The sequence below is a fragment of the Leisingera sp. ANG-M7 genome, assembly GCF_000813965.1.
Lineage (GTDB): Bacteria > Pseudomonadota > Alphaproteobacteria > Rhodobacterales > Rhodobacteraceae > Leisingera.
The window spans coordinates 1-57,671 of record NZ_JWLI01000012.1; the positions used below are offsets into that span (position 1 = coordinate 1).

Here is a 57,671-nt window from a genome sequence, read left to right on the forward strand (position 1 = left end):
GCAGACAACCCAGTCAATAGCCGGTCACACGATTTCCCGGAAAAGATGAACGTCCAGGGTGATGTGATCCCCGAAAACGCCCCCGTTTTTGATTAGAGTTTTCCGCAGAGAAACCCTGGCTGGGAGAGGAGCGGAAACGCATGAAGGCATCGAAGTTCACGGACGCGCAGAAGGCGTTCATCATCAAGCAGGCGGAGGACGGCACCTCGGTGGCCGAGGTCTGCCGCAAGGCCGGGATCAGCACGGCGACATTTTTCAACTGGAAGAAAAAATATGCTGGCCTGATGCCATCCGAGATGAACGGCTCAGGGAACTCGAGCAGGAGAACGCGCGCCTGAAGAAGATCGTCGCGGATCTCGCGCTCGACAAGGAAATGCTGCAGGACGTCACTAAGCGAAAGCTTTGAGGCCTGCCCGGAAAAGGACGCTGGTCGACGGGATGCGGGCGGATTGGCAGGTGTCGATCCGCCGGGCCTGCGAGGTGATCCGGTTCGATCCGAGAACCTATCGCTACAAATCCCGTCGGCCTGGGCAGGCCGCTTTGGAACAGCGGATACGGGAGATTTGCCAGACGCGCGTGCGCTTCGGCTACAGGCGCGTGCATGTGCTGCTGCGCCGGGAGGGCTGGGAGATCAACGCTAAGAAGACCTATCGCATTTACAAGGAGTTGGGCATGCAGCTTCAGACCAAGACGCCCAGGCGTTCGAAGCCACCCCATTAACGACCAGCTCAACTGTTTCAGGCATTCATCTTGAAGGCACACCCTTCGCGAAATTAGCAGAAATGTCCAATTAAGCCGCGTGTTCTGCAGTTTATTCGGAATGGCTTCATTCTAAGCTGAGCTGGTAAGAAGTAATCGTTCACTATCTGCATTTTTAAGAGCGCCAAGTTCCAGACAATCTCTGTCACGCGACCACAGGCGTAACTCAGAAAGCCTTACCAGATGCCCTCTGCTGGTCATTCCATCACTCTCAGCACCATATGTGCCGATCCCGCGGTCCGCAAATTCCGCAAGCAGTTTTCGCGAAGAAGACGCGCTCGATTTCGCCAAGGTCGCGACCGGCACGTATTCACCCTGAAACTTTGCAAGACTCGCTGGACTGATCAGAAACCCGACACCTCGCCCATGCGGTACAGATCGCGCCTCCAGGAGACCGAGCTTGCACCACTGGGTCACACACTGATGTTTCCAACCAGTGATTTCAGCAACGTCTTGGGCCGTCCAGTCCAGCGAATGACGGCCTGACCTGAGTTCCCACTTAATGTCAGCCTCCAGAAAGCGGAACTCAGCCAAGAGCAAGCCAACCTCAGCCACGACCGCTCTAATCTCTCCTGCAAATATACTCTTAAAGAGCCTCGCCAGTGCAGCACGGTCTGTCGTGCGTCGTAGCGACAGGTTCTTGAAGGTAATTGTATCTCCGTCTCGCTCGTGGGCCGAGTTTCTGATGAATTCGACGCTGGCATCGATGGCACTGACATCAAATCCACCGTCAACCAAGGGAGGGCGCTCTTGCTTCAACACCTCCCTGATGACACCGGAACCTTTGAGCAATTCAAACTGTCCGCGGGAAACACCCAAACGATCACGGACAAATCTTCCGTCTCTGAACAAGGAGCGGTTTGTCTTGATCTCCTCAACCTCAGAAGCAGACACAATTGTGTGCCGGTGGCCAAGCCCGCTATTGCTCATCTTGCCAAATACCTGCCCACTCGAGACTGCTTCCACAAGACGCTGAGACGACACCCCGATTTCTGAAGCTGCCTCTTTCGCCGTCAGCCATTGCCGTGGCTGGGATGCGGAGAGAGTACCTGAATATGTGCCGTCGAAATTTTGCGCGATTACGTCGGCCACGCAATCTTTGTACGGCCGGTAAGCGGGCTCTTTGAAGCTCATGAGCCTTTGATACCAGTTTCCCAGCCTGGCAGGCGCAGAGTTCAGTTTCTGATCGCCGGCAGCAAGCCGTTCTTCAACATGGTCTTTGAAGCCTTGCGGCCAATTCTCCAGCAAAGGCGCAACAGGCTTCAAAAGTGTCACGGTTTCAGCGACCGTTTTTGGAGTTGCAGTCTTGCCCTCCTTTCCAGTGCGGTTTTTCTGGAAACCAGACGCAAGGAATTGGACGAACCTGCCCACGTTCACCGGAAGCTCACTGCCCAAAGCACCCGGAACCCCTTTGATCCCTCCACTCGCGTCACCAGCGATCAACCGGGCTACGGTCACCTCGTGTAGCTCCACATTCTCCTGCGGAAACTTGCTGAGGCCGTGCCCGCAGGAACAAGTTTCCAGGCTGCCATTTCGTGGAGTCCGACGCTCGAAACATACGGGGCAACAGTCCTGCAATCGAACTCCGTGTACATGACAAGCTGAGACAAGAGCATGCCGCCACGATACATGATGCGGCCGACATTCTTCACAGCAGGCTGGGCAAATTGGATCTGAATGCCCTCGTTCAAACTGCCAGTCCAACGGTGGTGTTTCCGGTCTCGCCGAGGGCGCCAACTGGGATAGAGCCTTTTCCGGAATGCCGAGTTGATCGGATACCGACTGAAGTTCTTCAAGGAGCGGACGACCATACCTGACGTTCAAACGCGCCAGGAAACTTGAAGTCTCAGGATATGCGTTCAGCGAGGCCAGCCGGCGCAGGAACCCAAGCAGGCTTTCATTTTCTTGTGGATTACAAACGAGAAACCGGCCGGACATCACACCCCCTGAGCAGCTGCAAGATCTTGGAGAGCACTCAGTTCAACGTCCAAGCCAGCGTCAGTCATAACGTCGAAGTATGAATTGACCAAATCACGGTCCGATGGCGGCGTTTCTTCGAAATAGACCTTTGGTGGGACATGAGATTGCACTGTAGCCAAGGCCGCGTCAGCAATCTGCTTCATTGATAACTGCTGCAGGTCGGGGCTATTGGCAGAGGTTCTCAGCACCTTCAGCACGACCCCCACACGCCCGCCTGAAACACCATACAGCCGCCGCACCGCGTCTTCAGGGGCCAGATCAATTGGCAGCCCCGCCTCTTCGAGACACATGAAAGCGGCCTGCACAGCCTCATTGAAGGACTGCCGATCCTCTTCCCTGGACCAGGAGTAGGGCAAAAGACTCACTGTCTTGAGAGATCTGGCCGCAAACTGCTCATTGCCGTCGATGAGCTTTTGAAACCTGGGCAAGCCGGCCAAGATCAGCGTGACGCCGGTTTCGTCCACTATGGTCTTGAAGTGGTCTCCTGCTGCACGTTCAGACAGGTTTGCCCCTCGTTCAGCGCAATGACTGGCCTCATCCAGGGCGATCACACGGATACCGAATTTCCGAATGAACTCTATCAGCCTGTCCCTGACAACACTTGTCCTGTCCCGCGGCCCGCTGCTGATGCCTAACGCCGACAGCATTGCACAGTAGAGATCACGGTCGTTGGGCTTCGCTGAGATACGGCCGACGGCAAAATCAGAGCTATCCAACATCATACCCGGTGCTTGCCTGACCGTCTCACACTGCTTTCGCAGGTCTGCAAGCAACTCCGTCTTACCGCATCTGGTAGGTGCCAAGAGGGGGATAATGGATCCGGGATTTCGGTCGGCGATGGTCAGCAAGGAAGCCAACTCATCGTAGGTTTCCTGGTAAGCGCGATGGCGGATAGTGATGTTATCAAGAGCGTCAGAATACGCGCCTGCAGTGTTATAGGGCATCTTTTCGTTCGACCTTTGGGAGTTTTCTAGCGGATGGGACTTCTAGTGGCTTGGGTTTGCCCGTTGATCGCACTTGACCATTGAGCGAAGGATCTTCTTGGGAGCGCTCAAGCATTTGCTGGATCCTGCGGCTGCCAATTTCCTTGGCGCGGGCGCGTTTCATTTTGGTGCCCTGGGACTGCTTTTCCGCCTGCCTAGCCAGAATGTCCGCAAAGATTTCTTCCCTGGTTCGCTGCGGTCCGCCGTGCGCACTGAGTGCGGATCTGCTTTCCTTGATAACAGAGTATGGAATGCCCTTGAGACCAGGCACTTTATTGTATGCCTTGATACATTGACCTGTCTGAGGATCCCGAACGCGGATGCTGTCGGCATCCAGTGGATTAAATCTGATCTCAAGTTTCTTACCAAACCCAATGCGCCTGAGAAGTTCACCCAGCTCATTGGAGAAATACTGCATGCGCTCATGTTCAATGCCGTATTTCCAGCCGCCGCGCACTTCCTTGCGTACCCAAAAGAACTCGGTTAGCTCATCGTCTGTAGGCGGGTCCGGGATCAAATGCTCCTTGGCAAGCCTCTCCATTGCTTCCGTCGGCGTCTCTTCGATCTTGAAGACATTGTTTATCCGGCGGCGCGGCGTGCGCCCATACTCGTCAAAGCGCCACTTTTGGACGGCTGCGTTGAGCTCATCAAACGTTAAGCAGGCTTCTCTTTCAGCCTTAAGCGTGCGTTTTTGAGCGGGCAGCAGCTGGCTTTTTGTGGCACCAGACAGGGTCGTGACCATTAAACTGAGAGCCTTGAAGAAGGCCTCGATAAAGGGCTTTGCCTGCGGGTTTCCCGGCTCCGCCCAATATGCTTCAAAGCGAGCTGCCCGGATAATTGTATCCAGGATGTCTCCTGAGTTTTCGGGCCCCTGGTCGAACACCGCCAGCTTGAAACGAGCCGCCACATTCAAGCGGTTTACAATACCATACTTCTCAAAGTCCTCGTCGTCGAAGGGCGTCATGGCCTCCTGGAGAGCAAGGGCTACCGTCTCACTGTTGGGAGGATGAAGAGTAATAATGAGCGCCAGGATCCAACCTGTGGCGCAATCAATGGCGGCCGTTGCGTACGGCCGGCCTATCGTTTCGCGTTTGTCATTTACAACGAAAGCATCGACTTGCGTTGAGTCGATCTCTACACGGTCAAATGGGGCCTTGATGTCATAGAACTTAGCCGCAAGTTTACGATGCGTTTTATAGTACTTGCTGCCAATCCGCCTCTTTACCACGTCATCATGGGGTATATTTTTAACAATCGATTCAACGATTTTCCTGCCATGATTTCCAGGTTTCTGGCCGTATTCATCACACAAAACACGATACTGCTCGACAGCCTTGTTCCACAGATCACTTATTCTCATACGGTCATGTGGGAGGTAGTGTTGCTCGATCAGGTCCTCCACAATTTCCCGGAATAAGGCGTCGCACCTATCAGTCCTGTTCCCTGAGCGGTGCGTCCTGGGCAGCAACCCGTGCGGACCCTTTTTCACGTAGGCATTGACCCAGTTTCGAATGGCGCTTTCCTTAGGGAACGGCTTGCGGCGTTGCGTGAATTCATCGTGCGCATTGATCATGGCCAAGATCAGATCCCGACGGTGCTTCCAGGGCACGCACTCTTCTCTGAGACGAAGCGCTTCTTGGGCAACTTTGAGCTTAAACCGGTACTCGAAGTTTTGCTCCAAAGTGAGAATTCTTCCGATTTCTGCCATCGGATCAGCGGTCTCACGTACCAGCCCCCTGGAAACGTGAAGCCTAAAGACTTCACCGCTAATCTGATACACATCCCCGCTCAGATCCCTGAGTTGCACAACATCCTTGTGCGGGATGGGGCCTTCGACAGTATAGTCTGCACCTTCATAGGTGATGATACGACCATCTATTTTCGATACTGGAGAGATCATAGACCTATAACCTCCAGGTGCTTCTGACATCCTCCGCAGGGCTGAAGAATTGAATCCGGCTTAAGTTCAGCCTCACCAATCTTGAAGGACAGCTCGCCTAGAAGAACAGCAATACAAATCTCACGCAGAGTGAGTCCAAGCTCGCCCTTGATATCTTGCAATCTCATACCGGCCTGCGGAATTCCAATCACCGCGGCTCTGGAACTGTCCTTTAAGCCGTGACCAACATAAGGAGCCAAAAGCCTGACGTTGCTCCAGATTGGTCCTTGTAAAAGCACCTCAGTGACCAAGATTAAAGAGATGCCGAACTGCTCCAATAATTCTGGATACTGAAGATACTCAGGCTTCTTCTTGATGTGCGCCGTATGTTTAGCGTCCAGGAAGCATTTACCGCCCATAGTCAATTTGACTTCGATATCCGGCGTATACGGCGACGGCTGGTAACTTCTGCCCCTGAAACGTTCCATAAGTTCCTTCTGAGTTCCATAAACCCTTCCGCTATTGAGGTCGATGGTGCATGGTTGTACCCGAAGGGTATCCACTCGTGGATCAATCTCTAAGCAAAGAACAAGTGTGGTCTCCATTTGGCTCTCGAGCTGAATAAGCCCAGCGAACTTTGCGCCGCTGATTTTGCTGGCTCTTTTCTGCATGCCGCGCTTGTGAACACGGCGGGCGGTCGGATCTGCGAACTGGTCTTCCTTCATGACTTTAAAATAAATTTGCCCATTCGCATCGGCAATGGAAGCACTGCGAATGAGCGGAAAGGCGCCGATCAATAATGAAGGAGCGAGCGGAGTTTCAGGAACTCGCCAATACCGATAACTGGATCATTCTGGGGGATTGGCTGAATTCCCTGGTCGAAAACCCTTTAAAATATGGGTTTTCTTACTCGGAAGAAGCTCTTCAGGCTGTTGCTGATATTCGAGGAACGAAGGCTGCCAGCCTACGGAATCCCATAATGGCTGCGACCTGGCTACAAGAAAACTACCCAACAATTCATAGAACTAAGCCTCAATGGCTGGGTATGATGCAGGTATTAATGTTGGCCCGCATTACCTCTTACAGCCAGGAGGCGGCGGAAAAAGTAGCCCCCAAAATATTCTCCGGGGAGATGTCGCAGTCTGAAGTAAAAAATGTACTTCAGACTGTTCGAACACATAAAGCCGACCTAGGTTCGCCCATTAATCTCGGCAGACATAATGCCCAACTGCGAAGCCAGTTGTTTGAGAGATCTGTGAAACGTTTCCTCAAGACCCACTCAGACCAGCTATTCAGAAAGACTGGCCTCTCAGTTCGAGGAGGCCGAACACTCGAGCCCTTATCTACCGACCTTCTTGTCTACGAAGGGCACAATGTAATTTGCGCCATAGAGATAAGGGGGCCACGCCTTCGGGTCGACCCTGCATACATGATAGACCAGTTAGCCCGGCTGGCCTTGCTGCTCAGAAAGGTCCCTGAAGTGCTTTACGTTGTTCCAGAGGGATCTGAGTACGACTTGGCCCAATTGGAGCAAACTAGAGCAAGGCTGGAGATCGATGGTGTCAAGTTTGCGTCGCTGCCTGTAAGAGAGCAACTGAAGGTCTCAGATCTGAAGTTCGCAAAATAAAGCCGAGCGCTCGTTGCGGCACTTGAACTGGATCCGGTACAATTCAGCCGAACGGCGTCACGGGAACCGCTTCAGAAGCAAAGACGCCCGTAAGGGCCTGAGCCTTGTGAAGCCCGTTTGGACTAGTTGCCTCTTGGGAACGCCACTAATGTTGGGCTGTCCGGCAGCTCACTGAATTTTACAGTCGGCCATTGTATGGCCGTTCATGAACATCACCAGCCATTTGGGCTGCTACGCGGTAACAGCCAGCTTGCTCATAGATGCCACTCGTGCTTGACTACAGGCACAGGGCGCCTCCGCCGCCCCGAACCTAAGGCCAGGAACCAATCGAAGGGCATTTGCCTGCGGATGAACAAATTCGAACCTAGCACTGTATCTCGGTGCGAGGGCTCTCCTGGCAGCTCCGCACCATTGGAGATTCACTCATGGTTCACCTCGTCTCGCCCACAGGAACAGCCCTCGACGTCTTGAAGAAAGCCGCGCGCCAACGTCAAAACGACAGAAAGCTGCCATTCACCAGGGCACTCGACCAAATCGCCCAAGAAGAGTTTTGCCGAATGCGGCGGAAGAAACTTGTCCCTCATAGCGGCTATGGCGGGCCTTTCGAGGAAGAGCTTCTAGAGCAAGCTTCGTGGCGTGACCTCGTAGCCCTGTCCTGGAGTTTTGATCCGGCGAAGCGGATTTTAACCTCCCCAGTCCCACGGAAAGAAGTTGGAGTACTAGAACGTCGCTGTCTTTCTCATATCCTCGACTGGAGCAAGATCGAACCCGACCCAAACCTCTTTGGAAAACCCCAAATCAGACACAAAAAATGGAGTGATGATACTCTTCACGTTTGGATCAGTGTCGAAAGACGCGGCGTATGTGACTATCCAACGCGGGTCTATTTCGTTGGGCACGAGGAAATGGAGACCGTACCAGTTGCCCACGCAACTGACATACCAGGCAGCTTCGAAACTCTGGAAGACAACCTCGCGGCCGCTATGAAACTGGAATGGAGTCTTCATCAGGCTCTGAGAGATGCAAAGTCTTCCGGATACCAGATTGACCCACGGGCCAAGTTTGAATTGCAAGCAAGTGAGATGCGGAACAGCAGCACCCAGCTACTTTGCATACTCGGCCCTGCAGATGGCGTTCCGGGCGGCTTTGGGGCTTGGTTTTCGCATCTCCCTTACTTTGACAGCCCGCCAATGGTGCATTTAGCAAGTTTCGGTCATGACCACTCTTTCGGCGAACTAAGTTTGGAATCCTTAACACTGCAAGCATGGAATGGAATTGTGGCAAGCTGCTCGACCTCCGAGCACAGGCAGGCCATCAAGGCTAACAGGGAATACTATGACGTCGCGATACCGCTTACTCCAACCGATGTTGCTTCAGTCCGGGCTGCTATTTTTCATCCCACGCAACGGGGTCCAGCGTTTATTCATGAAGAAGTTCCCTGGATGCTTGCCAGACCGAAAAAAGGAAAGATCAGGCATGTCTCCGAAATCCTTGATGGTACGAGGCGTGGCATTGCTGCTCCCCTGATGGCATCTTCGTAGCCGATGAGGAACAGCCTCAAGAACCATATTGGGAGCCTAGCTGACTTTTAGCTATGGGCGCCTAACTCTGCCAAGAGGCCTCAGCTCGTAATATTTGGACAGCCAAGGCCTCCGTCTAAGGCTCCTCGCCCTAGAAGAGCACCGTGTGATTTGAAACTTTAGCCCACCCAGGGCAATTCAACCGCCACCTTGAACGTTCTAAAAGCGAAACTTGACCACCGCTTCCCGAGAAACTCAGACGTTACTGAGCATAGAATTACTCCTGACCCAAAAATTAATGCCAGGTCTCCGGTGAAGGGCTTTACGCCACGCTTTATGGTGTCGAGTCGCCGCTTCATTTCACCTCAAGTTAGATTTTCTTCCCGCAAGTTCAGATACCTACGAGTTTCTATGTGAAATTGGTTCGAACCATCACATAGGCTTGCCAGAGTACTGATTTTCTGATTTTACCGTGTGAAACTAAAGAAGGTGAACCATGGCAATTGATATTACCACCCTCAACGTTTCTGAACTCGAAGCGCTTTCTAAAGAAATCGAGACTCGCAAGATCCAGGTCGCTGAAGAAGCCAAACAGAACGCTTATAATGAGATGCTTGCCATTGCTGCAAAGCACGGCGTTAGCTTTGAAGAAGTCGTCGCTCTGCACAGTGGCAAAGGCCGTAGGTCGGGTTTGAAAGCAGCCGCGAAATACGCCAACCCCAATGACCCCTCGCAGACTTGGAGCGGACGTGGTCGCAAACCTGGCTGGGTTCATGAAGCCTTGGAAGCTGGCAAGTCTCTCAAGGACATCGAAATCTGAAGAGATAGATGACGGAAGGGTCAGTCTGCTTATTGATCTGTTTCAAAGCTTCTGAGCACAGGCGGCCTACTGAGATGCTGACCCCCGAATAGACCGTTCAGCCCCTGCCTAATGAACTTACGGAATGCCCTTATCTGTTGCGCAGCCTGCGTGTGACCCGCCCAAACCAGGCCTAGGCGGCCGACATCACCTGCCTGCCGATGCGCAAGAAGTTCTTGCATTTGGTGGCGGTCATTGACTAGCACACGCGCAAGGTGCCGGCCTGACACATCTCGAATACCTTGAAAGCCGGCTTCTGCATCGCGGCGGGGAACGAGGCAATCCACCGCTTCGGCCGGCCCGACATCATGAACACCGATCAGGGCTTGCAATTCACTTCCGTCGCCTGGACACACCGGTTGCGCCGAACTGATGTGCACATCACGATGGACAGAAAAGGCCGGTTCCTTGGTGACACCTTCGTGTAAGGGCTAAGGCGGTCGCTGATATACGAATGCGCCTACCTGCACGCTTGGGAAACCGGATCGGAGGCAAGGGCAAGCGTTGGAAAGTGGGCGGAGTTCTACAATCGGACGCACTTACATTCCGACCTTGGCGACAGACCGCCAACCGTGGTCCGTTGGCTGAGAAAAGACGAACCCCAACCCGGTCACTAGGGGCAAAGAATAGCTTAGCTTACGCCGGAAACTGACCACGATTAGGGAGCTGCTCAATAATCGCTGCCACATTCACCCCCGTAACAATTTTTACAACGCCCTGAAGGATCCAGTGTGCTTACTTGTTTTCTTGCGCAGACATTGTATTCCCACCTAACGCTGAAGCGCTGGTCCAAAGCCGTTGACGATTACTGCACACTTCCGGAAAGCCACCTATATTCTCACTTTAAGTGAGAAATGGCCGCACCAGAATTTGGGCACATCACTTCTCGTGGCATGTCGAGTTCCACTCCCAATTCTATCTTTGGAAAAGGTAGTTTAAAGGTCTGGGCTTCAAAAGAATTGACGAAATTACTGCAGTCATGTAACTTTTACGAGAGATTCTCTACTGCTTGCAGTTCATGGTTGACCTTGATGTGTCAGGCATTTGGGTCACGCGATAGATCGACAGGTAGGTCTACACCGCCTTCAACGGTCTTCGCGCTGATGCGAGATACGACAAGATGACAGAGGTCACCGCTCCAAGCTCTGAAAATAACCCATTGAGAGTTCTAGCGTGGCCTCCAGCATATACCTTAGTTGGGGCAATTCTCGAATGAGAAGAGATCTAATAAGTTTTCTTGCTCTCTCACTTCTTCCATGCTGTGCCGTAACGCGTGAAAATCCAGATGGGTCAATGACCGTGAGGGGCTTTGTAAGTATGACTATTGAACGCTCTGAAACCAGTAAGGATACGTGCCGATCTTTGGCAGTTGGCGTCAACACCATTGGAGTGTCTGTTTTCAAATCTCCGGAAACTATGTCTGCAAATATCGGGTATCAATCCATGAAGCACGTCCGGGTCAAAGATGATTGCATCATTATTGGCGACCCGCTGAGTTAAGGAAAAATGGCATGAAAAGTTTCATTTTTGTCGCTTCCGCCTTGCCCTTACTTTTTGCTTGCGGAAACAGTGAACGCCTTACGCTTACCACTTCAACGGAGATCGCTGTCAGCGCTGATCCTGCCATTGGTCAGGTTAATGTCGGATTTGATCGAACTGAAATGGTCGTAACTCCAAACAACCCGGACACCGGCGCTGTGCCGTCTGTAGTGGCGAGCCTTAGTACCAACGCCAACCCGTTCAATCCGAAAGTGCACCAGGTGTTTGCCACGGGTACAGCCGCAGACATTGTGGCAGGAGACACAGTCACAGCCAAATCCGCAGGAAATCTACCAGCAAGAGATAAACGTACTGTTTTGGTATTCGGCACGTCCACAAATGTCGGGCTGAATGCTTCTGTTGAGGGGCAAGGACTACCCAATGTTGTTTTCGGATATAAGAGACGGGAATCTGCAACCATACCGCTCTCTCCAGAGGAAATCGCAGTAGGGACGACATCATCTGTCCTAGCGGCAGTTTCAGTTGATGGGGATGCGAGGCAAGTCGACAGCACTAGGCTTACAGTGAGTCAATTTATGGCCACCGGACGCTCTGCGGAGCTCTTAGCTGGTAGTGACTGTGTTCAGGCAAACTTTGAAGTTGAAGCTGGCGTAGCAACAGCTGCCCGGTTGCGCTCCAACTCCGCTGAAAATCAGATTTCTGACAATAAAACACTGGGGCAACGTGTGGCGGATTGCGTTGCTAGAAAACAAACCCAGTGAGAAATAGCAACGAAATCACACGCACCTCTCTTTCGTTTCACTAGTGCCACCTAGAGCTATGCGCTTTGTTTGGAGGAAAATACAAATGCAAAGGGCCATCCTTACCACCAATCGCCTTGTTGACAATGAGAGCAAACGCCGAGCTCACAGCATTAACGATGAGACCGCACCAAGGCGTAACTCCGCCTCAAAAAAGAAACGAGTTCAGGAAATTCATGATGTTATTGATTATCTCGATGTAGAAGAAGCTAGGCGCTACCTCCCTGCAGGGGGGAAAACTTATTGCAACATTTATGCGCATGACTTCGCCCACTTGTGCGGCGTATATATCCCACGTGTATGGTGGGACAAAGATGCGCTTCAAGACATATCAAGCGGAAAGACCGTAAGCGAAAAGTACGGAAAAACAGTATACGAGCAAAACGCAAATAGTTTGCACGATTGGTTTGAAGACTACGGGTCAGATTTCAATTGGAAGAAAGAAAAACAAATAATGGACCTGCAAGCGCGAGCGGATAGAGGATCCGTTTGCATCATTGTCGCACGACGGAAGAACAGAAAACGGTCTGGCCATATCTCAGCAGTGGCCCCCCGAAGCGAAGACTATGCATCTAATAAATGGCCTGTTGAAAGTCAGGCCGGCAGCATTAATTACCAGTACCACATCAAGAGAAACGCATGGTGGGCAAAATCAAAATTCGATTCATTCTCATTCTGGCACCATGACTAAAAGTACTGAAAACAGGCAGAGCAGGAGGAGAGCTCCTTAATATCCGAATCTTCTAAAGATCTTCCCACCTTCACTTTTTATCAAATTACGAAATACTCGACAAGCTTGAGGTGTATAAAAATTTTTGGTCGAGCCGGATCGGAAGTGGAAGAAAAGAACCATATCCGTTCGCGTGATGCAAAACTTTTGCACTAAAAAGACCACTCACAGAAACCCTTAATATTACCCAATCAATTCGCCCGCCCATTCAGCCGCTTGGTGTTATAATTTCGATGCCAAGGCTCCTCTCTTTCCCCTTGGCGGGATCAACCAATTTCTTCGGGTAGACTCCGGGCGAGTTCGTCAGGAACTCCTCTCTGAGGAACGCTTCCTGAATAATCAGGTGCTTCAGTGGCATCAAGCCATTATCCGATTATTTTTGCCCACTTGAGTGGCGTTACAACTGTGTCAAGGGAACATCTCACAAAGTGTTTAGGGGTGTTCGAAAAGCTGTCGTTGGAGATGCATTTCCCTATAGCGTCACTGAAACAGGAGTGCGCCGGGCCGGATGCTCACGATCAATGTAAAGGCGCTCGAACTCATTTTTAATCCTGTCAAAGCCAGATCCCAAAACCCTAGCAATTAAAATTTCGAGTTCACCATCTTGCAAACTGGTGCAGCAACGCAAACCAAACTGGAAACAAGGTTCGGGATAGTAACCGCAGCCTGGAAAATTGACATCTCGCCCATAGAATTTCTAATCAAAGCGTATTGCTGTCCGATGGAATTCCGTCAGTTGCTTTGTAGAAAGGCCTTCTAAATCGTGTGAACTGATTCTAGCAGAAGCACAAAGTTAACTATGTGACCTACTGCTTCCAGCACCTCGGGAATGCTGAACTGGCTTTCCGTTAGCACTTAAACCGTGGACGAGAGCAATGTGTGCCATTGCTAGCCCCCCTTTCGACCGGAAAACTTATAAAACTACTCCCTGTTTCAAAGTCACCTCACTCGACAGCTCGCTCGTCTTGCGACATAATTACAAAGAAGAATCCCGGGGGACGTTGAATGCACTACGTTGATGATGATCCAATTCACGCAATCAAGTCGACGTCAGATGTCCACTTGATGCATAGAATATTCAACGCCTCAAATCTGTCTCGACGGGTTTTCTCTGAGGTTCACTACTACCACGCGGACCCAGACCTGACGATTGGCATGGGCCACTGGATCCGGAGTAATATTTCCAAACTTTTTTCCGAGTTTAGAAGCAACCACGAAGCCTGGAGATTTCTCATAAACCGCTGGTCTACTGAAATGACAGTGCAACATTGGCAACAAATCCAAACGGAGACTGGCGAACAAGGTAAAACCCCGTCCTCGCTGGAAAGAGCCCTTATGAGGGTTCTTTGCATTGATAGTCCGATCCCAAGCTGCGTGGAGAACACTCTTGAACCGTGGGCGGACAGTGTGGGAACGAAGTTCAACGACAAAGGCCACTGGTTCGCCGCAGGCTGGAAATCTGTCTCTCGAGCTGAACCTTTGGCAAAGGTTCAGACTAAATATTGGAGGGACTCAGTGCTGTTACGCGGAGCTGAGGCGGCAAAAGCCCGAGATTTATCCACGCGTGGTGGAGTTGCGTGCGTGATTTCTGCGAAGAGTAGCGGATTGGGTGCTACCATGTTCCGGCCTAGTGATAAAAGTGCGAGCGCATCAGGTGATGGCGTTTCTAGGCGATGGTCACTCACAACTGTTCCTGACGATGCCAAACCTGAACCTGCTTTCGGTTTGAACACTGAAATGATACTGCAGGATTGGAGGTCTTTGGTCGCTTGGCAATTCTATACAATAAAAAAGCGCCGAGTCCGAAGTCGAATGATCGCAATATGGGAAGAATTTTTCTCCCAAACGTGGGGCAAATTGGAAAACCCAGGATCTGTTTCAGATTCCACCCGAGCGCGGAAACACACTGGAGTGTTAATGGATAGAACTGCCTTTAATTTTTCTGTGATGTTCTCTTAGGCTTAAGACCCATTGTTTTCCTTCTTACCGCGTGTTTCACAGCCCAAAAAGAGGTAAACATGTCAGATCACTTCTGGCCTACGGAAGTGTAGGTAGCATGCCTAGTGCCCGACTTCCCGCAGTCCCACGGCAAGCCGCGTGTTGGTGACCGTCGCATGCTGGGTGGGATTATCTTCATCAATCGTAGTGGATTGCGATGGCACAATGCTCGGCTGAATACGATCTCCACAAGACAATGACCCCTCGCAGACTTGGTGCGGACGCGGTCGCAAAGCTGCCTGAGTTCATGAAGCCTTGAAAGCTGGCAAGTCCCTGGAGGACATCGAAATCTGAAGAGATAGATGACAGAAAGGTCTGTCTGTTTATTGACCCGCCTCAAATCTTCTGAGCACAGGCGGCCTGCTATCAGTTTCTTGGAGTTTACGAGCGCGTTGAAGGCTTTTCAAAGATGATCGAAATGCATGCGCTGCGGGATGCCGGTGCCCGGCGCCTGATGCGTATGCCTAGCATCGGCCCGATCACCGCCTCCGCCATCGTAGCGACTATCGGTGACGCGAAGCAATTCCGGACCGGTCGCGATCTTGCAGCCTGGCTAGGCCTGGGCCCGCTCAACAAGTCCAGCGGCGGCAATGGCAATGGCCCTCCAAAGTCGTTTAGCCGATAGGAACCTTGCTTGCGGAATCCATCAAGGCCAGTAGCCCACAACGCAGGCTGCGCGAACAGGCCGGACACACGACGGTACTGACGGTCCGCCGCGATCTCCGCAGAAAGCGCTTGCAATGCAGGAGCCACCCACACAGGTTTTGATCGCCCGCTAAGACCTCGCAGGCACAGCACGTCTTTCCCGACGCTAAGCGGCCATTGCAAGGTCCCGTGGAGAAAGGCGGAAGCGGCGGGACATTCCCAACGTTCCCCCTATCACTGTGAGCAACTGTAAGTTCCTCACTGCGGACGTCCGCGCGACGTGTCGGAAACCGAGTACGGGAGCAACATCGAACGAGACTACCTTCGATATCGTCAAAGCTCCGTTTCCGGAAACACTCATCAGTTTCTGGAAACACTCAGCAGTCTGATTGCAGCAACTTCCGAACCACGTCCTTGAAGTTAGCCTCAAACTCGCCTCTTTGCTCCTCATTCTTGATAACAGAGGAAACTGACAGCATCCTCGGACAATCTGGCTCAAAATATGCCTCTCGAATAGGCCTCAGCTTTTGATCAGGTATCTTGCCCCGGTTCGTGTCCGGGTAGAATCGGTATCCAGGAGATCCGTCAACTTTCACAACGTCCTGCGAACTAGCTCCAACGAATGCTTTGGAAAAAAAGACAACTTTCGCTCCAGTCGGTATCAGTGAATTGAGAAATTCGGCGTTGTCCCAATACCGCTCATACCAACCTACTTCATCTTCAGCTCCCTCTTGGAAGCATGAATAGTGCAATACCAGAATTGAAGGTTCTGAATTACCTGAAGGCCAAATGTAATCTAAATATGGATCGCGCCAATCTTCCGGTAATACCCTAGAAAACCTCACTCTGGATGAAATTGAACCGGAAAGGTCGCTCAGATATTCCTGCATTAGTGCATACTCGTGGTCCGCATAAAAGTCCGTACTGCATTGAACCAACACGATATCTCCCGGCCTCTCAGCTTCTAGTTCTTGGCCAAGGTCAGGAAAAGCATCCAAGTACCAACTGATCAGCAACGATTGACCCAGCCAACCATCTGCAGGCTTGACAATATCGTTGTGCGCTCCCCACAACGGATTAGTGCGATTACAAAGAACCAGTGCATCACGTTCTTCTACCACAATTTTTCCGAAACCTAACGCCTCAGTCGGAAGTGTTTCATACGCACAATAGCTCTTAATAGTTTCCAGATATCCACTTGCCCTCCAACCTTGCCGCAAATTGCGCAGGAAAGAACTTGATACCGCCTCGGGCTCGCCTTCGTCATTGAGTCTGTATTGAAGTTGAAATTCGCGCCTTAAGTCATTAAGTGATTGGCTGCTTGATAGTATCGATAGCCAGTTTGCAAGCTGACTTCCGCCGGTTGGGGTGGCGAAAGTAAAAAGGGCCTTGGTGCGTTGCGCCAGTTCCTCGTCCTCAAGCAATGCTTGTCTGACGATTAGCCCACCCATACTGTGAGCGACGAACAAAACGTCTTGGTATCTATCGGCACCGTTCCCGTCTTTGCTCAGAGCCTTGTTTTCTCGAATCTCACCCGCAAATCCCGAAGCCAACTCAGTGATATTGGGGCTTTGCCCCCACTTCGTCGAAAAGTAGTCTGACACGAAGATGTCGGCATCCTTAAACAAACCGTCGCTTGCAATGAGTTCAGGCCAAGTGACCTGCTGCCCTTCGATGACGCCGCCCCAAGTCTCCTTGCCGCTTCCGTCAATTCCGTGAACGAAGACGATTAGCTTTGACGAAGAGGCATCTAACCTGACCCAGCAGCTCTCCACATAACTGTTGTCAATGCACCTTTCTGTAAAGGCGGCAGCTGAAGTGGGAAGAAAAGCAGTGCCTAATGCAAACTGAACGATAACACCAATTATCACTTTAAGCTTGAGCGACATCTTTTACACCTACAAACTGCTGAAGAACTCAAGATATGCTCCATGGTAGCCACGCGCTCGCAACAACGCAACGAGCGTGAAAGGGGCTCCTCTCGCTCACTTGCGTCGTTGGACACCAAGGACCGCTTCATCGGCATTCTATCAGTTCGTGCAGAACGCAAAATCTGACAAAGTGGGCTCGATCCGGTCGCCCGCCGCGGAGAGCGCAGACAGGCGCTCTGAGCCCACAGCTGCCGTCGGCCGCCAAGCTCTCCCTCGCATGTGCAGAGCACCGTAAACGGCGCTAAGCGGGCATTTCATTTCTTTACATCGAACGGAACAGAGGATCTTCGGTATGGAGGTGCCAGGGGTGGCTGAGCGCATCGTACAAGACGCTGAAAAGTCATTGGCTATACAGACGTTAACCCCGAAGTCACTTCCTTCGTCCAGCTTTCCGTTTCTTTGCCGCCTGCTTCCGCCTCTGCTTTCGATTGGGCATCGCCATTCTTGGGGTGTCAGGGCGTTCAAAAATTATCTGTGTCAGCTCAGGGTATTCATCATCATCCACAGGCCGCATCTTCAGAGGTTGTTGTAGAACCCCGAGTTCCTTGCAGTTTTCTCTTATCTGCTGGCGTTCCTCGTCGCTCCAATCACACTGTTCAGCATAGACCAAATCTTCAGATACACCGCGGCCTTGTTTTGGTGGTTCACGGGATATCCCCACGATCCGCTTCAAATGCGGGTACTTTTCCAGGACACCGTGAGCGTAATTCATCGCCCGTTCTGTACGCTTCCTTCGATATTGTTCATAACCACCTTTTTCTTCCATCCAGTCCTGATACTTGAACGTCATGATGAAGAAAGCGGTTTCGTTGTCCCTAGCGCCAGCCGGAGACATCATCATGCGGAAGAAGGGGTTATGGGTAATCCCTCGCTCCAAGGCTCCCATGATGGCTTCGCCGTGGCTTCGCCTCCTGAAGCGCATTTCCAGTGCCATGTATCGGACGCCGATCTCGTTCCTACTCAACTCGAACTTATGATCGTCAAGGGTGATGGAGGTGCCATTGAGCATATGGTCCGTGAACAAGGTAATGAACTCGTCCCAGACGTAGGAGATTTTGTCCGCCTCCTTTTTTGCGAGGTACTGCGGATCAGAAATCCAGTTTCTGTAGTGGTCATGAGAAATCGTTATTGGAGCAGAGGCGTCATCAACAACAAAATCGTGGTCTCCTTCCTTGTTAATCCGGATGGCATAGTACGCAAGCAGGTTTTCTTCGCCATGAGCGCGTAGAAGTCGCCCGGATCGAACAAACTCTTCCTTCTTTTCAAGGTAATCCGTGAAGTCCCGAACCGTATCCAGTTCCTGCATAACGATATCAAGAGACACGTCATCGAGAACATGAACGAAGGATCCATCTGGGCTTGCATCACCAATAGCAAATGGAGTTGCAGTGCTTGGATCCTTTGGCCAGTTCATGTTTCCTTTCAAACTGGGCTGGATCATCAAACTGCCGGAGTGGCCCTCGAAGTGCTTTTTGCATTGATCGGATGCACCACGTGCAACGATCACATGGTGGAACTTGCGCTTCTCCGGCTCAGGGAGGTCAATCGGGAAGGGATTTTCGCAGTTCCGGTCCAGAAAGATGCGGTTGGGATGTTCTTCGATCCACCTCTCTGCACCTTTGGCCTGTTTGGCTGCAGCCATCACCGCACGCTTGACCCATCGCCCCCAGGCGACAGTCAATTCGCCAGATGGCCACTCAATGTTTTTTTCTGAAAAAATGATGATGTGATCGCCACAGACCACGAGCAAGTCGCAGAGTTCTTTGCCATCACCTCGTCCATTTCCGCCAGTTTTTTGGTCTCTGTACGGGCTTGGATAGGACCAGAGGTTCAGGAATGACTTTTCTGCGAGGATCGCCAAGTACCTTTCGCTTTCAGTGACGCCGACCTCTTTTAATACAGGTGGGCGAAGTTGTTCAGGGCGATCATCTATTACAGAGGGTTTTTTCATTTTCTAAAGCGCCTACAATTGGCGTCATTCTTTACTTAAGGGTGTGGAATTGAGCTATTAACAGGTTCCAAAGGATAGGCGGCGAACAGCATCGCCGAAAGGCCAAATACGCCTGCTTCGGATTGAAGAGCATCTGTTGGGCCGGTTTGGAACCATAGGCAGCAAGGGACCGTGCACTAAACTTCGCAAAAACTGCTTCTGGGCATAGCAAACACAGGTTGATGCTCAGTCTGCGCCAGCTGCGAAGGTCCGCAAGGTCCCGCACAGCTGCCATGCGCCCCTTTGTTGGACGTAACTCATGAGCGCCGTTCAAATTTTCTGGGCTCCGGTAACCCTGATGAAGTCCATTTCCTGGACTTCTTCTGGAGACATTGTCGTCAAATCAACCGGAAGTGAGACTAAGTTCGACTCGATTACTCTGCGTATACCGTGCCTATTCTCCTGTATCGGTGAAACCACCAAGATATCAATATCCGAAACCGGCAGATGTGCTTTGGCTGCTGACCCGAACAGATACCAATCTGCTCCGTGCCCGGCGTCCGCGCACTCTGACATTACGTCACGGATTTTGCGAATTGCCTGATCTAAATTGGTCACTTTACCCGCCTTTGCCGAGAAACTTCATCAATTCTCGCAGCCACAGCACTCTTACCCCCAACGCTTCAGCCGCACCGTAGGCGTCTTGCGTGATCCCTCCGTTCGGGTTGTTCTTCAACGCAATCTGGAAACCTCCGTGCCTATCCCAAGCGCTTCTCAATTCATCAGCGGTGATGTCATAGGCTTGTACCACCGCGACTATAATGGATTTCCCGTTATCCAGCCGTAACTCAATGAGTTTGTCTGTGATGAAACGAAATCCAGATACTCTTGAATGCTGGCGAAGAGCACGCGCTGTAAAGTAAACTTCACGATCTTCGTGTGTCGATGGATCGTCATCGTAACTACAAGCCGACATCAATGCGCCTAACCGTCCCCAGGCCACGCCGTTAGCTTCGCAAATATCGATGGCTGCCCCATCCCAAAATCCTGCCTTTGGCACTTTGCAAATAAACGCTGCGCCCGCTTTGATTAGTTCCTTGACATCTTTGGGGGAAACTTCTTTCGTTTCTAGCACTCCGGCGGCAAATGAAGGCTTCGTTTTTCGAGTGATCGTTACCAGGCGGTCGCTTACCCACGTAAGATCCGCAACCTCATCGATCTTCCGAAGGTTGCCATCAACAAATTCATTGGGCATTTCTACGCTCCTTCCTCGCAGGCGATAGTATTCATTTTCTGAGGGAATCGAATATTGATTTCGCCCCCTCCGTCCAAATGCCTTGAAATCAAACCATTGATATGCATCCTAAACTGTTCCACAATTGCTTTTTCATCTTCGTCGAGAAGAGCGGAATTCGCGTCTAGCAGAAGTAATATTCTGTTGCTGTTCGGGATAAGGGACACCCTAACTTTGGACTTCCAGGAAATCGCTTCAGGAGCTTCGGGGTTAAACTGGTATTCCGCGTCTGGACCAAAAGCTTGATGAATAGCCCGGTTTTCGCGTAACAACGGATCAATTGCTCCGCGCAGTTCTTGACGAGTTTTGAAAACCTGTAGGCCGAAGAGACCGGAAAGTCTCTCAATGTGTTCCCGTTTCCACGCTGTCACAAGATCATTGGTATAGGTTTCTGGCTCCTTGTCTATCAGGGTGTGACAGTTCGCACAGAGCAAGATCAAATTGCTGTAAGAGGCCCTGTCCTCCTCAGATAGCTCGCCATTTGATCTAGGCCCGCCATCGTTAGCTGCAAAGATATGAGCCATTTCGGCAAAATGATTATGGTTCGCTGACCCATCGGGAAACAGAGGGGCGTTGCATCCTGGGTTTTGGCAGAAGCCTCCGGAGTCAGCGAACAGCCTGATACGTGTATTTGAGCTAGGATTCGTCCGTCCCATTCTGCAGGCCATCACGGATTCCTTTGAGTTGTTATTCCGTAAGGAAATGTCTTATTGGGCCGCCTACGTTCATCCAGTCACGAGGTTCGATCCTTTGATTTCCGCCCATAGCAGCCACAATCTCAGTGAGTTGGCGTAGTGATCTAGCTTTGTAAGCCTGGCTATAACTATATGGGGCTTATAGTGAATTTTTTGAACCCCACCTTGCCAAAATGATAACATGTGACACGTCCGCAGCTCTCTCAAAGGTTGAGCGCGTAAGTGTAGGCAGTACAACGCTGATCGTGCAAGTAAGATCGAAAAAGTTGAAGCATTCGCAGGAAGCGGCAAACAGGTCCGCTCCTTTCGCAAAGTTGCCACTCCTTACCGTTCACGCTGCGCATGCAGCGAATGTCTGTAAGGTCCCGCTCAGCAATCTTTAAGTAAACGGGCCCCGAACGCTCGTGTTGCTACTCTGATCCCCTGGTGGGCTTGCTAAGGTTTGCTTGGCAACCGACCACCGCCAGGTGCTCCGAGAAGGCGCCAAACAGTCGTGGTACGGCGGGAAGCTCCATCTCAGCCCTATAAGGAGTTCTGAGCGCCCTATAGGGCCTGCATTGCGCCTGGAACCATTAAACCCACCGACAACCCACAGTTCGCCCCGCTAATGGCGAGTACAGCAGCCGGAACAGAAATCACGAAAAGTCAGTAGAGCAAGAAACCCAGCTATCAACTCAAGCGAGAGATTTTCACAGCCTTCAGCCTCCACTTCTCCTCTAGCGTGTGCGAGAAACAAAACTATGGGCAATTTGCGCAAAAGTATGGGTCTAAAACACGCTTTTGGGCGATCCTACAAGTTTTTAGAAATCCAGGTTTTCGACGCTGAGAGCGTTCTTCTGGATAAACTCCCGGCGAGGTTCCACCACGTCCCCCATCAGCTTGGTGAACAGGTCGTCCGCCTCTACCATGTCGTCAATGCGCACCTGCAGCAGCGTCCGCGCATCCGGGTCCAAGGTGGTCTCCCACAGCTGGTCCGGATTCATTTCACCCAGACCTTTGTAACGCTGGAGGGTCAGACCTTTTTCACCTTCCTCCAGAATAGCTTTCAGCAAGCCTAGCGGCCCATGGATGATCTGGCTGCGGTCGCGGCGGATCAGCTGGGCAGTGGTGCCGTAGACCTCCTGCAAGCTTTGGGTGAAGCTGCCGGTCTTGCGGGCTTCGCCCGAGCGCAGCATCGGACCGTCCAAGGTACGCACTTCCTCCACCCCGCGCAGGATGCGGGCCAGGCGGATGCCGTGATCCTGGGTGATCCGGCCTTGCCAGCCGCGTTCATACTCCAGCGCGATGGCGTCCAAACGTGCAGCGACCTTGTCGGCGACACCCTGAAGGTCGGAATCCACGGCGCCGGGCACAAAGGCACCAGCAACAGCAGCCTGCTCCAGGATATGGCGCGGGTAATGGGTCGGGAAGGCATCCAGCACACGCTTGAGCTGGCGCGCCTCATCCACCACGCGGGTGAGGTCGGCGCCGGCCATTTCAGACCCGTCGCCCAGTTTCAGCACCGCGCCGTCGACGCCCTGGTTGATCAGGTAATCATCCAGCGCCGCCTGGTCCTTGAGGTAAACCTCGGACTTGCCGCGCGCCACCTTATAGAGCGGCGGCTGCGCGATATAGAGGTAGCCGCCCTCGATCAGTTCCGGCATCTGCCGGTAGAAGAAAGTGAGCAACAGGGTGCGGATGTGGGCGCCGTCGACGTCGGCGTCGGTCATGATGACGATCTTGTGGTAGCGCAGCTTTTCGATGTTGAATTCATCGCGGCCAATGCCGGTGCCCAGCGCCATCACCAGGTTGCCGATCTCCTGGGAAGACAGCATCCGGTCGAAGCGCGCGCGCTCCACGTTCAGGATCTTGCCGCGCAGGGGCAGGATTGCCTGGGTCATCCGGTCCCGCCCGGTTTGAGCGGAACCGCCGGCCGAGTCACCCTCGACCAGAAAGACTTCGGTCTTGGAAGGGTCTTTCTCGGAGCAATCCTTGAGCTTGCCCGCCAGGTAGTTCACGTCCATCGCGGTTTTGCGGCGAGTCAGCTCGCGCGCCTTGCGGGCGGCCTCGCGGGCCAGTGCGGCCTCGACGATCTTGCCGACGATCTGCTTAGCCTCGTTCGGGTTCTCCTCGAACCATTCGGCTAGTTTTTCGCCCATCAGGCTTTCGACCACCGGGCGCACCTCGGAGGAGACCAGCTTGTCCTTGGTCTGGCTGGAGAATTTCGGATCCGGCACTTTGACCGATAGAACACAGGTCAGTCCTTCACGGGCGTCGTCACCGGTGAAAGAGACCTTCTCTTTCTTGGCGATCCCAGACGTCTGCGCGTAGTTGTTGATGGTCCGGGTCAGTGCGCCCCGGAAGCCCGCCACATGGGTGCCGCCATCGCGCTGGGGAATGTTGTTGGTGAAGGGCAGCACCGTCTCGTGGTAGCTGTCATTCCACCACATGGCGATCTCGACGCCGATGTCGTCCTTCTCCCCCACGATATAGACCGGAGCCTCCATCACCGGGGTCTTGTGCCGGTCGAGGTATTTGACGAATTCCTTGACGCCACCCTCGTAGAACAGCTCCGCCGAGAGCTTCTCTGCGGGGCGCTCATCCTCCAGAATGATCCGCACGCCTGAATTCAGAAACGCCAGCTCACGAAGGCGCTTTTCCAGCGTCTCGAAAGAATACTCCAGGTTCGAGAATGTATCGGTCGAAGCCATGAAGCGGACTTCGGTGCCGGTCTGGTCGCCGCAGTCGCCGACCACTTCCAGGTGCTTGACGGTATCACCGCGTTCAAACCGCGCCACATGCTCCTTGCCGTTGCGCCAAATGCGCAGTTCCAGCCAGTCGCTGAGCGCGTTCACCACCGACACGCCCACACCATGCAGACCGCCAGAGACTTTGTAGGAGTTGCTGTCGAACTTACCACCGGCGTGCAACTGGGTCATGATCACTTCGGCTGCAGAGACGCCTTCCTCGGCGTGGATATCCACCGGAATGCCGCGGCCGTTGTCGCTGACCGAGACACTGGAATCTGCATGAATTTTCACAGTTACATGATCAGCGTGGCCTGCCAGGGCCTCGTCGATGCCATTGTCCACGACCTCGTACACCATGTGATGCAAGCCCGAGCCGTCATCCGTGTCCCCGATATACATGCCGGGGCGTTTTCGGACCGCCTCCAACCCTTTGAGAACCTTGATGGAGTCCGCACCATATTCTGCGGGGGCCTGCTCGTTTCCGGACATTCACATCTTCCTGTTTTAGCTTCGGGATTTTATACGAAACCTGACCAGGATTGTCACGCGCAAGCCCCCTTTTTTCATGAGCCTATCAGACGATTATGCGCCTAGCGTTCCAAGTTCCGCTGCGGTGCGGAGCCAGGCTTCGCGCTCCTCGCTGCTTGACCCCTGCAAAGCACCGAAATGGCAGGTCTCAACTGGGTCAATTCCCACAAAATTCAGGATCTGACGTTCCAACTGAACATGTGCAGCATTGTCGTAGAACTGCGCCATCAAGTCTGGCGGCGTGTCTGACGCAATCAGGACCCGCCCTGACTTTCCTGTCAGAAGTGGCTTGGGCAGGCCATCTGTGACAATGCGGGGATCAAAGGTGCGGCCGGGCAGCAGGATCCGGTCGAACAGCCCCTTCAATTTACCCGGCAGGCCACCCCACCACAGGGGAAAGGCAACGACCACATGGTCCGCCCATTCAAAGTCCGAAAGCACCGCTTCAATTTGGGGCTCCAGCTTCTTTGCGCCGGAGAACCCGGCCTGCCCGAAATCCGCATCAAACTCCAGCTGCGACAGCTTGTGCATGCGCACGTCGTGACCGGCGCTGTCAGCGGTAGACGCATAGCTGCCGCAAAGCGCCCCGGTGAAGGTATTGGCAGCCGGATGGCCGTTCAGAATCAGGATTTTCCGGGCAGACATTTCGCTCTCCATTAGGTAAGTTGACCATGGTCACTTTATTGAATCAAAAATGACCACGGTCAATTACAAAAATGACCGCGGTCAAAAAAATATCCGCGAGGCTGAGACATGACACGTGCACCGCAGAAACGGCGGCTGGAAACCCGGGCAAGACTGCTGGAGGTGGCAGCCGCAATCGTGCAGGAACAGGGTTACAGCGGATTGCGGGTTGAAGATGTGGTCGCCCGCGCTGGTGTGGCCAAAGGCACCCTGTTTTCACATTTCAGGGACAAGGACGGGCTGCTGGCCGTGCTGATCGGCGATGAGGTCATGCGGCTGCTGGATGGAATGGAAGCGGCCGGAGCGCCTCAGGATGCGGCTGAACTGACCGTCCGGCTGGCGCCGCACCTGGACTACGTCAGCCAGGACAGGGTGATCTTTGATCTGCTGCTGCGCTACTCCGGCACCACGGCGGCGGAGCCGGATGAGGTGGTGACCGCCGGCTTCATCCGTCAGGTCGCCTTGCTGAGCCGCTGGCTGCAGCTCCTGCAGGCCGCTGGCCGGATCCGCCGCGATCAGCCGCCGGAACTGCTGGCCGAAGGTATTCAGGCCTTCCTGAACCACGTGCTGGGCGTGTGGTTCTGCTTGGAACACGATGACGAAACACCGCCCGCCAAAGCATTGGAACCCTACTTGCTGGCTTGGCTGCAGCCCGCCCCTTAGGTGAAGGGGATCACCAGCCCGACGCAGATCAGCAGCCCGCCGGAGACCAGATTGATCCGCCGCCGGATCCGGACCGATGTCACCGCACGGCGCACCCGGTGCACCATTCCCGCCAGAGCCAGATTGCCCAGCAGCGGCACCAGAAAGGAAAGGGCCACAATTGCGGCGATGTCGGTCCAGAAGATTCCCGACAGGTCAAAGAACCCAGGCAGCACGCCCATGTAGAACAGGATCGCCTTGGGATTGCCCATGATCACCGCGATACCGGCCATGAAACCAGCCCAGAGGCCGGGACGGGTCAGGGCGCGGTTTTCCTCCACCGCGTCGCCGGCGTGGCGGATCAGCAGGTATCCCATTGCCAGGAACATCCCGCAGGCCACCCAGCGCAGCACGGCCATGATGCCCTCGATTTCCGAGACTACCCAGGACATGCCGGCAACCGCGATCAACGGCCAGAAGATGTCGCCGCACGCCACTCCCAGCGCCAGCGGCCAGGCGGCCTGAAACCCGCCGGAAACCGAGCGCGCCATCAGCGCTAGCCAGACCGGGCCGGGGGTCAGAAACAGAACAAGCAAGGCACCGGCATAAAGCGCAAGGTCCCAAGGCGTAACTGTCATTTCTGCGCCACCTCCGACACACCTTCTTTCTCAGTTACTTCCAGAACCTGCGCCCGGTCTCCCAGCTCCGCAAACTGCTCCGGGCCAGTGCCGGTCATCCAGGCTTGGGCGCCCAGTGCACAGATTTCGTCATAAAGTGCGGCGCGGCGGGCAGCATCCAGATGCGCCGCGACCTCATCCAGCAGCAGGATCGGCGGCGCGCCCTCGCGCTCAGCCAAAGCCCGTGCATTGGCCAGAATCAAGGACACCAGCAGTGCCTTCTGTTCGCCGGTAGAGCAGTCCTTAGCCGGGATACCTTTGGCCCGGTATGTTCCAATGAGATCAGTTCGGTGCGGGCCAACCAGCGTACGGCCTGCGGCCAGATCCCGAAACCGGCTTTCCTCCAGCGCCTCTTTGAAATCAGCTTCTGTGGACGGCATGCTGCCCTCCGACTGAATCAATTCCAGTTCGGCAGCGGGAAAGGCGGTTTCCGCCTCTGCCTGTGCCAATTGCAGCAGGTCAACCGCCTGTACCCGCGCAGTATGAACCCGGTGCCCGGCGGTAGCCATCCGGTCTTCCAGCACCTTGTACCAGGCAGCATCACGGATCTGCTCCTTCAGCAGCCGGTTGCGCTCGCGCATCGCCTTTTCATAGGCCAGCGAAGCCTCCGCATGACCCGGCTCGAAACTCAGCGCGATCCGGTCCAGAAACCGCCGCCGCCCCTCGGCTGCTTCAATCCACAGCCGGTCCATTGCCGGGATCAGCCAAACCACCCGGGCCACCTGCCCCAAGGCGATCTGGCTCGCGGATTTATTGTCGATCTTCACCTGCCGGGCATTGCCGCCTTCGGACCAGGTTTCCACCTCATATGCCTGCGACGGCGCCTGCAGCTCGCCTCTCAGTTTCCAACCCAGAGCCTCTGGCTGCCGCGCCATATCGGCGGCACTGGCCCGGCGCAGGCCGCGGCCGGGAGAGAACAGCGACACCGCTTCCAGGATGTTGGTCTTGCCCGCGCCGTTGTTGCCGTGGATCGCCACCGGACGCCCGTCCAAACGCAATTCCGCCCGCAAATGCGAGCGGAAATGGGACAGGGTCAAGGCAGTCAGGGCCAACACGCGGCGCGCTCCCTTTTCATCTTTCTAAAAATACTCACGCCCCACTGCCCGGCAGGCGGCTTTGCCGCCAAGAGGGGAGGCGTCACCGTCAGGTGATCAAACCCGCATCGGCATCACGACGTAGACGGCGCTTTCGTCGCTGCCTTCGCGCATCAAGGTTGGATCACCGGAAGAGTTGAACATGAATACGGCGTTTTCGCGGTCCACCTGATTGGCAATTTCCAGCAGGTACTTGGCGTTGAAACCAATCTCCAGCCGCTCGTCGTTGTAAGCCACCGCCAGTTCTTCCTCAGCGGCACCGCTGTCCGGCGCGTTCACGGACAGGATCAGCCGGTCCTCTTCCAGTTGCAGCTTTACCGCGCGGGAGCGTTCCGACGAAACGGTGGCAACCCGGTCCACCGCCTGGGCGAACTCGGCGGCGTCCACTTCCAGGCGGCGCGTGTTGCCTGCCGGGATCACGCGGGTGTAGTCGGGAAAGGTGCCGTCGATGACCTTGGAGGTCAGGGTGATGTTCGGAGTGGCAAAGCGCACCTTGGTTTCAGAGACCGACACCGCGATGTCCATGTCGTCGTCGTCCAGCAGCTTGCGCAGTTCGCCCACGGTTTTGCGCGGCACGATCACGCCCGGCATGTCCTCAGCGCCCAGTGGCAGCTCCGCGTCGATACGTGCTAGGCGGTGGCCGTCGGTGGCCACGGCACGCAGAACTTTGCCGCCATCGCCCGATGACACATGCAGATAGACACCGTTCAAGTAATAGCGGGTTTCCTCAGTCGAGATCGCGAATTTCGACTTGTCGAACAGGCGGCGCAGAACGGCGGCCTTGGCGGCGAAATTGGAGTGATACTCCGACGAAGCCATCACCGGGAAGTCTTCGCGCGGCAGGGTTGCCAGAGAGAAGTTGGAGCGCCCGGCCTCAACTGCCAGACGCCCGGTTGCGGCATCTGCGGTCAGGGTGACCAGCGCGCCGTCAGGCAGCTTGCGGACGATCTCGTGCAGAGTGGTGGCCGCTACGGTAGTGGCACCGGCGCGTTCGACTTGGGCGGGGGCCTTATCGACGACCTCGATATCCAGGTCGGTGGCGCGGAACTGGACGCTGTCGCCCTCGGCTTCGATCAGCACGTTTGCCAGGATCGGAATGGTGTTGCGGCGCTCGACCACAGACTGCGCTTGGGCCACGGCCTTGAGAAGCGTGCCGCGTTCGATGCTGATCTTCATGTCCCAAATCCTCTTCGTCAGGCCCCTGTCAGTGGCCGGGACAAGCAACCTACCTGTTTACCCCTGCCGCACAAGGCTTTTTATGGATTTCTCCAAGGGATTTCAGGCGGGGTCAAGAGGGGCTGCGCGGCTGGACCGCGAAACCGGGGTAAACGTTGCAGCAGAACCCGGTTCTATCCGGGCGGGACAGAAACAAAAGACGTCCCGGCACCTGGCCGGGACGTGATACGAGCAGGTGAATGCACTGGAGAGGTGCTTAGGCCTTCACCCGCTCCGATTTCGGATCGTACATGGGCTTCAGGGAAGCTTCGGCTTTCACCTTCACGCCGCAGACGTCGATCTCGTAGGTCGAGCCCAGCACATCCGCCGCGCTTTCGCCCTCGCAAGGCACGTAGCCCATGCCGATGGCGGCACCCAGAGTGTGGCCGTAGTTGCCGGAGCTGAGATAGCCCACATATTTGCCGTCGCGGATGATCGGCTCATTGTGGAACAAGAGCGGCTCGGGATCGGTCAGCTTGAACTGAACCATGCGGTTCTTGGGGCCGCTCTCCTTGCGTTCCAGCACCGCGGCCTTGCCGATGAAGTCGTCCTTGCCGGTGGCAACCGCAAAGCCGAGGCCTGCGTCGATCACATTATCCTCGCAGGTGATGTCGTGGCCGAAGTGGCGGAACCCCTTCTCGATCCGGCAGCTGTCCATCATGTGCATGCCGCAAAGCTTGAGCCCTATGTCCTGGCCGGCCTCCCAGAGGGTTTCGAAGGCATGGCCAGACATCTCTGCCGGGATATAGATCTCCCAGCCCAGCTCACCCACGTAGGTAACCCGGTGCACACGGGCGAGGCCCATGCCCAGTTCGATCTCTTGCGCAGTGCCAAAGGGGTTCACATCGTTGGAGAAATCATTGGGCGACACTTTCTGCAGCAGTTCACGAGAGTTCGGGCCCATTACCGCCAGTACACCCTCGCCTGCTGTCACATCAGTGAGCACGACGTTGAAACCGCCCCTGTTGCGCATCATCCAGGTCTGGTCGGCGAGGCGGGTCACCGCCGGAGTCACCACCAGATAGACGGTCTCGCTCAACCGGGTGACGGTCACATCGGCCTCGATGCCGCCGCGGGGGTTCAGGAACTGGGTGTAGACGATCTTGCCCGCCGGCACCGAGACATTGGCGCCGCAAATGTAGTTCAGGAACTTCTCCGCATCCGGGCCTTCGACGCGGATCTTGCCGAAGGAGGACATGTCGTACATGCCGACATTCTCGCGGACGGCGCGGTGTTCTGCCGCGGAGTTTTCAAACCAGTTCTGGCGCTTCCAGCTGTACTGGTATTCGCGTTCCTGGCCTTCATTGGCGAACCAGTTGGCGCGCTCCCAGCCGCCGATTTCGCCGAACACGGCACCCTGTTCCTTGAGGTGATAGTGGAACGGGGTGCGGCGCACGCCTCGGGCAGTGTCCTTCTGGCGGTAGGGGAAGTGGTCAGCGTAAAGCAGACCCAGGGTCTCTTTCGAGCGCTCAAACAGATAGTGCTTGTTGCCCTGGAATGGGTGCATCCGGGAGATGTCCACATCGCCGAGGTCAAACGGTTTCTGGCCGTCTTCCATCCACTGCGCCAGCGCCATGCCGGCGCCGCCCGCCGACTGGATGCCGATCGAGTTGAAGCCGGCGGCGACCCAGAAGTTGTCCATCTCCGGCGCCAGGCCGAGGTGGTAGGCATCATCCGGGGTAAAGGATTCCGGGCCGTTGAAGAACGTGTGGATACCGGCCTCCGCCAGCATCGGCATCCGGTTGCAGGCGGCCTCCAGGATCGGCTCGAAGTGGTCGAAGTCCTCGGGTAGCTGGTCGAACTCGAAGTTGTCGGGGATACCGTTCATTGCCCAGGGCTTGGCGTTTGGTTCAAAGGCACCCAGCAGGATTTTACCTGCGTCTTCCTTGTAGTAGGCGCATTCATCCGGCACCCGCAGCACCGGCATCTGGGCCAGGCCTTCGATGCCTTCGGTCACGATGTAGAAATGCTCACAGGCGTGCAGAGGAACGTTGACGCCTGCCATGCGGCCTACCTCGTGCCCCCACATACCGGCGCAGTTCACCACCATATCCGCCTCGATGTGGCCCTGGGACTGGCCATCATCGCTGGCCCAGTCAACACCGGTGACGCGGCGGCCGTTTTTGGAGATGCCGGTGACCTTGATGCGCTCTTTGACCAGCGCACCGCGCTGGCGGGCGCCCTTGGCCAGGGCCAGCGCGATGTTGGCCGGATCCGCCTGCCCGTCGGTCGGCAGCCAGACACCGCCGGTCACGCCGTCCAGATTGATGTGCTCGTAGCGCTCCTTGACCTCCTTGGGCGACAGTTCCTCCACCGGCACGCCAAAGGCGCGGGCCATTGCGGCGTTGCGATAGAGTTCTTCAAGCCGCTCATTTGTCAGCGCTGCGGACACTGAGCCGACCTGACGCAAGCCGGTGGCGACACCGGTTTCTTCCTCAAGCCCCAGGTAAAGCTCTGCTGAATAACGCGCGAGCTTAGTCATGTTGGAGGACGCGCGCAGCTGGCCGATCAGGCCCGCGGCGTGCCAGGTGGTACCGGAGGTCAGCTGCTTGCGCTCCAGCAGAACCACATCCTTCCAGCCGAGCTTGGTCAGGTGATAGGCCACCGAACAGCCGATCACGCCGCCGCCGATAATCACCACGCGGGCCTTGTTGGGAAGATCGCTCATGTCATCGCTCCTGAATGAGGGTTTGCGCCTGATTATCACGAACAGGCGGCGCAAAATGCATCAAAAACGTCAGACTCCCGGAGCTATTCTCCGGCCTTTAGGATTTTTTCTGAACCATCCTCGCCCAGTCGGCGGCGCTTGCGCAGAGCAAAGGGAGTAATGCCGAAGAAGCTCTTGTAAAGACTGGAGAACCCATTTGGAAATCCACAGGCAAGACCGATCTCGCGGACGCTCATGGTGGTATTGAGCAACAAGTTGTTGGCCTTGGAAAGCCGCATTTCCCGGTAAAACCCATTGGGAGTGGTCCCCAGGAAAGTCTTGAACTTGCGCTCCAGCGAGCGGGTGGAGATGCCTAGCTCACCGACAATGTCGCTGATCGGCACCGGTTCCTCGATGTTGTCCTGCATGATGCGGATGCAGTGGTCCAGATCGCTGTCTCCGGTGATGGTCGGCTTGGCGCCGGCAAAAGGCTGCAGCGAGGAGAAATCGCGCACCTGTTCGTGCAGCATGATGTTGCCCACGGTCATCTGCGCCGCAGCAGAGGTCAGCCTGCCGACCAGCGCCAGGATGATATCGACGGTGGACCCCATGCCAGCGCAGGTCACCACCAGCCCGTCCTCGCTAGCCAGCGCGTGGCTGGAATCGTTCAGCCCCATCCGCTCGCGCAGCAGGGCGGAGTTTTCCCAATGAGTCGTCAGCCGCCCGGAAGCCCCGCCCTGGTCACGGATATAGCGCGCCGCGGCCTCGGCCAGCAGGTAGACCTTGATATCGCGGCAGGTGTAGCTGGAAATCACCCGTCCCAGGCTGAGGCCTGGATGGTCCGGGTCCGAGTTGCCAAGGAAGAAGGCGAAATCCGCGTCCGGCTTGGCCGCGAAAGGTTCAGTTTCCACGCTTAGGCCCGCCCGGCAGCCCACCCGGCCACCCTGCAGCGAGCGGACGGTCCATTTGAACGGCGGCTGGGCCAGCACGCGGTTGGCGATCCGCAGAACCTCCAGAATCGCCGACATCTCGATCAGGACAAATCCTTCGGTGACGATGATGTCGATGTGCCAGACCCGGGCCGGTTCTGCCGCTTTGAGTTTTTCCGGAGCTGCCATGCTGATCCCCTCCCCTGGTCAGACGATCCGATGCCCGGCCGCGCGCAAACAGCGGGCCAGTTCGGCAATATGGTCCGGGCCGACTTCACAGCAGCCGCCGACGATCGTAGCGCCTTGGGCAACCCAGCCCATGGCAAATTCCGCGTAGGCCTTGGGCCCCAGATCCTGACGCTGCTGCAGCGCGTCCACGGTGGGGGCATCTTTCAGAAACCCCTCGGAAATCCGGGTGAAACCGTTGGCATATGCGCCGCAGGGCTTGTCGAAGCTCTTTACGATTTCCAGGCCTGCGCCGACGACCTCGGGGCGCGAACAGTTGAGCAGGACCGCCTCTGGCTGGAAATCCTCGACCACCGCCGCGAGGTCCGCCAGCGGCTCGCCGGAACGCAGCAGCGTTCCGTCTTCATCGGAAACAGAAGCCGCCAGCCACACTGGTTTCGCCGTCCCGGCGCAGCCAAGCAGCGCCCCCTTAGCGTGTTCGATAGATGACACGGTTTCGATCAGGTACAGATCCGCCTGCGGGTCCAGCAGCTGAACAAGCTCTGCGTAGACCGGTGCGGCCTCCTGGTGCGGCGGGCAGATATCCGGGCGGTAAGAGGCAATCAGCGGCCCCAGCGCAGCGGCGACACGGCCTGAGCCGTGGGCGTCCCGTGCAGCGGTTGCCTGAGCGGCCGCCGTGGACAGCAGCTCTTCGAAATGCTCCTCGATGCCTGCGCGGACCAAGCGGTCGCGCAGCACCGCATAGGTGTTCATGGTGGCCATTGTGGCCCCGGCAGCAAAGTAGTCCGCGTGAATGCCGCCGACCACATCCGGCTTTTCGATCATCACGGAGGTTGACCACAGCGGCGTCGCCCGGTCGCCGGACCGTTTGACGACCTCCTGCCCTATCGAGCCGTCAAGAAGGATGATGTCTGTCATGGGGCCTCCTGCGGGGGAATCAGGACCAGTTTGCCCGGAAACGCCTTACTCATGAAATCGGATTGCGCCTGGGCTATGTTCTGCAGGGGATAGGTTGCCGAGACCAATGGGCGGATTGCGCCGGAATTTATCAGCTCCACCAGTTCGGCAAAGACCGCACGCGGGGAAAAGGTGCAGCCGTGGATGGTGATGTCACGCAGGTAAATCTCGCGCAGGTCCGCTATGACGATCGGGCCGGCAATGGCGCCGGAGACCGCGTAATGCCCGCCGGGCCGCAGCGCCTGTATCAGGGCGGGCCATGCCGGGCCGCCGACCACGTCGATGACGGCATCGAATCTGCCCGGTTCTGGAGATTCCTCGCGGCCGATGATGCTGCCCGCCCCCATCGCGGTCACCGCCTCCGACTTAGCGGGCGATGTCTGGCCGGTCACTTGCGCACCAAGATGGGCCGCCAGCTGCACCGCAGCCAGCCCGACTCCGCCGGAAGCGCCGGTCACCAGCACCCGCTGGCCACCGGAGACACCGGCACGGTGCAGCAGGTTCCAGGCGGTTCCATAGGCACAAGGCATCGCCGCAATCTCGGTATCGGACAGGGGAGAGGCGCTGACGTCGAACAATTCTGCTGCCTCCATCAGGCAATATTGCGCGAAAGCACCGTCAAGCTCTGATCCCAAGGCGACGAAAGCCACGGGGTTGTCCGGCTCCGGCCGGGGTATATTGGTCTGGCTGGTAACTCGCTGCCCCGCGCGGATCGTACCAGTGCCCGGGCCGGTCTCGACCACCACGCCGCACAGGTCGCCGCCTTGGATGCGGGGCAAGCTCAGGGCGCCACCCCAGCCGCCGGCCTCGACCTCAGCGTCATCGCCAACTGCATCCGTGGCCCCGGTCACATTTGACGAGTACCATCCGATCCGGGTGTTGATATCGGTGTTGTTGACGCCAACCGCCAAGACCTTGACCAGCACCTGCCCCGGTCCTGGAACCGGAACAGGAATATCTTCACGCCATTCGAGCGCATCCGGCCCGCCATGCCGGGTCAAACAGACGCCTTTCATCATCTGGGCCATCGCTGAAGCCTCCAGAATTAAGCGTGACAGGCCGACCCTAGCACATCAGGCCCGCAGGCGCTCGTTGGCCGGATCCCACAGCGGTTCGTCTTTCTGAACCACCGCACGGCATTTCTCACCGTAGATCTCGACCTCCAGCTCAGTGCCCGGCACGGCCAGATCGGTGCGCACCATGCCCAGAGCGATGGAGGCGTCGACGCGGTAGCCCCAATCGCCGGAGGTGGTCTCGCCCACGATTTCGCCATCTTTCCAGATGCAGGACATATAAGGCGCATCGGCATCCCCAGCTTCGACAATCAGAGTCACAAAGGACTTGTTCACGCCCTGCTGCTTTTCGTTCTGGATCGCAGCCTTGCCCGGGAAATCCTGCGGCTTGTCCAGTTTGACGAACCGCTCCAGACCGCCTTCGAGCAGTGAGTAGTCGGTGCTGAGATCGCCCTTCCAAGTGCGGTAGCCTTTTTCGATCCGCAGGGAGTTCAGCGCGTACATGCCGAACGGCTTGGCACCGCCTGCGAGCAGGGCGTCGTAGATCGCCGGCTGGTGCTCGTTGGCACAGTGAACTTCCCAGCCCAGTTCGCCGGCAAAGGACACCCGCGCCAGGAAGGCGGGTTTGCCTGCCACTGTGGCTTCCTGATGGGTCAGCCAGCCGAGCGACAGGTCAGCGTCCGAGATACCCGCCAGCAGCTCCCGCGATTTCGGACCGGTAACGATCATAGTCGCGAATTCGGTGGTGCGGTCGGTCAGGGTCAGACCCGCGGGCAGTGCTTTGCGCAAGATCTCGAAGTCGTGCCACTGGGCCGAGCCCGCGGTGATCATGGTGAAGTGGTCTTCGCCATGACGAATGCAGGACATCTCGGTCAGAATACGGCCGCGGTCGTCCGAGAAGTAGACCAGGTTCATCCGGCCCACCTTGGGCAGGCCGCCAGTCACCATACCGCGCAGGAATTCTGCAGCGCCCTCGCCGTCCAGGTTGAAGCGGGAAAAACCGGGCAGATCCAGCACGCCAACCCCGTCGCGAACAGCTTCGCATTCTTCCTTGATCCGCTGCTGCCACGGGCCGGAGCGGCCCCAGGTATGGGTGGCTTCCTCAGAAGTGTCGTCACCCGGCTGCGCGAACCAGTTGGCCCGCTCCCAGCCGTTGTAGACACCCATCTGGCCGCCCAATTCTTTGACCTTGGCGTGCACCTGCGACAGTTTCTTGTCGCGCGCAGCGGGCCATTCGTGGTGCGGGAAGTGCATGGCGTATTCGTTGCCGTATACTTCCAGGCCTTTCTGGTTGCAGTAGTCCTGGTCGGTGTAGTCGGTATAGCGGCGCGGATCGACGGCCCACATGTCCCACTCAGTGTGGCCATCGACGATCCATTCGGCCAGCACCTTGCCGGCACCGCCGCCCTGGGCGATACCGAAGGTAAAGCTGTGTGCCTCAAAAGCGTTTGTCACACCCGGCATCGGACCGATCATCGGCAGACCGTCGGGAGCATAGGGAATCGGACCGTTGATCACGCTGGAGACACCGGAGGTCGCCATCAGCGGCACCCGCTCCATCGCATCGGTGACAATATCCTCGATCCGGTCCAGGTCTTCCTGCCACAGCTGGAACGAGAAGTCCTCAGGCATCGGATCGTCTTCGGTCAGCCAGTGGCCTTTGCAGTTCGGCTCGTAGGGGCCGAGGTTGTAGCCGTGCTTTTCCTGACGCAGGTAGTAAGACACGTCCACGTCGCGGATCAGGGGCAGCTTGCAGCCATGTTCCTTCGACCAGGCTTCGACCTCGGGGATCTGTTCGGTCAACAGATACTGGTGCTCCATCACCATGGCAGGCACGGTACGGCCGCCGAAGGGCTTGAACATCTCACCCACGCGCTGCGCGTAGTAACCGGCGGCATTCACCACATAGTCGCAGTCGATGTTGCCTTTTTCAGTGTGCACGGTCCAGGTGCCGTCTTCGTGCTGGGTCACACTGGTCGCCGGGGTGAAGCGCAGAATCTTTGCGCCCATATCGCGCGCACCTTTGGCCAAGGCTTGGGTCAGCTGTGCCGGGTCGATGTCGCCATCGGTCGGGTCATAGAGAACCCCCGCCAGGTCATGGGTCTCCAGGAACGGATAGTGTTCCTTGGTTTCTTCCGGGGTCCACATTTCCATCGGGATACCCTGGTAGCGGCCCATGGACATGGCGCGTTCGAATTCCTGCATCCGCTCTTTGGTGTGTGCCAGACGGATCGAGCCCGAAACATGGTAGTTCATCGGGTAGTCGACCTCTTCAGCCAAGCCTGAATACAGTTCGGTCGAGTAGCGCTGCATGTTCATGATCGCCCAGGAGGTCGAGAAAGTCGGCACATTGCCGGCCGCGTGCCAGGTCGAGCCAGCAGTCAGCTCGTTCTTCTCCAGAAGCACACAATCGGTCCAGCCTTTCTTGGCCAGATGATAAAGCGATGAGCAGCCGACGACGCCGCCGCCGATGATGACCACACGGGCCTTGGATGGAAAATCAGACATGTTCGCTCCCTAGTCTCAGTCTTCTTGCGGCACGCCGTCCGCAATCCGGTAGTAGTCGCCCTTGGAGGCGGTAAAGATGTGCTTTTCGACGCTGAGACCGGTGTTCCCGTCGACAGCGCCCAAAGCGAAACTTGTGGTGTCTTCACCCGCACCCTTCCAGAACAGGAAGGAGCCACAACGCGGGCAGCTGCCGCGTTCGGCCTGCGGCGTCGCCTCGAACCAGTTCACGGGTCCGGTGATCGTGAGGTCTGCGTCGCGCACCTGGGCAGAGGCCCAGATGCCGCCGGATTGCTTGCGGCACTGGCTGCAATGGCACATTGAGGCATTTTGCGGCTTGGCCGCGGTCTCAAAATAGATGTCGCCGCAGAGGCAGGAACCCTTGATCATGACCTTCCTCCTAGTAGACCGGCGGCGCGATCACCCAGACGGCCACAGCGGGCTCATCGTAAGGGTTCGACCATTGATAGGGCTCATGCTTGATCCGGAAGCTGTCGCCGGGACCGACGGTGAAGCTGCGGCCGCCGATCAGCAGATCCAGCCTGCCAGAGATCATGTAGCCGACCTCCTGCGTCGGCCGGTTGGCAGGCGTCTGCATTTTTGAGCGCGGCTGGAAGGTGGAGTGCACCATCTCAAAATCGTCTGTCAGATCGGGGGAGAGCAGTTCTTCGATCAGCCCCTCCTCGCCTGATCCCATGGGGCGGCGGGAGCCAGCGCGCACAATGTAACCGTGCTCCACTGCCGGGGCGCCGGAATGGGCAAACAGCATCGACATCGGCACACCCAGCGCCTCGGCAATCTGCCGCAGGTCGGAGATCGAGGGCTCGGACATGTCGCGCTCCACCTGGCTCAGCCAGCCGACAGAGCGGTTCAGCATCGCGGCAATATCCGACAGGGTCAGCCCGCGGGCCTTGCGCAAGGCCCGGATATCCGCCCCCAGTGTCGCCGTTGCCACCGCCTGATCGTTCACCGGCCCTCTCCCCGCTTCGTGAAAAAATCCTCTCGTTTTTCACGATGGACCGAGTTCGTGAAATTTCCAAGCATTTTTTCACGAGCTGAAAGGTTGCCATGAAAAAACCCAGCGCCTTCAGGCGCCGGGCGGCTTTTTTTCTGGTCTATAGCCCTTCGGGATAAGGCCGCGAGGCCGGGGGCAAAGCCTCAGACATGCGAATCAGCCGCGGCTGAACACCTGCCGCAGGATTGCCTCCAGCTGGTCAGCGTCACTCTGGGTGAAGGCATCGGTCTGGTCGCTGTCGATGTCAAACACCCCAATCAGATCCTCGGCGCCGTTCCAGACCGGCAGCACCAGTTCCGAACGTGTAGAGGAGGCACAGGCGATGTGGCCGGGAAAAGCATCGACATCCGGCACCAGCTGCGCGAGGCCGGTACGCGCCGCGGCACCGCAAACGCCGCGGGAAAACGGGATTTGCAGGCAGCCATGGCCGCCCTGATAAGGCCCGATCTTCAGCAACTCCGGTGCAACTGCACGGTAGAAGCCGGTCCAGTTGAAACGGTCGTCCGCGTGATGAACCTCGCAGGCCACGGTGGCCATCAGCGCCACCTCATCTGTTTCGCCTTCGGTCAGCGCCGCGATGGTCTTGGCTAGGGTTTCGTAATCAACCTGCATATGCAGCTCTCCTGAAACGTATTGAGGGGGCTGTCTGCCCCCTCTTGACCTCGCGGTCAATTCATCCCCGAGAGTATTTCTCAAAGGTGAAGATCACACCCGCTCAATCGCAATGGCCGTGCCTTCGCCGCCGCCGATGCAAATCGCGGCCACCCCGCGTTTCAGACCGCGCTTTTCCAGCGCGTTCAGCAGGGTGACCATGATCCGCGCGCCGGAGGCACCGATCGGGTGACCCAGCGCGCAGGCGCCGCCGTTGACGTTCACCTTGTCGCGCGAGATGCCCATTTCATGCATGAAGGCCATCGGCACAACGGCAAAAGCCTCATTCACCTCCCACAGGTCAACATCCTCGACGGTCCAGCCGATCGACTTGAGCAGCTTCTGAGCAGCAGGCACCGGTGCGGTGGTGAACCAGCCCGGCGCCTGTGCGTGGCTGTCGTGACCAAGAATACGAGCACGGACATTCAAGCCCTTCGCCTCTGCCGCCTCGGACGATGCAAGAACCAGAGCCGCCGCACCATCCGAGATCGACGAGGCATTGGCCGCGGTAACAGTGCCATCCTTGCGGAAGGCAGGTTTCAGCGTCGGGATCTTTTCCGGTCGCGCAGATTTCGGCTGTTCATCTGCATCCGTGACCACTTCACCCTTGCGGGATTTCACAGTCACAGACGCGATTTCACCATCAAAGGCACCGCTCTCCTGCGCTTCCAAAGCATTTGACAGCGATTTCAAAGCGTATTGGTCCTGCGCTTCCCGGGTGAACTGGTACTTTTCAGCGCAATCTTCGGCGAAAGTGCCCATCAGACGCCCTTTGTCATAGGCATCCTCAAGCCCGTCCAGGAACATGTGGTCGATCACCTGGCCATGGCCGATGCGGGCACCGCCGCGCATCTTCGGCAGAATGTAAGGAGCGTTGGTCATGCTCTCCATACCGCCGGCAATCATTGTTTCCGCGTGACCCAGCGCGATCTGATCGAAGGCGATCATCGCCGCCTTCATGCCGGAACCGCACATCTTGTTAAGGGTCGTAGCCGGCACTTCTTCGCCTAGTCCCGCTGCAAACCCAGCCTGGCGCGCGGGCGCCTGCCCCTGCCCCGCCGGCAGAACGCAGCCCATCAGCACCTCATCCACGGTGGCAACTCCGGCCCCTTCCAGGGCCGCACGGATTGCAGCACCACCCAGTTCCGCAGCCGTCACCCCGTCATACATGCCCTGGAACCCGCCCATGGGCGTCCGGGCCGCTCCGGCGATAACAACATCTTTCATGCAATTTTCCTCCAATCGTCAAAATTATACCTACAGAAAAGTAAGCTTTGCGGTCTAGAGTGCTGCCTAATGACGTTACATCCCGGGGGATCACAATGAGCCTGACGACCACCATGACGGACGGTGCACAGATCGTCAAAGTCAATGCCGAGCGTATTGATGCCGCCATGGCTATCCAGTTTAAGGAAGACATGCGCACGGAAACCGAAGCTGGACCGGAGCGCGTCATTCTGGACCTGTCTGAAGTGCAATTTATTGATTCCAGCGGACTTGGAGCAATTGTCGCGGCCATGAAACAACTGGGCGGCAGCCGCAGGCTGGACCTGGCCGGCTTGACCCCAATGGTGGAGAAAGTTTTCCGGCTGACTCGTATGGACACGATCTTTGACCTCTACAGTTCGCTGAGTGAAGCAACCGCCCCGGCCAGCGCAAACTCTTGAAGACGACTGCGCTGGCGGCGCAAAGCGAGAAATTGATGGTAAAAACCTTTGCCTGCTCGTTCACGGCCACTAATCTGGATGCCCGCTCCGGCGTCTCATCCGTTGTGGACCGGCTGCGGACCCTGGGAATTCCAGCGGCCAGGGCGGATGAGGTGCAAATTGCACTGACTGAAGCTGTCAACAACGTGGTCGAGCATGCTTATGCGGAAAATAACCCCGGGAATGTCCGCATCCAGGCAGAACTTTCTCCAGAACGTTTGTGGGTCAGTATTCAGGACGCTGGCGCCCCTTACCCGGACGGAGAACTGCCCGAAGGCAAGCCAGCTGACGTCAATGTTCCTGCCAAAAATTTGCCTGAAGGCGGCTTCGGCTGGTTCTTGATCCGGGAACTCGCGAGCCAGGTTCAGTATGAGCGTTCCGAAGGCAGCAACAACCTGTCACTCTGTTTTGAGATCCAAGTCACAAGCCCTTCGGCTGAAGGCTGAAAAGATCTTGCGGAATCCGCAGGTGAGTAGGCGCAACTTTAACGCTTCGCCACAATTACGCCGCATTCCCGGCCTACCGCGGCCCAATAGAAATGCGAAACTTTACCTGTAGCTGAAACGAGCTTCCCCTGGTGCCGTGTGTTCTTGCCCCCACCAGAGCACGGCACCGGGGACATCTCTCTTACAGCCTTCGCTTCTCTTTCACTGCTGTGACGCGCCGTCTGCTCCGAGCAGGCTGCAATTTGATTTGCCTTCAGGCCGCCCATCCCTAGGCTTTGCGTGTCAAAACGGAAAGAAAGCCATGCGAGACTTCCATTTACCCGGCCGTTCGGCTGTTTTTGCAGTTTCCGGGATGTGCGCCACCTCTCACCCACTGGCGGCCCGCGTGGCCTTGGAGATTCTGCAGCGCGGTGGCAATGCCATGGACGCGGCTTTGGCCGGAGCTGTACTGCTCGGCATTTGCGAGCCGCAAATGACCGGTATCGGCGGAGACTGCTTTGTACTGTATTCGAGGCCCGGAAAAGGCATCCAGGCATTGAACGGGTCAGGCCGCGCACCTGCAGATTCCTGCGCTGCTGATCTGCGAGCGCGGGGCCTGGGTGCGGTACCATTGACCAGCGCGGACGCAGTTACCATTCCATGCGCCATGGATGCTTTTTGTCGCCTTGCAGAAACAGAAGGACAACTAGGGCTGGACATCCTGATGCAGCCTGCAATCCATTACGCCGAACATGGAGTTCCAGTTGCTTCCCGCACCGCATTTGACTGGAAAACCAGCGCAGAAACCCTGCAAGGCGCAGCGCGCAAGCATTTTTTGAAGGACGGCCACCCCCTAGGCACCGGAGAGATTTTCCGCGCACCGGGTCAAGCCGAAGTGCTGCGCCGGATAGCGAAACACGGTCGCGATGCATTTTACTCAGGGGAAGTGGCGGAGGACATGATTGCTGCATTGTCAGCTCACGGCGGCACACACACTATGCAGGACTTTGAAGCAGCAGACAGCTTTGCCACGTGTCCGGTTGAAGGCTACTACAAGGATAGCTGTCTGGCCGAACACCCGCCCAATGGGCAAGGTGCGACGGCGATCCTGCTCCTCAACATCCTTAAGCACTTCGATCTTGGCAGCTTGGATCCTTTCGGGGCTGAGCGCGCGCATCTCGAAGCTGAGGCTGCCAAACTGGCCTATGACGCACGTAACCGGTTCTTAGCCGACCCGGATCACACCGCACAGCTCGGCCACATGCTTTCGCCTGAAACTGCGGCACGGCTTGCGGCTCTGATCGACCCAAAACGCGCGATGCCCGCCACTGAACCGCTGACCGAAGCCGTGCACAAAGACACCGTGTATATTACCGTTGTAGACAAGGACCGGATGTCAGTGTCGCTGATTTATTCGATCTTCCACGGGTTCGGCTCTGGTATCGCTTCGGAGAAGTTTGGCATTTTGCTGCAAAACCGCGGTGCGGGCTTTACGCTTGAGGAAGGTCATCCGAACGAGTTCGGTCCCGGAAAGCGGCCTATGCACACGATCATTCCTGCCATGCTGAAGCAGGGTGAAGACGTGATCATGCCATTCGGCGTGATGGGCGGTGGATACCAGCCGACGGGCCACGCGAGGCTGGTATCAAACCTTTTGGATTTCGGTATGGACCTGCAATCCGCAATCGATGCTCCGCGATGCTTCGCCGACAATGGTACTTTGAAAGTTGAGCGCGGCTATTCTGATGCGGTCCGGCGGCAGCTGAGCGAAATGGGGCACAAAATTGAAACGCCGAACATACCGCTAGGAGGTGCGCAAGCGATCCGCATCAATGATTCTGGTGTGCTGGAAGGCGGCAGCGATCCGCGCAAGGACGGCTGTGCATTGGGCTACTGATGCCTGCGGTTCAGCCCGCAAGAGCCAGGTTCGGATTTCAGTTCAGCTGGTAGTGCAGCGCATAGGCACCGCCGTCAAAACTTCCAAACATCTCAGGCACATCCGGATGTCCTACAGGCTCTCCCGAGTAATCCGCAACGAGGTTTTGCTCGGAAACATAAGCGACGTAGTAGCTTTGGTCGTTCTCGGCCAGAAGATGATAAAACGGCTGATCCTTGACCGGCCGGCTGTCTTCGGGAATCGCTTCATACCATTCTTCGGTATTCGAGAACTCCGGATCGACATCAAAGACGACACCGCGGAAGGGATGCTTCCGGTGGCGGACGACTTGCCCAAGGTTATATTTTGCGCGTGTTCTCATCATGGCCTTGTTGCCCCTGCATTATCTAAATAGCGCGCGTACCGGGGAAATGTCCAACTCTTGCGGCAAATTTTCACGGAAACAAACTGTGGAAACAGCCATGACAGGGTCTGAAGACAGTTTTCCACAGGGGCTAGCCCGCTATGGGGGCAATCAGCTCCGGACCTTCTCACAGAAAGCAAACAGGCTTGCCCGGCGGTTCGAAGTTTCCCCGCCACTTCAGCAAAACCCGATTCAGGAAATGTGATTTCCTCGCCTGCAGCAATCCGCTAAAGTTACCCAAAACAAACCCAAAACAAAATGGGCAGAGGCAATGAGCAGACTCATCAGCGCCCTCGTTCTCCTCATGGCGGTTGCGTCTTGCGGAGGCGGGCACAAAGCGCCGCCGCGCAACTTGGATAATGCCTGCAGCATTATCCAACAGCGCCCTGAATACCTGAAAGCCTTCCGCGCAACCCAGCGCCGCTGGGGCGTGCCAGTGCATGTGCAGATGGCAACGATCTATCACGAAAGCCGGTTCCGCGGCGATGCCAGGACACCGCATCAGTATTTGCTGGGAGTGATCCCGGTCGGACGGCAATCCAGCGCGTATGGCTACAGTCAGGCCCTGGACGGCACCTGGGACGATTACCGCCAAGACACCGGGCGGCGGCGTGCAAAACGTGACCGTATTGGCGATGCCGCGGACTTCATGGGCTGGTACATGCGCAAAAGTCTCGAGAAGAACGACATCCCTCTTTATGATGCACGGAACCAGTATCTTGCCTACCACGAAGGCCACAGCGGCTATGCCCGCGGCAGTTACCGTTCCAAGGCCTGGCTGATGCGCGTAGCCGGTCAGGTCGAGACGCGGGCGCAGACATACCAGGCACAGCTCGCGACCTGCCGCAAGTTCCGCTGATTTCGACGCAGGCTGGATTTTCTCCCCCTCTCGCCTAACATTCAGGGGGGAGGACACAGCGCATGGAACGCAGGCTCGCTGCCATTCTGGTCGCCGACATGGCCGGATACTCCCGTCTGATGGAAGAAGATGAAGAAGGGGTGCTGACCCGGCAAAAAGGTCACCGCCAGAACTTAATCGACCCGCAAATTTTAGCCAACCGCGGCCACACAATAAAAACCACCGGCGATGGCATGCTGGTGGAGTTCGCCTCAACTCATGACGCGGTCAACTGCGCCCTGGAAATCCAAAAGGCAATGGCGGAACGCGAGGCAGACACACCTGAGCAACTGCGCATCCGGTACCGCGTCGGAATCAACATCGGTGATGTGATTTTCGACGGCGCTGACATCTTCGGTGACGGTGTCAATGTTGCAGCCCGGCTCGAAGGGTTGGCGGAACCTGGCGGTATTTGCATTTCCGGCATCGTGCATGAAACTGTTGCAGGGCGGCAAAGCGAAAGCTTCCACGACATGGGGTCTCAGCGGGTCAAGAATATTTCGCGTCCGGTCCGGGTCTGGCAATGGGCCCCTGAGGCCCGCCCGCAACGCAAACCTCCGGAAGCAGCGCTGCAACAACGTGTCAAATACTGCCCCTCCTCCGATGGAACTCACTTGGCTTACACGACAATCGGAGACGGTCCGCCTGTTTTCAAAGCGCCAAACTGGATTAACCACATTGAATATGAATGGAAAAGCCCTGTATGGGGGCAGTTTCTGTCTGAGTTTGCCAGCGATTGCAGCCTGACCCGCTTTGATCAGCGCGGCAACGGGCTGTCAGACTGGGAAGTGGCTGAAATATCCGAAGACCGGATGATTGACGACATGCTCTCAGTTGCCGATACAGCAGGGCTGCATCGCTTTGCCTTGTTCGGAATCAGCCAAGGCGCAGCCTTCTCCATGCGATTTGCGGCACAGCACCCCGAGAGAGTCAAATGTCTGGTTCTGCTTGGCGGATACGTGCGCGGACGCCTGCGGCGCGGGGATCCTGAGGCAGACAGGTTTTATCAGATCGGCTACAATATGATCCGGGACGGATGGGGTTCGCCGAATTCCATCTACCGGCATTTCTTCACCACAACTTACATTCCCGATGCCACGGCGGAGGAAGGAGATTCATTTGACGAACTACAGCGGCTCTCCACCAATACCGAAAACGCGCTGCGGATCATGGAAATGAATGCCGCAATAGATGCCACGCCACATGCCGAAAATGTCAGGGTCCCCACTCTGGTTTTGCACTGCCGCGGTGACCGAGCGGTGCCTGTCGAGGAAGGCCGGCTGGCGGCGCGGCTGATTCCCGGCGCCAGCTTTGTAGAGCTGCCCGGCAACAACCACGGCATGGTTGGTGGGCACCCGGGTTTTCAGGAGTTCTTTGACGAAGCCGTCCCCTTCATTCGCCACCACGCAGAATAAGCTACTTTTCCTTTCAGCGAGACCGGCCTGTGGTCACGAAAAGGCTTGAGGACAGCTTAACACCAGTTTCCATCGCCCCCAGAATAACGGTCGTCTGACCTCCGGCACCGTCATGGATCACCCATTTGCGCAGTTCCACTGGACTGCCGGTGAACATCATCTCGATGCTGCCATAGTCCGGGTTCTCCGGGTCCTGCGCCTGAACGATTGTCGATGTGCCGTCAAAGCTGTGACCAACCACCATATTGGCGCGGCCCAGATCAACCCTACGATCCAGAATGATCGAAAGAGGTGTCCGCTTCAGCGGGTAGGTTTCGGGCGGCTGGTTCGACTTTGGATCGTGGATCACTACCGCACCACCCCCGGCCACAACAGTACCGCCGCCTTTGCCGTCATACTCAAAACGCATCCGCCCCGGCCGGTGCATGTACAGTTTGCCCGTGGACAGGCTGCCGTCATCGTTGATTTGGGTAAAGGGTGACGACGCCGTTGAGATCCCATTCAGGTAACGGGAAATCTCATTGAGGCTCAGTTTCTCTGCCGCCCAAGACGCGGGGGCCATGAAGGTCAGCGCAAGCGCAAGTGCAATCCGTTTCATGGGTTCAACATAGGTGTGCTGCTGCAGAAGTGAAGATGCCGGAGCCTTCGCGGCCCCGGCATCGGCAGAAATTCGTCAGCTTACTGTTCGGGAACCAAAATTTCCCGCTTGCCCACATGGTTCGCAGCTGAAACGACACCCTCATCCTCCATCTGCTCGACCAGCCGGGCAGCCTTGTTGTAGCCGATCGCCAGCTTGCGCTGTATGTAGGAGGTTGAACACTTGCGGTCCTTGATCACGATGGCGACCGCCGTGTCATAGAGCGCGTCCTCGGTGTCGGTATTGCCGCCAGTGTTCAAACCTAGAACAGCGTCAATATTGTCAGCCTTGTCCTCATCCGGGCCGTCCAGCACACCGCCCACATAATCCGGTGGGCCGAATTGCTTCAGGTGGTTTACTACCTCCTCAACCTCTTCATCCGAACAGAACGGGCCGTGGCAACGGGTGATCTTGGCGCCGCCTGCCATATAGAGCATGTCGCCCATGCCAAGAAGTTGTTCAGCCCCCATCTCGCCCAGGATGGTGCGGCTGTCGACCTTGGAAGTCACCTGGAAGGAAATCCGGGTCGGGAAGTTGGCCTTGATGGTGCCGGTGATCACATCGACCGAGGGACGCTGGGTTGCCATGATCAAGTGAATGCCCGAAGCACGCGCCATCTGCGCCAAGCGTTGGATGCAGGCTTCGATCTCCTTGCCTGCGACCATCATCAAATCCGCCATCTCGTCAACGATCACAACGATGTATGGCAGCGCCTTCGGTTCGAACTCTTCGGTCTCGAACACCGGTTCGCCGGTGTCTTCGTCAAAACCTGTCTGCACCGTGCGCGAGAACATCTCACCCTTGGCCAGCGCTTCCTTTACGCGGCCGTTGTAGCCGGCGATGTTGCGCACGCCCATCTTGGACATCTTGCGGTAGCGGTCCTCCATCTCACCCACCACCCACTTGAGGGCAACGACCGCCTTCTTCGGGTCTGTCACAACGGGCGAGAGCAGATGCGGGATACCGTCATAGACGGAAAGTTCCAGCATCTTGGGGTCGATCATGATCAGGCGGCATTCGTCCGGTGTCAGCTTATAAAGCAGCGACAGGATCATCGTGTTGATCGCTACCGACTTACCGGAACCAGTGGTACCGGCAATCAGCAGGTGGGGCATCTTAGCGAGGTTTGCCACCATGGCATCACCGCCGATGTCCTTGCCCAGTGCCAGCGGCAGCGCGTGATTGCCGTCGCCGAAATCGCGTGATGACAGGATCTCGCGCAGCACAACCTTCTCCCGCCTCTCGTTCGGCAGTTCGATACCAATCACGGTGCGGCCCGGCACAGTGGAAACCCGTGCGGACAGCGCAGACATGGAACGGGCGATGTCATCCGCCAAACCGATCACGCGGGAGGCCTTGAGGCCCGGCGCAGGCTCAAGCTCATACATGGTGACAACAGGGCCAGGGCGGACCGAGACGATCTCACCTTTCACGCCATAGTCGTCCAGCACCGTCTCCAGCATCCGGGCGTTTTCTTCCAGCGCCTCATCGCTCAAGTGGTGGCGCTCAATGCTGACCGGGTTGGTCAGCAGGTTCAGCGGCGGCAGTTCAAAATCGCTTTGGCTGTCGTCAAAAGCCAGGTTCGGCTGGGCTTCGGCCTTGGCGCGTGCAGAAGGCTGTACCGGCTTTCGCACCGTTTTTTCCACCACCGCCTTGCGCGGCTCTGCTACCGGCAGGTCAACCGTCAGCCGTGGCCCCGGTGCCTTGGCTGCCTCGGAAGCCTCCTCAACGAACACCGCTGCATCAGGCAAGGTCTCGGCCGGCACATGGTCAGGAGTCAGCGTTTGGGGTGCATCACCAACCCCGCTGCTGCTGATTTCCGGCTGAACATTTGCATCCGGCGCCTGAGGGACAAATGCCCCTTCCTCAGGAGCCTGCCAGGACAGCGGCGGCTCTGCTCTCAGAGGTTGCGCGGGGTCATGGATCGAAGTCAGGGGAGGTTCAGCAGGCAAGCCGCTTTGGGCGGCTGCGGGATTAAAGATCAGCGGAGCCGGGCGCTGGCCGCGCCCCTTGGTCAGCGGCAGGTTCGGATCCAGCTCTGGCGGGGTATCAGCCGCTCGGCGGATTCTTACTGCATTGGCGATTTTCCTGGAAATGCGGTCTTCGCCGTCGACGCTTTCGCCTTCTGCCTCCTCTTCACCCTCAAAACCCGCCTCAGTGGCATAGGCGTTTTCCGAAGCGGCGGCAGAAGGCGCCGCACGGCGGATCAGGCTAGGCACACGCGACAGCAAGCCACCCTTGGCCGGGGCTTCAGGCTCTTCCTCAAAGGCACCGGCTGAATAGGTTTCTTCCGGATAGTCCTCGAACATTTCAGGATCGGCTTCGTCACTGACATAAGCGCCATCGTCATGCACGCGTTCTGCCCGCTCCCGGCGGTAGGTCATTGCAGCCTGCAGACCACTGGAAGCACCACGGCCAAGCAGGGCGGCCACTGCACCATATCCCAGAATGAGGCCAATCATCACCTTGTTCAGCCCCTTCTTCACCTCGGGCCAGGTGAAACCCAGCACCGCGCAGCCAAGCGCCAGCATGCCTGCCGCACTCAGCAGAGACATGATCTTAACCATAAAATGCAGCCCGACCGGCAACAGCGCCAGCAGCGCGCCCAGGAAGGTGTAGCCAACCATGCCGCCAAGGCCGAAATCATAGTTCTGCTGCCAGCTGGTGCTGGCGTTCAATGTCTCCATGTGCAGGGCTACCACAAGCAGCCATGGCACTGACAGCAATAGCGGCCAGACGACGCGGTCCTCGCCCTTGTGCAGCACAAACCGCAGGCCCCAGGCCGACAGGAACAGCGGCATTGCCCAGCTGGCCTTGCCAAACAGGGTTATCAGGATGAAAGAGACAGACGCGCCCGGGCGGCCCAGCCAGTTCTGCACCGGCGCGTCGGTGGACACCGTCCAGTTCGGGTCCTCTGGCGTGTAGGAACCGAGCATGGCCGCAACCATCAGCCCCACCAGAATCAGAGCAATCCCGATCAGTTCCTTGCCGCGCTTTTCAATGGCCGCCTGCATATTGCTGTCGAGCAGCGGATCGCGGCTGCGGGTTTGAAATGCCATGCCTACCTCAGTTCCGTTTCATTTACCCCTGCCCCGCTGTTCACCGCGGGGTCACAGGCCTGTCCGTTCTTGGTTTTGGCTGCGCGGCCCTCAGCCAAGGGCCGCTCAGCAGAATTCAGTAAAGACAGCCGCGCAGCGTGCTCAGCGCTTTGCGGGTGTCCTCAGCGGGGGCGACCAGCGCCACCCGGATATACGTCTCGCCCGGGTTCTGGCCCGGCACGCCTTGCGCCAGATAGGCGCCGGGCAGCACCCGCACTCCGGTTTCCTTCCACAGCTTCAGCGCGGCCTGCTCGCCGTTGTCCACCGGAAGCCAAAGGAAAAAGCCCGCCTCGGGCGCCATGTAGCCATTGAGGCCATCAAAGACCTCATCCGCAATTTTGTATTTTTCCTGATAGAGCGCACGGTTCACCGCCACATGCGCCTCATCCGCCCAGACCCTGGCGGCGGCGGCCTGCAAGGGGCCCGGCAGCGGCGCACCGGAATAGGCACGCAATTGTTTGACCCGCTTGATGGTCTCCGCCCCGCCCGCAATCAGCCCTGAGCGCAGCCCCGGCAGGTTCGAACGTTTCGAGAGCGAGTTGAGCAGCACCACCCGTTCGGGGTCGGCACCCCGTTCCTGCGCAACGGTCAGCGCACCCACGGGGGCCTCATCGCGGTAGATTTCGGAGTAGCATTCATCCGCGAAGATGCGGAAATCGTATTTTTCCGCCAGCTCGATCAGCCGGGTCCAATAACCGCGCGAAGCCACAGCGCCCTGCGGATTGGCGGGTGAGCAGATGTAGGCGACCGCCGTACGGTTCAGAACATCCTCGGGCAGATTTTCGTAATCCGGCAAATGGCCGGTGGCGGCGGTTGCAGGCACGAAAACAGGCTCTGCACCGACAGAAATCGTCGCCACCATATAGACTTGGTAAAAGGGGTTCGGGATCAGAACCACGGGTTTCTGACCGTTCTTCTGCTCCGGGCACAGTGCCATCGCGGCGTTGTACAGCCCCTCGCGGGTGCCATTCAACGCCATGATCTGCGTCTCGGGGTCCGTGGTCACGCCATAGCGGCGATGGATCCATTCCGAAATCGCACCGCGCAGTTCCGGCGTGCCGTCGTTGTTCGGGTACTGGTTAAACCCGGCGGCATTTTCGGCGATGACATCGGTGACCCAGGCCGGAAACGCATGTTTCGGCTCGCCAATGGTCATATGCACCACATCCCCGCCGGGGGTGTGATGGTCCAATAACGCCCGCAGGCGCGGAAACGCATAGGCTGGCAGGTTCGAAAACCGCTCAGGAAAATCCATATCTTGTGCCTCGGTCACGGGATCATTGGCGCCCCGTTTGCGCCTCAGGTTACAGGGGGCGGGCGGACGCGTCCACCCGGTGATGAGGCCGCTGGGCCGAATGTGGCTTTCAGGCCAAGGCACACTCGATCGCGGCACCGGTGCGCAGCAAGGCCTCCTCGCAGTCCGGCTGCCCCAGCACCTGAAGCCCGCAGCTTGGGATGCCGGTGGGCAACGACAGGCCGCACAGCCCCATCAGATTGCCGATCCGGGTGTTGCGCAGCGCCATCAGGTTGGAACGGACGTAATAGTCGTGGTCGCTCTGCAGCCGCTCCAGGTTGGGCGGCAGGATCGGCGAGACAGGGCTGAGTACCGCTTCAAATCCGGCCACCGCCTGATCCCAGGCCATCCGGCATTGCTCCAGCTTGGCCCATGCCGCGACATAATCCGCTCCGTTGAACTGCGCGCCGGAGCGGAAGCGTTCCAGAATCTCCGCATACATCAGCTGCGGAGACGCTTCGATCACGTCCTTCCACAATCCATAGGCCTCTGTCGTGTAGAGAATCGGGCTGAGGCCCATCGCCTCGTCCAACGCAGGCACCTCAAGCGGCACGATCTCTGCCCCGGCGTCTTTCAGCCTTTCCAGCGTCTCGCGATGGGCGGCGGCAACTTTCGGATCAAGATCGTCCTGCGCCACGTTCTGCAAATCGGCAAACCGGCGGCCTTTCAGGGCGCCAGGATTGCGCAGGTCAGGACCCGCGGTCCCTTCCAGCACGCCCAGAAGCAGCCCGGCATCTTCGACTGACCGGGCCAACGGGCCGACGGTGTCAAACTTCAGGCACAAGGGAACGACACCCTCCAGCGTGATCCGGCCGGAGGTTGTCTTGAGCCCCACAAGATCATTCCAGGCTGAGGGAATACGAACCGAACCGCCCGTGTCAGAGCCAATTCCACCCGCCGCCAGTCCATATGCCACAGAGGCGGCCGCGCCGGAGGACGACCCTCCCGGCGCGGCCGCCTGGTCATTCACGCAGGGTGGTGTTTCCTTGACCGGGTTAAAGCCAAGGCCGGAGAACGCCAGCTCGCTCATGTGGGTTTTGCCGAGGCAGACCGTGCCCATGAGCGTTGCATTGGACAGCACGGCGGCATCCTGATCCGGCACTCGCCCCTTAAGCAGATCCGAACCGGATTCGGTTGCAGTGCCTGCGCTGTCGAACAGGTCCTTCCAGCTGATCGGCACCCCGTCCAGCAGCGAGCGGCGCAAACCCAAACGGGCACGTTGCTCAGCCGCCTTCGCCTCCGCCAGCGCGCGGTCATGGGTCACCTGCGTGTAGATCCGGTCTTTCAGGGGATGCGAGTCGATGGCCTCCAAATAGCAACGCGTTAGCGCCACCGGACCAATCTCACCGGCTTCAATCCCGCGTCCCAAATCGGCGGCAGTCATCGTCAGCCAGTCTTGCATCAGCATCTCTCCTCTTGGCAGCTGCCGGAGACGGTAGCGGCAGCAGGACGCAGGCACAATCCCGCGCTTCCTGCATGGACAATCCCGCCAGCAGGCGCATATTGCGGGGCATGAAAAATGCGTCCGATATCCTGATCGTAGGCGGCGGGCTGAATGGTCCGGCCCTGGCTCTGGCCCTAGCTCAGACCGGCCACAGCGTTACCGTCGTCGATTCTCTGTCCCCAGACAAATTGGCCGACGAGTGTTTCGACGGCCGCGGCTATGCGCTGGCGCTTGCCTCGCAGCGGCTGCTGCAGCAGACCGGCGTCTGGCAGCATATCGGGGACAATGCGCAACCCATGCTGGAAATTAAGGTAACGGACGGCCACGCGGGCCACGGACCGTCGCCGTTTTTCATCCACTTCGACCATGCGGAGCTGGAAGAAGGCCCGATGGGATATATGGTCGAGGACCGCTTCCTGCGCCGCGCCTTCCTGCAGGCGATGGAATATGCGCCCGGTATTACCCTGGTGTCCGGACGCACAGTAGTCACGCAAGCGCCGGATCAGACTGGTGTGACAGTCACGCTGGATGACGGCGGGGAGCTGCGCGGCCAGGTGCTTGTCGGCTCCGACGGGCGCCGCAGCGGTACTGCGCAACGGGCCGGTATCAAAAGGACTGGCTGGGACTATGGCCAGACCGCGCTGGTCTGCGCCATCGACCACGAAAAGCCGCACCACGGCATTGCCCACCAGTTCTTCATGCCGCCCGGGCCGCTGGCGATCCTGCCGCTGCCGGGCAACCGGTCGTCGATTGTATGGAGCGAGCGGACCGAGACCGCCAAGGCGATCCACGCCCTGGATAACGCGGATTACATCCAGGCGCTGCGACCCAGGTTCGGCGATTTCCTGGGAGAGATTTCCCTGGCCGGGAAGCGTTTCACCTACCCGTTGAACCTGACCATCGCCAACAGCTTCATCGGCGACCGGATGGCGCTGATCGGAGATGCCGCGCACGGGATGCACCCGATTGCGGGCCAGGGGCTGAACGCAGGCCTTCGCGATGTCGGCGCGCTGGCGGAAGTTATCACTGAGGCCACCCGGCGGGGCGAGGACATCGGCTCCTCCATGGTGATGGAACGCTATCAGCAGTGGCGCCGTTTCGACACCGCGTCGCTTGCAGTGGCGACTGACGTGTTCAATCGCCTGTTCTCCAACGACAACCCGCTTCTGCGGCTAGGCCGGGACATCGGCATGGGGCTTGCGGGCACCATGCCTGGGCTACGCCGCGGCTTCGTGCGCGAGGCGGCCGGTCTGACCGGTGATCTGCCGCGGCTGCTGAAAGGGCAAGCGATTTAATGTTGGGCGGGTGCCGCCCGTCGGATTAGTCCAGCTCGCGCGCCTCATCCACCAGCATCACCGGGATGCCGTTGCGGATCGGAAAGGCCAGATTGGCCGCACGCGAAACCAGTTCCTGCGCCTGGGCGTCGTATTCCAGCACCGTCTGGGTCAAAGGGCAGACCAGTGCTTCCAGCATCCGCCGGTCAAAGGCTGGCGCCTGTGTCTCGGTCATTGCAGGGTTTCCTCCTGAGAGCCGCCGCGCAGGGCAAACTCAATCAAAGTGACAAGCGTTTCCCGCCTTGTGGCAAGGCAGGGAGCCTCGAGCAAGGCCTGTTTCTCCTCGGTATCGAATTCCAGCAGCATCGCCAGTGAATTGATCAGCAATTCGTCATCCGCATCCTTCAGTGCTTCCCAGTCGGTAGACAGATTCCGGGCGGAAAAGAAACGGTCAAGGAGATCCAGGAAAGAAGGGCGGTCAAGGGATTCATCCGCCTCGCAGCGCCCCAGATCCCTGTCAAACCCTGCCCAGCTGACATCACAGCGCCGGTAGGGTGTGAATCCGTTAGCCTCACGGGTGATCCTGAACCGGGAGACCCCAGACAGAGTGACAAGGTACCGGCCGTCTTCTGTTTCGGAGAACTGCGTCACCCGGCCGGCGCAACCGATGCTGTGCAGTTCCTCTCCGTTTCCGTGCGGGAGAGGACACGGCTGCACCATACCAATCAGCCGTTGCCGCGTTTTCAGTGTATCTTCAAGCATTTGCAGGTATCGCGGCTCGAAGATGTGCAACGGCAAACGGGACCGGGGCAGCAGAAGCGCCCCGGGCAAAGGAAACACGGCGATTGTGTCCGGCAAATCGGCAGGCTGGATCATGGGACAGAGTGTAGTGCTGCCCCGGTCTTAGGCAAATATCATCGAGCTGAGTTTACGGCGCCCGTTCAGCACCACCGGGTCATTCGGTTTGAGTGCATCGAAGATTGTAAACAGCTGAGCCTTGGCGGCGCCGTCATTCCACTCACGATCACGGCGGAACAACTCCAGCAATTCATCGACTGCCGCATCAGCATCTCCCGCTGCGTGCAGAGCCTTTGCCAGCTCGAAACGTGCCTGGTGATCATCCGGGCTGGCATCCACCGCAGCCCGCAGTTCTGCCACAGGGCCCGCATTCTCTGCCTGGCGTGCGAGGGCGATCTGCGCGTGGGCCGCTTCGATCTCTGCCGCAGTGGAGATCTCTGCAGGCGCACCGTTCAGAACAGCCTCAGCCTGATCCAGATCCCCCAGTGCGATATGGGCCCGCGCAAGGCCGCCATAGGCAGCAGCGTTTTTGTCATCCTCACCCAGTATCGCCGCGAAGGTCTGGGCCGCATCTGCGACAGCCCCTTCGGCCAGCATCTGCTCCGCCGCTTCCAGCGCCTCGCCCAGGCCGCCATCGGCAGTGCCGCCTGCGGCCTCGATCACCTTCTTCACAAAGGCATCAATTTCGGATGCAGGCAGCGCACCCTGGAACATGTCAATCGGGCGCCCCTGGACAAACGCCACAACCGTCGGAATAGACTGCAGCGGCAAACCCTGCTGCGCCAAAGCCTGCGCAAGGCGCTGGTTTTCATCCACGTTGATCTTGGCCATGGTGGCCGCGCCCTTGGCCTTGGTGACGGCCGCTTCCAGCATTGGGCCCAAGGTCTTGCACGGGCCGCACCAGGGCGCCCAAAAGTCCACAATCACCGGTGCCTGCATCGATGCGTCCACAACATCCTGCATAAAGGTGGCTTCGGTCACGTCTTTGATCAGATCATCCGCCGGTGCGGCGCTGCCAAGAATTTCGGTCATCTGCTTGTTCTCCGCTTGGAACTTGCCCCCTATATGGAATCCTGCGCGCCGGAAACCAAGAGAGGAGTTTGTCAATGGCCCGCCGCAGGTTCGATCTCTTTGCCATATCAGAGCGGCTGATGAATATGGACGACGCCGCCTGGGCGCGGCATGCAAACCCGTGGAGTGTCTACAGCCGGATGTCCGTACTGCCGCTGATGACCCTGGCCATCTGGTCAAGGGTCTGGCTGGGCTGGGGCGCCCTGCTGCCGGTTCTGCTGGTGCTGGTCTGGACTTGGTGGAACCCGCGTGCCTTTGCGCGGCCTGCCAGAACGGACAACTGGGCTTCCCGTGGCACCTTTGGCGAACGGGTGTTTCTGAATCGGGAGCAGGTGCCTGTCCCGCACCATCACGTGACCTGGGCAAAAGGGTTGGCCTGGGTGTCAGGCATTGGCGTTATCCCCTGGGTTTACGGCCTGTGGGCATTGCACCCGGGTGCCACTCTGGCCGGGCTGATCCTGATGATTGGCGGCAAGCTGTGGTTCGTCGACCGGATGGCCTGGCTGTATCAAGATATGCAGGACAAACACCCTGACTACGCCCGCTGGCTGCACTGACCCGGGCGGCTCCGGCCCCCGCTGAGGACCCCGGCCTTGCCGGTTCCTTTGCTGTGTTGGGCCGGGTGCCGCGCCCAACTGATTTGGGTATCCAAGGATGCCTGGGATCAAGCGGGAGCGCTGCGAAGGAGATTATAGATCGAAAGTTGCAAAGACCGGCGCATGATCGCTTGGCTTCTCCCAGCCGCGTGCATCGCGCAGGATCTTGCTGGAGTGGGCAGCATTCCTGATGTCTGGCGTCGCCCAGACATGGTCAAGCCGGCGCCCCTTGTCGGCCGCGTCCCAATCTTTGGCCCGGTAGCTCCACCAGCTGTACAAGCGGCCGTCTGGGATGTCGGAGCGGGTCACGTCTGACCATCCGCCTGCTTCCATCACCGCCCCGAAATGCTCCACTTCTACCGGCGTATGGCTAACAACCTTCAGTAGTTTCTTGTGATCCCAGACATCATCCTCCCGCGGGGCAATATTGAGGTCACCAACCAAGATGGATTTTTTCGGCTTCTCGGTCCGGAACCAGTCGCGCATGTCCGTCAGGTAGTCCAGTTTCTGGCCGAATTTTTCGTTTTGATCCCGGTCTGGCACATCACCCCCTGCTGGCACATAGAAATTGTGGACCACAACCCCGTTTTCCAGCCGGCCAGCCACATGACGGGCATGGCCGAGACCGGCAAAGTCCTTGTCGCCGACATCCTCGATCGGCAGCCGGGACAGGATCGCCACGCCGTTGTAGCCTTTTTGGCCCCGGGCAATCATGTGCGTGTAGCCAAGTGCCGCAAAGCCTTCCATCGGAATCTTGTCCACAGGGCTCTTGCATTCTTGCAGGCAAAGCACATCCGGCCCTTCCTCCTGCAGCAGTTTCTGCACAATCGGCTCGCGCAAACGGACAGAGTTGATGTTCCAGGTGGCAAGAGTAAATGGCATCGCGCGCCTCGTGAAAAAATGCATATTTGGCGGCGATACTGCATGCGTGAGCCCGGAAGTGCCAGAGGCGTTTTCCGGCCAAGCAGTCAAGCGCAACAAAAAATGGCCGGACATAGAGCCCGGCCAAGTCCAACAGGGAGGTGCATATCATGACCCGGATATGCGCGGGTATAGGGCCACTCTAAAGACGAACCTCAGGTCCCTCTTTGACTTGGCTCAACGCCAGCAGCATCAGGCAACCAAACGGTATCCGCCTGATTCCGTCACCAGAAGGCGCGCGTTCGAGGGGTCAGGCTCAATCTTTTGACGCAAGCGGTAGATATGGGTTTCGAGCGTATGAGTGGTTACGCCTGCATTGTACCCCCAGACCTCATGCAAAAGCACATCACGCGGCACCACACCGTCACTAGATCGGTACAGGAACTTGAGAATGTTGGTTTCCTTCTCCGTTAGCCGGATCTTGCGCTCGTCTTCGGTGATCAACAATTTCATCGAAGGTTTGAACGTATAGGGCCCAAGCGCAAAGACGGCATCTTCCGATTGCTCGTGCTGGCGCAGCTGGGCACGGATCCTGGCAAGTAGAACCGGGAATTTGAACGGTTTGGACACATAGTCGTTTGCGCCCGCATCCAGTCCCAGGATCGTATCTGCATCTGTGTCGTGGCCAGTCAGCATCAGAATCGGTGACTTCACCCCTTGTTTGCGCATCAGTCGGCACAACTCGCGGCCATCGGTATCAGGCAGGCCAACGTCCAGGATAATCAGGTCGTACAGGGCTTCCTTGGCTCGCTCCATTGCGCTTTGACCATTCTCTGCTTCGAACACGTCAAAGTCTTCGGTCATCACAAGCTGTTCGCTCAAGGCCTCGCGCAGGTCCTCGTCGTCATCAACCAGCAGAATTTTCTTCAGTTGCGCCATCGGCTCGCCCTCCTGTTCTCTTGACCACAAATGCGCATCCCTTGCGCCCGCGGCAAGATTTGCTGCAAAACTCTCACGCCGACGTGTCCATGGCATGGAAATTGTTTCACATCCGTTGCATTTAGGCGTAAAGACAGCAAGGTTTGTTACAAAATAACATCGGATGCGCCGCATGAGCCTGATGCCCACAATGATCGAACTGCTGGCCCGCGCCCGGGTCGATCTGCGGATGGGACTGCCGGTTGTCTTGACCGACGGAAGCGAGACCGCGCTGGCGATTGCCGTGGAAGCTCTCACCGATGCACGCCTTTCG

At 57.3% G+C, this 57,671-nt stretch carries 50 protein-coding genes and 4 pseudogenes (1 of these 54 running past the window's edge); 20 read left to right on the top strand and 34 right to left on the bottom strand.

Annotated elements, in window-relative coordinates:
- Positions 1-140: 140 nt before the first annotated feature.
- Positions 141-702: pseudogene (locus tag RA26_RS22450) on the top strand (transposase); the annotation flags it as partial.
- A gap of 129 nt (positions 703-831) precedes the next feature.
- On the opposite strand, the gene RA26_RS14610 reads toward RA26_RS22450, so the two are convergent.
- From RA26_RS14610 to RA26_RS14630, 5 genes and pseudogenes are all read right to left on the bottom strand, one after another.
- Positions 832-2,217 (bottom strand): hypothetical protein, encoded by a 1,386-nt coding sequence (locus RA26_RS14610; protein ID WP_241482654.1) that lies wholly within the window; start codon positions 2,215-2,217, stop codon positions 832-834.
- A gap of 129 nt (positions 2,218-2,346) precedes the next feature.
- A pseudogene (locus tag RA26_RS23425) lies at positions 2,347-2,697 on the bottom strand (TniQ family protein); the annotation flags it as partial.
- Positions 2,697-3,683 carry a TniB family NTP-binding protein gene (locus RA26_RS14620; RefSeq protein ID WP_039184691.1) on the bottom strand — a complete coding sequence of 329 codons (987 nt, stop codon included), beginning with the start codon at positions 3,681-3,683 and terminating at the stop codon, positions 2,697-2,699. The gene RA26_RS14620 and the pseudogene RA26_RS23425, both read right to left, overlap by 1 nt.
- The gene (locus RA26_RS14625) at positions 3,673-5,622 is read right to left on the bottom strand and encodes a Mu transposase C-terminal domain-containing protein (protein WP_039184692.1); all 1,950 of its coding nucleotides are present in this window, start codon (positions 5,620-5,622) and stop codon (positions 3,673-3,675) included. The genes RA26_RS14620 and RA26_RS14625 overlap by 11 nt, the downstream gene beginning before the upstream one ends.
- Positions 5,619-6,398 carry a hypothetical protein gene (locus RA26_RS14630; protein ID WP_039184695.1) on the bottom strand — a complete coding sequence of 260 codons (780 nt, stop codon included), beginning with the start codon at positions 6,396-6,398 and terminating at the stop codon, positions 5,619-5,621. The genes RA26_RS14625 and RA26_RS14630 overlap by 4 nt, the downstream gene beginning before the upstream one ends.
- A 2-nt stretch (positions 6,399-6,400) precedes the next feature.
- On the opposite strand from RA26_RS14630, the gene RA26_RS14635 reads away from it, so the two are divergent.
- The 10 genes and pseudogenes from RA26_RS14635 to RA26_RS23435 all read left to right on the top strand — a co-directional run.
- Complete coding sequence (locus RA26_RS14635; protein WP_039184696.1) at positions 6,401-7,228, top strand: hypothetical protein; 828 nt, start codon at positions 6,401-6,403, stop codon at positions 7,226-7,228.
- Positions 7,229-7,653: 425 nt separating this feature from the next.
- Positions 7,654-8,769 carry a hypothetical protein gene (locus RA26_RS22675; protein WP_152612618.1) on the top strand — a complete coding sequence of 372 codons (1,116 nt, stop codon included), beginning with the start codon at positions 7,654-7,656 and terminating at the stop codon, positions 8,767-8,769.
- 475 nt (positions 8,770-9,244) lie between these two features.
- Positions 9,245-9,568 carry an H-NS histone family protein gene (locus tag RA26_RS14645; RefSeq protein ID WP_039184700.1) on the top strand — a complete coding sequence of 108 codons (324 nt, stop codon included), beginning with the start codon at positions 9,245-9,247 and terminating at the stop codon, positions 9,566-9,568.
- 281 nt (positions 9,569-9,849) lie between these two features.
- On the top strand, positions 9,850-10,035 hold the full coding sequence (locus RA26_RS22150) for a hypothetical protein (RefSeq protein WP_052272438.1): 186 nt from the start codon (positions 9,850-9,852) through the stop codon (positions 10,033-10,035).
- A gap of 18 nt (positions 10,036-10,053) precedes the next feature.
- On the top strand, positions 10,054-10,224 hold the full coding sequence (locus RA26_RS23430; protein ID WP_446720179.1) for an integrase core domain-containing protein: 171 nt from the start codon (positions 10,054-10,056) through the stop codon (positions 10,222-10,224).
- Positions 10,225-11,118: 894 nt separating this feature from the next.
- On the top strand, positions 11,119-11,868 hold the full coding sequence (locus RA26_RS22680; RefSeq protein WP_152612619.1) for a hypothetical protein: 750 nt from the start codon (positions 11,119-11,121) through the stop codon (positions 11,866-11,868).
- A gap of 85 nt (positions 11,869-11,953) precedes the next feature.
- Complete coding sequence (locus tag RA26_RS22685; RefSeq protein WP_152612620.1) at positions 11,954-12,598, top strand: hypothetical protein; 645 nt, start codon at positions 11,954-11,956, stop codon at positions 12,596-12,598.
- Between the two features lie 1,044 nt (positions 12,599-13,642).
- A complete protein-coding gene (locus RA26_RS22690; RefSeq protein WP_152612621.1) occupies positions 13,643-14,596 on the top strand; it encodes a hypothetical protein in 954 nt (317 codons plus the stop codon).
- Positions 14,597-14,700: 104 nt separating this feature from the next.
- Positions 14,701-14,805 (top strand): annotated as a pseudogene (locus RA26_RS23185) (IS5/IS1182 family transposase); the annotation flags it as partial.
- 191 nt (positions 14,806-14,996) lie between these two features.
- Positions 14,997-15,224: pseudogene (locus RA26_RS23435) on the top strand (transposase); the annotation flags it as partial.
- 433 nt (positions 15,225-15,657) lie between these two features.
- Here RA26_RS23435 and RA26_RS14660 read toward each other — a convergent pair.
- The 7 genes from RA26_RS14660 to RA26_RS14690 all read right to left on the bottom strand — a co-directional run bounded on the left by RA26_RS14660 (position 15,658) and on the right by RA26_RS14690 (position 25,032).
- Positions 15,658-17,169: an esterase/lipase family protein gene (locus tag RA26_RS14660; RefSeq protein ID WP_039184704.1), complete on the bottom strand. Its 1,512-nt coding sequence runs from the start codon at positions 17,167-17,169 to the stop codon at positions 15,658-15,660.
- A gap of 412 nt (positions 17,170-17,581) precedes the next feature.
- On the bottom strand, positions 17,582-19,162 hold the full coding sequence (locus RA26_RS14665; protein WP_152612623.1) for a hypothetical protein: 1,581 nt from the start codon (positions 19,160-19,162) through the stop codon (positions 17,582-17,584).
- A gap of 309 nt (positions 19,163-19,471) precedes the next feature.
- Positions 19,472-19,759, bottom strand: a complete 288-nt coding sequence (locus RA26_RS23440; protein WP_152612624.1) for a nucleotidyltransferase domain-containing protein — start codon at positions 19,757-19,759, stop codon at positions 19,472-19,474.
- A gap of 1 nt (position 19,760) precedes the next feature.
- On the bottom strand, positions 19,761-20,396 hold the full coding sequence (locus RA26_RS14675; protein ID WP_039184707.1) for a hypothetical protein: 636 nt from the start codon (positions 20,394-20,396) through the stop codon (positions 19,761-19,763).
- Between the two features lie 2 nt (positions 20,397-20,398).
- A complete protein-coding gene (locus RA26_RS14680; RefSeq protein WP_152612625.1) occupies positions 20,399-21,103 on the bottom strand; it encodes an HNH endonuclease in 705 nt (234 codons plus the stop codon).
- A gap of 827 nt (positions 21,104-21,930) precedes the next feature.
- The gene (gyrB, locus tag RA26_RS14685; RefSeq protein ID WP_039184709.1) at positions 21,931-24,348 is read right to left on the bottom strand and encodes a DNA topoisomerase (ATP-hydrolyzing) subunit B; all 2,418 of its coding nucleotides are present in this window, start codon (positions 24,346-24,348) and stop codon (positions 21,931-21,933) included.
- Positions 24,349-24,441: 93 nt separating this feature from the next.
- Positions 24,442-25,032: an NAD(P)H-dependent oxidoreductase gene (locus RA26_RS14690; RefSeq protein ID WP_039184711.1), complete on the bottom strand. Its 591-nt coding sequence runs from the start codon at positions 25,030-25,032 to the stop codon at positions 24,442-24,444.
- Positions 25,033-25,140: 108 nt separating this feature from the next.
- On the opposite strand from RA26_RS14690, the gene RA26_RS14695 reads away from it, so the two are divergent.
- The gene (locus RA26_RS14695) at positions 25,141-25,734 is read left to right on the top strand and encodes a TetR/AcrR family transcriptional regulator (protein ID WP_039184714.1); all 594 of its coding nucleotides are present in this window, start codon (positions 25,141-25,143) and stop codon (positions 25,732-25,734) included.
- Here RA26_RS14695 and RA26_RS14700 read toward each other — a convergent pair.
- The 12 genes from RA26_RS14700 to RA26_RS14760 all read right to left on the bottom strand — a co-directional run bounded on the left by RA26_RS14700 (position 25,731) and on the right by RA26_RS14760 (position 39,829).
- A complete protein-coding gene (locus RA26_RS14700) occupies positions 25,731-26,351 on the bottom strand; it encodes a LysE family translocator (RefSeq protein WP_039184717.1) in 621 nt (206 codons plus the stop codon). The genes RA26_RS14695 and RA26_RS14700 overlap by 4 nt on opposite strands.
- The gene (gene recF / locus RA26_RS14705; RefSeq protein WP_039184719.1) at positions 26,348-27,445 is read right to left on the bottom strand and encodes a DNA replication/repair protein RecF; all 1,098 of its coding nucleotides are present in this window, start codon (positions 27,443-27,445) and stop codon (positions 26,348-26,350) included. Before recF ends, RA26_RS14700 begins: the two co-directional genes overlap by 4 nt.
- 96 nt (positions 27,446-27,541) lie before the next feature.
- Positions 27,542-28,660 (bottom strand): DNA polymerase III subunit beta, encoded by a 1,119-nt coding sequence (gene dnaN, locus RA26_RS14710; RefSeq protein WP_039184722.1) that lies wholly within the window; start codon positions 28,658-28,660, stop codon positions 27,542-27,544.
- Between the two features lie 256 nt (positions 28,661-28,916).
- Positions 28,917-31,367, bottom strand: coding sequence for a GcvT family protein (locus tag RA26_RS14720; RefSeq protein ID WP_039184726.1), 2,451 nt, complete (start codon positions 31,365-31,367; stop codon positions 28,917-28,919).
- An 83-nt stretch (positions 31,368-31,450) separates the two neighbouring features.
- Positions 31,451-32,464, bottom strand: coding sequence for a GlxA family transcriptional regulator (locus RA26_RS14725; RefSeq protein WP_152612626.1), 1,014 nt, complete (start codon positions 32,462-32,464; stop codon positions 31,451-31,453).
- A gap of 18 nt (positions 32,465-32,482) precedes the next feature.
- Positions 32,483-33,379, bottom strand: coding sequence for a homocysteine S-methyltransferase family protein (locus RA26_RS14730; RefSeq protein WP_039184730.1), 897 nt, complete (start codon positions 33,377-33,379; stop codon positions 32,483-32,485).
- The gene (locus RA26_RS14735; protein ID WP_039184733.1) at positions 33,376-34,446 is read right to left on the bottom strand and encodes an alcohol dehydrogenase family protein; all 1,071 of its coding nucleotides are present in this window, start codon (positions 34,444-34,446) and stop codon (positions 33,376-33,378) included. Before RA26_RS14735 ends, RA26_RS14730 begins: the two co-directional genes overlap by 4 nt.
- A 45-nt stretch (positions 34,447-34,491) precedes the next feature.
- Positions 34,492-36,939, bottom strand: a complete 2,448-nt coding sequence (locus RA26_RS14740) for a GcvT family protein (RefSeq protein WP_039184736.1) — start codon at positions 36,937-36,939, stop codon at positions 34,492-34,494.
- A gap of 15 nt (positions 36,940-36,954) precedes the next feature.
- Complete coding sequence (locus tag RA26_RS14745; RefSeq protein ID WP_039184739.1) at positions 36,955-37,326, bottom strand: GFA family protein; 372 nt, start codon at positions 37,324-37,326, stop codon at positions 36,955-36,957.
- 10 nt (positions 37,327-37,336) lie between these two features.
- Positions 37,337-37,906, bottom strand: a complete 570-nt coding sequence (locus RA26_RS14750; protein WP_039184741.1) for a helix-turn-helix domain-containing protein — start codon at positions 37,904-37,906, stop codon at positions 37,337-37,339.
- Between the two features lie 201 nt (positions 37,907-38,107).
- On the bottom strand, positions 38,108-38,563 hold the full coding sequence (locus tag RA26_RS14755; RefSeq protein ID WP_039184743.1) for a GAF domain-containing protein: 456 nt from the start codon (positions 38,561-38,563) through the stop codon (positions 38,108-38,110).
- Between the two features lie 93 nt (positions 38,564-38,656).
- Complete coding sequence (locus tag RA26_RS14760; RefSeq protein WP_039184745.1) at positions 38,657-39,829, bottom strand: thiolase family protein; 1,173 nt, start codon at positions 39,827-39,829, stop codon at positions 38,657-38,659.
- Positions 39,830-39,924: 95 nt separating this feature from the next.
- Here RA26_RS14760 and RA26_RS14765 point away from each other — a divergent pair, with 95 nt between their 5' ends.
- From RA26_RS14765 to RA26_RS14775, 3 genes are all read left to right on the top strand, one after another.
- Complete coding sequence (locus RA26_RS14765) at positions 39,925-40,269, top strand: STAS domain-containing protein (protein ID WP_039184747.1); 345 nt, start codon at positions 39,925-39,927, stop codon at positions 40,267-40,269.
- Between the two features lie 35 nt (positions 40,270-40,304).
- The gene (locus RA26_RS14770; protein ID WP_039185029.1) at positions 40,305-40,754 is read left to right on the top strand and encodes an ATP-binding protein; all 450 of its coding nucleotides are present in this window, start codon (positions 40,305-40,307) and stop codon (positions 40,752-40,754) included.
- Positions 40,755-41,055: 301 nt separating this feature from the next.
- A complete protein-coding gene (locus tag RA26_RS14775; protein ID WP_039184748.1) occupies positions 41,056-42,630 on the top strand; it encodes a gamma-glutamyltransferase family protein in 1,575 nt (524 codons plus the stop codon).
- A gap of 37 nt (positions 42,631-42,667) precedes the next feature.
- On the opposite strand, the gene hspQ is transcribed toward RA26_RS14775, so the two are convergent.
- A complete protein-coding gene (hspQ, locus tag RA26_RS14780) occupies positions 42,668-42,994 on the bottom strand; it encodes a heat shock protein HspQ (protein WP_039184751.1) in 327 nt (108 codons plus the stop codon).
- A gap of 310 nt (positions 42,995-43,304) precedes the next feature.
- On the opposite strand from hspQ, the gene RA26_RS14785 reads away from it, so the two are divergent.
- On the top strand, positions 43,305-43,892 hold the full coding sequence (locus RA26_RS14785) for a transglycosylase SLT domain-containing protein (RefSeq protein WP_039184753.1): 588 nt from the start codon (positions 43,305-43,307) through the stop codon (positions 43,890-43,892).
- A 62-nt stretch (positions 43,893-43,954) separates the two neighbouring features.
- On the top strand, positions 43,955-45,346 hold the full coding sequence (locus RA26_RS14790; RefSeq protein ID WP_039184756.1) for an alpha/beta fold hydrolase: 1,392 nt from the start codon (positions 43,955-43,957) through the stop codon (positions 45,344-45,346).
- Between the two features lie 13 nt (positions 45,347-45,359).
- On the opposite strand, the gene RA26_RS14795 is transcribed toward RA26_RS14790, so the two are convergent.
- The 4 genes from RA26_RS14795 to RA26_RS14810 all read right to left on the bottom strand — a co-directional run bounded on the left by RA26_RS14795 (position 45,360) and on the right by RA26_RS14810 (position 51,777).
- A complete protein-coding gene (locus tag RA26_RS14795; protein ID WP_039184757.1) occupies positions 45,360-45,944 on the bottom strand; it encodes a LolA family protein in 585 nt (194 codons plus the stop codon).
- Positions 45,945-46,024: 80 nt separating this feature from the next.
- Positions 46,025-49,042 carry a DNA translocase FtsK gene (locus RA26_RS14800; protein ID WP_039184760.1) on the bottom strand — a complete coding sequence of 1,006 codons (3,018 nt, stop codon included), beginning with the start codon at positions 49,040-49,042 and terminating at the stop codon, positions 46,025-46,027.
- Positions 49,043-49,157: 115 nt separating this feature from the next.
- The gene (locus RA26_RS14805) at positions 49,158-50,336 is read right to left on the bottom strand and encodes an aminotransferase class I/II-fold pyridoxal phosphate-dependent enzyme (protein WP_039184762.1); all 1,179 of its coding nucleotides are present in this window, start codon (positions 50,334-50,336) and stop codon (positions 49,158-49,160) included.
- Positions 50,337-50,445: 109 nt separating this feature from the next.
- Positions 50,446-51,777: an amidase gene (locus RA26_RS14810; protein WP_039185030.1), complete on the bottom strand. Its 1,332-nt coding sequence runs from the start codon at positions 51,775-51,777 to the stop codon at positions 50,446-50,448.
- Between the two features lie 110 nt (positions 51,778-51,887).
- Between RA26_RS14810 and RA26_RS14815 the strand changes: the two genes are divergently transcribed.
- The gene (locus tag RA26_RS14815) at positions 51,888-53,114 is read left to right on the top strand and encodes an FAD-dependent monooxygenase (protein WP_039184765.1); all 1,227 of its coding nucleotides are present in this window, start codon (positions 51,888-51,890) and stop codon (positions 53,112-53,114) included.
- Between the two features lie 25 nt (positions 53,115-53,139).
- Here the strand turns inward: RA26_RS14815 and RA26_RS14820 are convergent, their stop codons facing one another.
- Genes RA26_RS14820 through RA26_RS14830 form a run of 3 tightly spaced genes read right to left on the bottom strand, consistent with a single transcriptional unit; the run spans position 53,140 to position 54,923 of the window.
- Positions 53,140-53,328 (bottom strand): Trm112 family protein, encoded by a 189-nt coding sequence (locus tag RA26_RS14820; protein WP_039184767.1) that lies wholly within the window; start codon positions 53,326-53,328, stop codon positions 53,140-53,142.
- Positions 53,325-53,969: an LON peptidase substrate-binding domain-containing protein gene (locus tag RA26_RS14825; RefSeq protein ID WP_039184770.1), complete on the bottom strand. Its 645-nt coding sequence runs from the start codon at positions 53,967-53,969 to the stop codon at positions 53,325-53,327. Before RA26_RS14825 ends, RA26_RS14820 begins: the two co-directional genes overlap by 4 nt.
- Before the next feature lie 27 nt (positions 53,970-53,996).
- Positions 53,997-54,923: a tetratricopeptide repeat protein gene (locus RA26_RS14830; protein WP_039184772.1), complete on the bottom strand. Its 927-nt coding sequence runs from the start codon at positions 54,921-54,923 to the stop codon at positions 53,997-53,999.
- A gap of 74 nt (positions 54,924-54,997) precedes the next feature.
- Between RA26_RS14830 and RA26_RS14835 the strand changes: the two genes are divergently transcribed.
- Positions 54,998-55,519: a DUF6653 family protein gene (locus RA26_RS14835; protein ID WP_039184775.1), complete on the top strand. Its 522-nt coding sequence runs from the start codon at positions 54,998-55,000 to the stop codon at positions 55,517-55,519.
- 132 nt (positions 55,520-55,651) lie between these two features.
- Here the strand turns inward: RA26_RS14835 and RA26_RS14840 are convergent, their stop codons facing one another.
- Positions 55,652-56,440 (bottom strand): exodeoxyribonuclease III, encoded by a 789-nt coding sequence (locus tag RA26_RS14840; protein ID WP_039184777.1) that lies wholly within the window; start codon positions 56,438-56,440, stop codon positions 55,652-55,654.
- Positions 56,441-56,671: 231 nt separating this feature from the next.
- Complete coding sequence (locus RA26_RS14845; protein WP_039184779.1) at positions 56,672-57,358, bottom strand: response regulator transcription factor; 687 nt, start codon at positions 57,356-57,358, stop codon at positions 56,672-56,674.
- Positions 57,359-57,530: 172 nt separating this feature from the next.
- Here RA26_RS14845 and ribA point away from each other — a divergent pair, with 172 nt between their 5' ends.
- A protein-coding gene (gene ribA / locus RA26_RS14850; RefSeq protein WP_039185032.1) for a GTP cyclohydrolase II crosses the window boundary here: on the top strand, positions 57,531-57,671 show its start. Its footprint extends 948 nt past the window's final position; the window shows 141 of its 1,089 coding nt (coding positions 1-141); its start codon is at positions 57,531-57,533; the stop codon falls past the right edge of the window.

Coding starts and splice junctions, on each gene's coding strand:
- RA26_RS14790 (WP_039184756.1), top strand. CDS start 43,955: ATGGAACGCAGGCTCGCTGCCATTCTGGTCGCCGACATGGCCGGATAC.
- RA26_RS14735 (WP_039184733.1), bottom strand. CDS start 34,446: ATGGCCCAGATGATGAAAGGCGTCTGTTTGACCCGGCATGGCGGGCCG.
- RA26_RS14730 (WP_039184730.1), bottom strand. CDS start 33,379: ATGACAGACATCATCCTTCTTGACGGCTCGATAGGGCAGGAGGTCGTC.
- RA26_RS14700 (WP_039184717.1), bottom strand. CDS start 26,351: ATGACAGTTACGCCTTGGGACCTTGCGCTTTATGCCGGTGCCTTGCTT.
- RA26_RS14680 (WP_152612625.1), bottom strand. CDS start 21,103: ATGGCCTGCAGAATGGGACGGACGAATCCTAGCTCAAATACACGTATC.
- RA26_RS14725 (WP_152612626.1), bottom strand. CDS start 32,464: ATGGCAGCTCCGGAAAAACTCAAAGCGGCAGAACCGGCCCGGGTCTGG.
- RA26_RS14820 (WP_039184767.1), bottom strand. CDS start 53,328: ATGACCGAGACACAGGCGCCAGCCTTTGACCGGCGGATGCTGGAAGCA.
- hspQ (WP_039184751.1), bottom strand. CDS start 42,994: ATGATGAGAACACGCGCAAAATATAACCTTGGGCAAGTCGTCCGCCAC.
- RA26_RS14695 (WP_039184714.1), top strand. CDS start 25,141: ATGACACGTGCACCGCAGAAACGGCGGCTGGAAACCCGGGCAAGACTG.
- RA26_RS22680 (WP_152612619.1), top strand. CDS start 11,119: ATGAAAAGTTTCATTTTTGTCGCTTCCGCCTTGCCCTTACTTTTTGCT.
- RA26_RS14810 (WP_039185030.1), bottom strand. CDS start 51,777: ATGCAAGACTGGCTGACGATGACTGCCGCCGATTTGGGACGCGGGATT.
- RA26_RS14690 (WP_039184711.1), bottom strand. CDS start 25,032: ATGTCTGCCCGGAAAATCCTGATTCTGAACGGCCATCCGGCTGCCAAT.
- RA26_RS14740 (WP_039184736.1), bottom strand. CDS start 36,939: ATGTCTGATTTTCCATCCAAGGCCCGTGTGGTCATCATCGGCGGCGGC.
- RA26_RS14765 (WP_039184747.1), top strand. CDS start 39,925: ATGAGCCTGACGACCACCATGACGGACGGTGCACAGATCGTCAAAGTC.
- RA26_RS14760 (WP_039184745.1), bottom strand. CDS start 39,829: ATGAAAGATGTTGTTATCGCCGGAGCGGCCCGGACGCCCATGGGCGGG.
- RA26_RS14825 (WP_039184770.1), bottom strand. CDS start 53,969: ATGATCCAGCCTGCCGATTTGCCGGACACAATCGCCGTGTTTCCTTTG.
- RA26_RS14720 (WP_039184726.1), bottom strand. CDS start 31,367: ATGAGCGATCTTCCCAACAAGGCCCGCGTGGTGATTATCGGCGGCGGC.
- RA26_RS14625 (WP_039184692.1), bottom strand. CDS start 5,622: ATGATCTCTCCAGTATCGAAAATAGATGGTCGTATCATCACCTATGAA.
- RA26_RS22675 (WP_152612618.1), top strand. CDS start 7,654: ATGGTTCACCTCGTCTCGCCCACAGGAACAGCCCTCGACGTCTTGAAG.
- RA26_RS14795 (WP_039184757.1), bottom strand. CDS start 45,944: ATGAAACGGATTGCACTTGCGCTTGCGCTGACCTTCATGGCCCCCGCG.
- RA26_RS14845 (WP_039184779.1), bottom strand. CDS start 57,358: ATGGCGCAACTGAAGAAAATTCTGCTGGTTGATGACGACGAGGACCTG.
- RA26_RS14800 (WP_039184760.1), bottom strand. CDS start 49,042: ATGGCATTTCAAACCCGCAGCCGCGATCCGCTGCTCGACAGCAATATG.
- RA26_RS14785 (WP_039184753.1), top strand. CDS start 43,305: ATGAGCAGACTCATCAGCGCCCTCGTTCTCCTCATGGCGGTTGCGTCT.
- RA26_RS22685 (WP_152612620.1), top strand. CDS start 11,954: ATGCAAAGGGCCATCCTTACCACCAATCGCCTTGTTGACAATGAGAGC.
- RA26_RS14665 (WP_152612623.1), bottom strand. CDS start 19,162: ATGAAAAAACCCTCTGTAATAGATGATCGCCCTGAACAACTTCGCCCA.
- RA26_RS14645 (WP_039184700.1), top strand. CDS start 9,245: ATGGCAATTGATATTACCACCCTCAACGTTTCTGAACTCGAAGCGCTT.
- RA26_RS14835 (WP_039184775.1), top strand. CDS start 54,998: ATGGCCCGCCGCAGGTTCGATCTCTTTGCCATATCAGAGCGGCTGATG.
- RA26_RS22690 (WP_152612621.1), top strand. CDS start 13,643: ATGCACTACGTTGATGATGATCCAATTCACGCAATCAAGTCGACGTCA.
- RA26_RS14830 (WP_039184772.1), bottom strand. CDS start 54,923: ATGACCGAAATTCTTGGCAGCGCCGCACCGGCGGATGATCTGATCAAA.
- RA26_RS14675 (WP_039184707.1), bottom strand. CDS start 20,396: ATGCCCAATGAATTTGTTGATGGCAACCTTCGGAAGATCGATGAGGTT.
- RA26_RS14770 (WP_039185029.1), top strand. CDS start 40,305: ATGGTAAAAACCTTTGCCTGCTCGTTCACGGCCACTAATCTGGATGCC.
- RA26_RS14660 (WP_039184704.1), bottom strand. CDS start 17,169: ATGTCGCTCAAGCTTAAAGTGATAATTGGTGTTATCGTTCAGTTTGCA.
- RA26_RS14620 (WP_039184691.1), bottom strand. CDS start 3,683: ATGCCCTATAACACTGCAGGCGCGTATTCTGACGCTCTTGATAACATC.
- RA26_RS14635 (WP_039184696.1), top strand. CDS start 6,401: ATGAAGGAGCGAGCGGAGTTTCAGGAACTCGCCAATACCGATAACTGG.
- RA26_RS14805 (WP_039184762.1), bottom strand. CDS start 50,336: ATGGATTTTCCTGAGCGGTTTTCGAACCTGCCAGCCTATGCGTTTCCG.
- RA26_RS14840 (WP_039184777.1), bottom strand. CDS start 56,440: ATGCCATTTACTCTTGCCACCTGGAACATCAACTCTGTCCGTTTGCGC.
- gyrB (WP_039184709.1), bottom strand. CDS start 24,348: ATGTCCGGAAACGAGCAGGCCCCCGCAGAATATGGTGCGGACTCCATC.
- RA26_RS14775 (WP_039184748.1), top strand. CDS start 41,056: ATGCGAGACTTCCATTTACCCGGCCGTTCGGCTGTTTTTGCAGTTTCC.
- RA26_RS14755 (WP_039184743.1), bottom strand. CDS start 38,563: ATGCAGGTTGATTACGAAACCCTAGCCAAGACCATCGCGGCGCTGACC.
- RA26_RS14815 (WP_039184765.1), top strand. CDS start 51,888: ATGAAAAATGCGTCCGATATCCTGATCGTAGGCGGCGGGCTGAATGGT.
- dnaN (WP_039184722.1), bottom strand. CDS start 28,660: ATGAAGATCAGCATCGAACGCGGCACGCTTCTCAAGGCCGTGGCCCAA.
- RA26_RS14745 (WP_039184739.1), bottom strand. CDS start 37,326: ATGATCAAGGGTTCCTGCCTCTGCGGCGACATCTATTTTGAGACCGCG.